At 65.0% G+C, this 50,002-nt stretch carries 50 protein-coding genes, 2 tRNA genes, 1 other RNA gene and 1 pseudogene (1 of these 54 running past the window's edge); 30 read left to right on the top strand and 24 right to left on the bottom strand.

Annotated elements, in window-relative coordinates:
- Positions 1 to 53: 53 nt before the first annotated feature.
- A tRNA-Ile gene (locus ACFULT_RS20605) sits at positions 54 to 127 on the bottom strand.
- A gap of 38 nt (positions 128 to 165) precedes the next feature.
- Complete coding sequence (locus ACFULT_RS20600; protein ID WP_378482266.1) at positions 166 to 2,301, bottom strand: molybdopterin-dependent oxidoreductase; 2,136 nt, start codon at positions 2,299 to 2,301, stop codon at positions 166 to 168.
- Between the two features lie 148 nt (positions 2,302 to 2,449).
- Between ACFULT_RS20600 and ACFULT_RS20595 the strand changes: the two genes are divergently transcribed.
- From ACFULT_RS20595 to ACFULT_RS20580, 4 genes are all read left to right on the top strand, one after another.
- The gene (locus tag ACFULT_RS20595; protein ID WP_019667437.1) at positions 2,450 to 2,803 is read left to right on the top strand and encodes a hemophore-related protein; all 354 of its coding nucleotides are present in this window, start codon (positions 2,450 to 2,452) and stop codon (positions 2,801 to 2,803) included.
- 44 nt (positions 2,804 to 2,847) lie between these two features.
- The gene (locus ACFULT_RS20590; protein WP_037110922.1) at positions 2,848 to 3,660 is read left to right on the top strand and encodes a serine hydrolase; all 813 of its coding nucleotides are present in this window, start codon (positions 2,848 to 2,850) and stop codon (positions 3,658 to 3,660) included.
- A gap of 141 nt (positions 3,661 to 3,801) precedes the next feature.
- Positions 3,802 to 4,314, top strand: coding sequence for a DUF3145 domain-containing protein (locus ACFULT_RS20585; RefSeq protein ID WP_019667435.1), 513 nt, complete (start codon positions 3,802 to 3,804; stop codon positions 4,312 to 4,314).
- Positions 4,315 to 4,420: 106 nt separating this feature from the next.
- Entirely contained in the window at positions 4,421 to 4,849 is a 429-nt protein-coding gene (locus ACFULT_RS20580; protein WP_378482265.1) for a cold-shock protein, read from the top strand.
- 70 nt (positions 4,850 to 4,919) lie between these two features.
- On the opposite strand, the gene ACFULT_RS20575 is transcribed toward ACFULT_RS20580, so the two are convergent.
- The 6 genes from ACFULT_RS20575 to aceE all read right to left on the bottom strand — a co-directional run bounded on the left by ACFULT_RS20575 (position 4,920) and on the right by aceE (position 13,475).
- A complete protein-coding gene (locus ACFULT_RS20575) occupies positions 4,920 to 6,353 on the bottom strand; it encodes an acyl-CoA carboxylase subunit beta (RefSeq protein WP_037110925.1) in 1,434 nt (477 codons plus the stop codon).
- Positions 6,354 to 6,455: 102 nt separating this feature from the next.
- The gene (locus ACFULT_RS20570) at positions 6,456 to 7,706 is read right to left on the bottom strand and encodes a KasA/KasB family beta-ketoacyl-ACP synthase (RefSeq protein WP_026348190.1); all 1,251 of its coding nucleotides are present in this window, start codon (positions 7,704 to 7,706) and stop codon (positions 6,456 to 6,458) included.
- Between the two features lie 8 nt (positions 7,707 to 7,714).
- Positions 7,715 to 8,017, bottom strand: a complete 303-nt coding sequence (acpM, locus tag ACFULT_RS20565; RefSeq protein ID WP_019667431.1) for a meromycolate extension acyl carrier protein AcpM — start codon at positions 8,015 to 8,017, stop codon at positions 7,715 to 7,717.
- Positions 8,018 to 8,161: 144 nt separating this feature from the next.
- Positions 8,162 to 9,070, bottom strand: a complete 909-nt coding sequence (locus ACFULT_RS20560) for an ACP S-malonyltransferase (protein WP_020111582.1) — start codon at positions 9,068 to 9,070, stop codon at positions 8,162 to 8,164.
- A gap of 128 nt (positions 9,071 to 9,198) precedes the next feature.
- Positions 9,199 to 10,485 carry a PucR family transcriptional regulator gene (locus ACFULT_RS20555; protein ID WP_371828068.1) on the bottom strand — a complete coding sequence of 429 codons (1,287 nt, stop codon included), beginning with the start codon at positions 10,483 to 10,485 and terminating at the stop codon, positions 9,199 to 9,201.
- Between the two features lie 167 nt (positions 10,486 to 10,652).
- The gene (gene aceE, locus ACFULT_RS20550) at positions 10,653 to 13,475 is read right to left on the bottom strand and encodes a pyruvate dehydrogenase (acetyl-transferring), homodimeric type (RefSeq protein WP_255122948.1); all 2,823 of its coding nucleotides are present in this window, start codon (positions 13,473 to 13,475) and stop codon (positions 10,653 to 10,655) included.
- Between the two features lie 267 nt (positions 13,476 to 13,742).
- Between aceE and ACFULT_RS20545 the strand changes: the two genes are divergently transcribed.
- The 5 genes from ACFULT_RS20545 to ACFULT_RS20525 all read left to right on the top strand — a co-directional run bounded on the left by ACFULT_RS20545 (position 13,743) and on the right by ACFULT_RS20525 (position 18,151).
- Entirely contained in the window at positions 13,743 to 14,165 is a 423-nt protein-coding gene (locus ACFULT_RS20545) for a DUF3052 domain-containing protein (protein WP_026348189.1), read from the top strand.
- Positions 14,166 to 14,193: 28 nt separating this feature from the next.
- Positions 14,194 to 14,658, top strand: a complete 465-nt coding sequence (locus ACFULT_RS20540; protein ID WP_037110928.1) for a peroxiredoxin — start codon at positions 14,194 to 14,196, stop codon at positions 14,656 to 14,658.
- A gap of 120 nt (positions 14,659 to 14,778) precedes the next feature.
- Positions 14,779 to 14,853: transfer RNA gene (locus ACFULT_RS20535), tRNA-Val, on the top strand.
- Positions 14,854 to 14,975: 122 nt separating this feature from the next.
- Complete coding sequence (locus ACFULT_RS20530; RefSeq protein ID WP_378482264.1) at positions 14,976 to 16,565, top strand: ATP-binding cassette domain-containing protein; 1,590 nt, start codon at positions 14,976 to 14,978, stop codon at positions 16,563 to 16,565.
- The gene (locus tag ACFULT_RS20525; RefSeq protein WP_094721400.1) at positions 16,562 to 18,151 is read left to right on the top strand and encodes an ABC transporter ATP-binding protein; all 1,590 of its coding nucleotides are present in this window, start codon (positions 16,562 to 16,564) and stop codon (positions 18,149 to 18,151) included. The genes ACFULT_RS20530 and ACFULT_RS20525 overlap by 4 nt, the downstream gene beginning before the upstream one ends.
- An 11-nt stretch (positions 18,152 to 18,162) precedes the next feature.
- On the opposite strand, the gene ACFULT_RS20520 is transcribed toward ACFULT_RS20525, so the two are convergent.
- Positions 18,163 to 19,227 (bottom strand): ABC transporter substrate-binding protein, encoded by a 1,065-nt coding sequence (locus tag ACFULT_RS20520; protein ID WP_094721401.1) that lies wholly within the window; start codon positions 19,225 to 19,227, stop codon positions 18,163 to 18,165.
- Between the two features lie 132 nt (positions 19,228 to 19,359).
- On the opposite strand from ACFULT_RS20520, the gene ACFULT_RS20515 reads away from it, so the two are divergent.
- Positions 19,360 to 20,910, top strand: coding sequence for a helix-turn-helix domain-containing protein (locus ACFULT_RS20515; RefSeq protein ID WP_378482263.1), 1,551 nt, complete (start codon positions 19,360 to 19,362; stop codon positions 20,908 to 20,910).
- Between the two features lie 3 nt (positions 20,911 to 20,913).
- Here ACFULT_RS20515 and ACFULT_RS20510 read toward each other — a convergent pair whose 3' ends face one another.
- On the bottom strand, positions 20,914 to 21,531 hold the full coding sequence (locus ACFULT_RS20510; RefSeq protein ID WP_094721404.1) for a TetR/AcrR family transcriptional regulator: 618 nt from the start codon (positions 21,529 to 21,531) through the stop codon (positions 20,914 to 20,916).
- A 66-nt stretch (positions 21,532 to 21,597) separates the two neighbouring features.
- Here ACFULT_RS20510 and ACFULT_RS20505 point away from each other — a divergent pair, with 66 nt between their 5' ends.
- Positions 21,598 to 22,257, top strand: a complete 660-nt coding sequence (locus ACFULT_RS20505) for a TetR/AcrR family transcriptional regulator (protein WP_378482262.1) — start codon at positions 21,598 to 21,600, stop codon at positions 22,255 to 22,257.
- Positions 22,258 to 22,408: 151 nt separating this feature from the next.
- Here the strand turns inward: ACFULT_RS20505 and ACFULT_RS20500 are convergent, their stop codons facing one another.
- A complete protein-coding gene (locus ACFULT_RS20500; RefSeq protein ID WP_378482261.1) occupies positions 22,409 to 23,032 on the bottom strand; it encodes a LysE/ArgO family amino acid transporter in 624 nt (207 codons plus the stop codon).
- Positions 23,033 to 23,101: 69 nt separating this feature from the next.
- On the opposite strand from ACFULT_RS20500, the gene ACFULT_RS20495 reads away from it, so the two are divergent.
- From ACFULT_RS20495 to ACFULT_RS20470, 6 genes are all read left to right on the top strand, one after another.
- Positions 23,102 to 23,965, top strand: coding sequence for a LysR family transcriptional regulator ArgP (locus ACFULT_RS20495; protein WP_094721409.1), 864 nt, complete (start codon positions 23,102 to 23,104; stop codon positions 23,963 to 23,965).
- Between the two features lie 264 nt (positions 23,966 to 24,229).
- Positions 24,230 to 26,926 carry an ATP-binding protein gene (locus ACFULT_RS20490; protein WP_378482260.1) on the top strand — a complete coding sequence of 899 codons (2,697 nt, stop codon included), beginning with the start codon at positions 24,230 to 24,232 and terminating at the stop codon, positions 26,924 to 26,926.
- Positions 26,923 to 27,336 carry a roadblock/LC7 domain-containing protein gene (locus ACFULT_RS20485; RefSeq protein WP_019667414.1) on the top strand — a complete coding sequence of 138 codons (414 nt, stop codon included), beginning with the start codon at positions 26,923 to 26,925 and terminating at the stop codon, positions 27,334 to 27,336. The genes ACFULT_RS20490 and ACFULT_RS20485 overlap by 4 nt, the downstream gene beginning before the upstream one ends.
- A 120-nt stretch (positions 27,337 to 27,456) precedes the next feature.
- Positions 27,457 to 27,834, top strand: a complete 378-nt coding sequence (locus ACFULT_RS20480) for a DUF742 domain-containing protein (protein ID WP_052059315.1) — start codon at positions 27,457 to 27,459, stop codon at positions 27,832 to 27,834.
- Positions 27,815 to 28,399: an ATP/GTP-binding protein gene (locus ACFULT_RS20475; RefSeq protein WP_378482259.1), complete on the top strand. Its 585-nt coding sequence runs from the start codon at positions 27,815 to 27,817 to the stop codon at positions 28,397 to 28,399. Before ACFULT_RS20480 ends, ACFULT_RS20475 begins: the two co-directional genes overlap by 20 nt.
- A 10-nt stretch (positions 28,400 to 28,409) precedes the next feature.
- The gene (locus tag ACFULT_RS20470) at positions 28,410 to 29,201 is read left to right on the top strand and encodes an MHYT domain-containing protein (protein ID WP_378482258.1); all 792 of its coding nucleotides are present in this window, start codon (positions 28,410 to 28,412) and stop codon (positions 29,199 to 29,201) included.
- Here ACFULT_RS20470 and ACFULT_RS20465 read toward each other — a convergent pair.
- The 4 genes from ACFULT_RS20465 to ACFULT_RS20450 all read right to left on the bottom strand — a co-directional run bounded on the left by ACFULT_RS20465 (position 29,198) and on the right by ACFULT_RS20450 (position 33,738).
- Complete coding sequence (locus ACFULT_RS20465) at positions 29,198 to 30,133, bottom strand: NAD(P)/FAD-dependent oxidoreductase (protein ID WP_378482257.1); 936 nt, start codon at positions 30,131 to 30,133, stop codon at positions 29,198 to 29,200. The two genes, ACFULT_RS20470 and ACFULT_RS20465, sit on opposite strands and share 4 nt — an antisense overlap.
- Before the next feature lie 84 nt (positions 30,134 to 30,217).
- Complete coding sequence (locus tag ACFULT_RS20460; RefSeq protein ID WP_037110948.1) at positions 30,218 to 30,820, bottom strand: superoxide dismutase; 603 nt, start codon at positions 30,818 to 30,820, stop codon at positions 30,218 to 30,220.
- A gap of 113 nt (positions 30,821 to 30,933) precedes the next feature.
- Positions 30,934 to 32,091, bottom strand: a complete 1,158-nt coding sequence (locus tag ACFULT_RS20455) for an iron-containing alcohol dehydrogenase (RefSeq protein ID WP_378482256.1) — start codon at positions 32,089 to 32,091, stop codon at positions 30,934 to 30,936.
- A gap of 156 nt (positions 32,092 to 32,247) precedes the next feature.
- Positions 32,248 to 33,738, bottom strand: a complete 1,491-nt coding sequence (locus tag ACFULT_RS20450; protein ID WP_378482255.1) for a CoA-acylating methylmalonate-semialdehyde dehydrogenase — start codon at positions 33,736 to 33,738, stop codon at positions 32,248 to 32,250.
- A 117-nt stretch (positions 33,739 to 33,855) separates the two neighbouring features.
- Here ACFULT_RS20450 and ACFULT_RS20445 point away from each other — a divergent pair, with 117 nt between their 5' ends.
- The 4 genes and pseudogenes from ACFULT_RS20445 to ACFULT_RS20430 all read left to right on the top strand — a co-directional run bounded on the left by ACFULT_RS20445 (position 33,856) and on the right by ACFULT_RS20430 (position 36,186).
- On the top strand, positions 33,856 to 34,749 hold the full coding sequence (locus tag ACFULT_RS20445) for a LysR family transcriptional regulator (protein WP_037109273.1): 894 nt from the start codon (positions 33,856 to 33,858) through the stop codon (positions 34,747 to 34,749).
- Positions 34,750 to 34,771: 22 nt separating this feature from the next.
- Positions 34,772 to 35,448: pseudogene (locus tag ACFULT_RS20440) on the top strand (GAP family protein).
- Positions 35,449 to 35,473: 25 nt separating this feature from the next.
- Positions 35,474 to 35,896: a hypothetical protein gene (locus tag ACFULT_RS20435; protein ID WP_378482254.1), complete on the top strand. Its 423-nt coding sequence runs from the start codon at positions 35,474 to 35,476 to the stop codon at positions 35,894 to 35,896.
- 41 nt (positions 35,897 to 35,937) lie between these two features.
- Complete coding sequence (locus tag ACFULT_RS20430; protein WP_378482253.1) at positions 35,938 to 36,186, top strand: hypothetical protein; 249 nt, start codon at positions 35,938 to 35,940, stop codon at positions 36,184 to 36,186.
- Between the two features lie 10 nt (positions 36,187 to 36,196).
- Here ACFULT_RS20430 and ACFULT_RS20425 read toward each other — a convergent pair whose 3' ends face one another.
- Complete coding sequence (locus tag ACFULT_RS20425; protein WP_037109268.1) at positions 36,197 to 36,760, bottom strand: hypothetical protein; 564 nt, start codon at positions 36,758 to 36,760, stop codon at positions 36,197 to 36,199.
- A 148-nt stretch (positions 36,761 to 36,908) separates the two neighbouring features.
- Between ACFULT_RS20425 and ACFULT_RS20420 the strand changes: the two genes are divergently transcribed.
- Together ACFULT_RS20420 and ACFULT_RS20415 are read left to right on the top strand one after the other, a co-directional pair.
- Positions 36,909 to 37,034 (top strand): hypothetical protein, encoded by a 126-nt coding sequence (locus ACFULT_RS20420; protein ID WP_255032896.1) that lies wholly within the window; start codon positions 36,909 to 36,911, stop codon positions 37,032 to 37,034.
- A 55-nt stretch (positions 37,035 to 37,089) separates the two neighbouring features.
- Entirely contained in the window at positions 37,090 to 38,073 is a 984-nt protein-coding gene (locus ACFULT_RS20415; RefSeq protein ID WP_037109265.1) for a cobalamin biosynthesis protein, read from the top strand.
- Here the strand turns inward: ACFULT_RS20415 and ACFULT_RS20410 are convergent.
- Genes ACFULT_RS20410 through ACFULT_RS20400 form a run of 3 tightly spaced genes read right to left on the bottom strand, consistent with a single transcriptional unit; the run spans position 38,014 to position 40,180 of the window.
- Positions 38,014 to 38,976, bottom strand: a complete 963-nt coding sequence (locus ACFULT_RS20410) for an SURF1 family protein (protein ID WP_378482252.1) — start codon at positions 38,974 to 38,976, stop codon at positions 38,014 to 38,016. The two genes, ACFULT_RS20415 and ACFULT_RS20410, sit on opposite strands and share 60 nt — an antisense overlap.
- Positions 38,977 to 39,009: 33 nt before the next feature.
- On the bottom strand, positions 39,010 to 39,498 hold the full coding sequence (locus tag ACFULT_RS20405) for a low molecular weight protein-tyrosine-phosphatase (protein WP_378482251.1): 489 nt from the start codon (positions 39,496 to 39,498) through the stop codon (positions 39,010 to 39,012).
- Positions 39,485 to 40,180 carry an HAD-IA family hydrolase gene (locus ACFULT_RS20400; RefSeq protein WP_094721431.1) on the bottom strand — a complete coding sequence of 232 codons (696 nt, stop codon included), beginning with the start codon at positions 40,178 to 40,180 and terminating at the stop codon, positions 39,485 to 39,487. The genes ACFULT_RS20405 and ACFULT_RS20400 overlap by 14 nt, the downstream gene beginning before the upstream one ends.
- A 103-nt stretch (positions 40,181 to 40,283) precedes the next feature.
- Here ACFULT_RS20400 and cobC point away from each other — a divergent pair, with 103 nt between their 5' ends.
- The 4 genes from cobC to ACFULT_RS20380 are packed head-to-tail and all read left to right on the top strand — an operon-like array spanning position 40,284 to position 44,347.
- Entirely contained in the window at positions 40,284 to 41,342 is a 1,059-nt protein-coding gene (cobC, locus tag ACFULT_RS20395; protein ID WP_378482250.1) for an Rv2231c family pyridoxal phosphate-dependent protein CobC, read from the top strand.
- The gene (locus ACFULT_RS20390) at positions 41,339 to 42,484 is read left to right on the top strand and encodes a Nif3-like dinuclear metal center hexameric protein (RefSeq protein WP_037109256.1); all 1,146 of its coding nucleotides are present in this window, start codon (positions 41,339 to 41,341) and stop codon (positions 42,482 to 42,484) included. Before cobC ends, ACFULT_RS20390 begins: the two co-directional genes overlap by 4 nt.
- Before the next feature lie 43 nt (positions 42,485 to 42,527).
- The gene (locus tag ACFULT_RS20385; RefSeq protein ID WP_037109253.1) at positions 42,528 to 43,265 is read left to right on the top strand and encodes a zinc ribbon domain-containing protein; all 738 of its coding nucleotides are present in this window, start codon (positions 42,528 to 42,530) and stop codon (positions 43,263 to 43,265) included.
- Positions 43,253 to 44,347 carry a bifunctional RNase H/acid phosphatase gene (locus ACFULT_RS20380; RefSeq protein ID WP_378482274.1) on the top strand — a complete coding sequence of 365 codons (1,095 nt, stop codon included), beginning with the start codon at positions 43,253 to 43,255 and terminating at the stop codon, positions 44,345 to 44,347. The genes ACFULT_RS20385 and ACFULT_RS20380 overlap by 13 nt, the downstream gene beginning before the upstream one ends.
- Here ACFULT_RS20380 and ACFULT_RS20375 read toward each other — a convergent pair.
- Positions 44,336 to 45,580, bottom strand: coding sequence for an SLC13 family permease (locus ACFULT_RS20375; RefSeq protein WP_378482249.1), 1,245 nt, complete (start codon positions 45,578 to 45,580; stop codon positions 44,336 to 44,338). The genes ACFULT_RS20380 and ACFULT_RS20375 overlap by 12 nt on opposite strands.
- The gene (locus ACFULT_RS20370) at positions 45,577 to 46,098 is read right to left on the bottom strand and encodes a DUF1697 domain-containing protein (RefSeq protein WP_037109245.1); all 522 of its coding nucleotides are present in this window, start codon (positions 46,096 to 46,098) and stop codon (positions 45,577 to 45,579) included. The genes ACFULT_RS20375 and ACFULT_RS20370 overlap by 4 nt, the downstream gene beginning before the upstream one ends.
- Before the next feature lie 52 nt (positions 46,099 to 46,150).
- Here ACFULT_RS20370 and rnpB point away from each other — a divergent pair.
- The 3 genes from rnpB to ACFULT_RS20355 all read left to right on the top strand — a co-directional run bounded on the left by rnpB (position 46,151) and on the right by ACFULT_RS20355 (position 48,264).
- Positions 46,151 to 46,592, top strand: an RNA gene (gene rnpB, locus ACFULT_RS20365) — RNase P RNA component class A.
- A gap of 17 nt (positions 46,593 to 46,609) precedes the next feature.
- Entirely contained in the window at positions 46,610 to 46,795 is a 186-nt protein-coding gene (locus ACFULT_RS20360) for a hypothetical protein (protein ID WP_037109243.1), read from the top strand.
- Positions 46,796 to 46,797: 2 nt separating this feature from the next.
- On the top strand, positions 46,798 to 48,264 hold the full coding sequence (locus tag ACFULT_RS20355) for an RNB domain-containing ribonuclease (RefSeq protein WP_378482248.1): 1,467 nt from the start codon (positions 46,798 to 46,800) through the stop codon (positions 48,262 to 48,264).
- Here the strand turns inward: ACFULT_RS20355 and pip are convergent.
- The 3 genes in view from pip to panB are tightly spaced (at most 31 nt apart) and all read right to left on the bottom strand, a layout consistent with a single transcriptional unit that may run on beyond the window.
- On the bottom strand, positions 48,192 to 49,226 hold the full coding sequence (gene pip, locus ACFULT_RS20350; RefSeq protein WP_378482247.1) for a prolyl aminopeptidase: 1,035 nt from the start codon (positions 49,224 to 49,226) through the stop codon (positions 48,192 to 48,194). The genes ACFULT_RS20355 and pip overlap by 73 nt on opposite strands.
- A 1-nt stretch (position 49,227) precedes the next feature.
- Positions 49,228 to 49,674: a hypothetical protein gene (locus tag ACFULT_RS20345; RefSeq protein WP_037109235.1), complete on the bottom strand. Its 447-nt coding sequence runs from the start codon at positions 49,672 to 49,674 to the stop codon at positions 49,228 to 49,230.
- 31 nt (positions 49,675 to 49,705) lie between these two features.
- Positions 49,706 to 50,002 carry the final stretch of a 3-methyl-2-oxobutanoate hydroxymethyltransferase gene (gene panB, locus ACFULT_RS20340; protein WP_019666000.1) on the bottom strand. It continues 549 nt past the right edge of the window, so 297 of the gene's 846 nt are visible here — the last part of the coding sequence; its start codon lies off the right edge, out of view — the gene reads right to left on this strand; its stop codon occupies positions 49,706 to 49,708.

The raw sequence follows: 50,002 nt of genomic DNA, 5'->3' as shown, positions 1-50,002 counted from the left end.
GCCTGCGAACTAGCCTGAGGCGCTTTGAATGCTCTGAGCTGGGGCGTAAGGGGTGGGGCGGGCGGGGCTCGAACCCGCGACCAATGGATTATGAGTCCACGGCTCTAACCGACTGAGCTACCGCCCCATCTCGCGCGAGGCGAGCGGTTACGAATGCTACAACAATCACACAGCTGCGATGGTGACCGGGATGCCGTTCAGAACTGCGTTGGCCGAGACCGCGTCGACCTGCTGAGGGTCGGTGATGTCGTTGACGCTCGGACCCTTCACGGTCGATGCCACGGACAGTTCGACTCCCGCGCGCTGGTGGCCGAAGCCGTGGGGCATGCTGACCACTCCGGGCATCATGCGATCCGATGCGAGCACTTCGATGCTGACCGAGCCTGCTGCGGATGTGACCGACACGAGCGCCCCGTCGTCGATCCCTCGTGCGTGCAGGTCGTCGGGATGGGCGAGCAGCTGGTGCCGTGGCTTGCCCTTCGTCAGTCGAGCGGTGTTGTGCATCCAAGAATTGTTGCTACGTAGGTGCCGTCGGCCGATCATGAGCAACTGACCGTCCGCGGGCACGGACGCCGTCGTCAACATGTCGTGCACGGCAGGCAGATCGCCCACGACGACATCCTGAACCAGCTGAATGCGCTTGTCGCGGGTACGCAGTTTGGCCGGGAGCCCGGGCCTCAACGGGCCGAGGTCGGTGCCGTGAGGGGACTTGGACAAGGCCCGGACCGACAGTCCCTTCCTTCCGCTGCGCAGCAGTACATCCACCGTTCGACGCGGCGAGAGGCGTAGACGTGCCTCGGCCACAATCGATTTCGGTGACAGGCGTCGTCGAACACGATCCACCGGAGACTGTTCCAGCGCAGCTTGATACCGGATGCCCAGGTCGCGGAAAATCTCCCAGTCCGCCTTCGCGCCCGGTTTCTTCGGCAACACCGCGGGCATGAACTTGGCCGTGTTGCGTACCGCGAAGGTGGAGAAGATCAGATCGTAGTGATCGCGTTCCAACGACATCGTCGGAGGAAGGATCACGTCGGCGTGACGCGAGGTCTCGTTGATGTAGAAATCGAACGACACCATGAAGTCCAGATCGGCGAAGGCCCGGTCGAGAGTGTCGCCACCGGGCATCGACAGCACCGGGTTGCCGGAGAACACCGCCATTGCACGGATACGGCCGTCTCCGGGAGTCGTCATCTCGTCGACAAGTGTGGAACTGGGGAACTCACCTGCGAACTCGGGCAGGTCACGCACCCGTGAGCGCCATTTGTCGAAGTGGCCGCGCCCCACGATCTTCCGCTCCACCAGATCGATTGCGGGATCCGTCAGAAGCGCCCCGCCCACGCGGTCCAGGTTGCCGGTGACGATGTTGAGGACCTGAATTGCCCACTGACACACGGTCCCGAACTTCTGCGTGGACACGCCCATCCGTCCGTATGCGACGGCAGACTCGGCGCCGGCGAAACGGGTTGCCAGATCGTCGATGGCCTCAGCCGCCATGCCGACGACGGGAGCGACGGCTTCCGGTGTGAAATCTCGTACGAGAGAAGCGATCTCGGAAACTCCGTCGACGTAGTCGGCAACGCGGGTCGCGCCTGTCTCGAGAACGACGTTGACGAGTGCGAGCAGTAACAACGCGTCGGTGCCGGGACGTACGAAATGATGCTCGTCGGCGACGTCAGCAGTTTCGGTTCGACGCGGATCGACCACGACGAGTGTCCCCCCGCGGGCTTTCAAGTCTCGAACACGCTGCGCGAAATCCGGAACGGTCATCATCGATCCGTTCGACGCCATCGGGTTGCCCCCGAGAACCAGAAAGAAATCCGTCCGGTCGATGTCCGGGATGGGGAGTACGAGTTGATGCCCGTACATGAGGTGATTGACCAATTGGTGGGGGAGCTGATCCAGCGACGTCGCCGAGTACCTGTTGCGGGTCCGCAGCATCGCCGTGAACGGAATACCGTGGGTCATCGCGCCGAGACTGTGCACGTTCGGATTGCCCTGGTAGATCCCGACCGCGTTGGCGCCGTGATCCCGGCGCGTGGACACCAGGCCGTCGACGACGATGCGGTAGGCCTCGTCCCATTCGATTTCCTGCCACCCCGAATCGGTGCGGCGTACGGGCTTGATCAACCGGTCGGGATCGGCATGCAGGTCGATCAGCGACAATGCCTTCGGGCAGATATGACCGCGGGACAACGGGTCCTTCTTGTCACCGCGAATCGAGGTGACGGCGTTGTCTTCGACCGTGAACTCGAGACCGCACATCGCCTCGCACAGATTGCACGTCCCGAACTCGACCGTCATCTCGTTCTCCCATCGTCCCGGTCAGGCCCAGAACAGTCAGCCTGCCCCGGCCGAGCTTAACCTGAACGCGATACCCCACCGGGCGGTATCGTTCGTCCTGTCGGCGGACTTGTCGACCACCACATGCACTACACGTCTGGGGACCCTCATGGACTTTCGCACAGCAACGATCAGAGGTACAGCAGTCCTGGGCGCCGTCGCCGCAGGATCGCTGGTGTTCGGTTCGGTGGCCAGTGCTGCTCCCTCCGACACCATCGTCAACTCGCCGTGCTCGTTCTCGCAGATCGTGGCCGCGACGTACGCAGTGAGCCCGGAAGAAGGCGCAGCCCTGGCTTCGTCGCCGCTCTCGTCGTCCTTCGCCGCGTTCCTGGCCGCGCCGCCGTGGCAGCGTCAGATCTTCCTCTCGTCGCAGCCGGCCGTGGTCGATCGCGTCAACGCATTCTTCGGCGGTCCGGGCTCGGGATTCGTTCGCACCGTGTTCGACACCTGCACGCAGTACTGAGAGCGCAGTCAGGGACGGGCCGGCTGCACACTAGAGTTGCCCCCGTGCAGAGTCTGGACTTGATTGCAGGGTGGCCAGTGGACAATGCGTCGGCGACGGTGGTGTCCACGGCAGGGCCTCGGGAACACTACGGCGACCAGAACCGGGTCTACGAGTTGGCGTCGGTGACGAAGCTCCTGGTGGCGTACGCGGCATTGATCGCGCTCGAAGAAGAGGCCATCTCGCTGGATTTGCCTGCCGGTCCCACTGGCTCGACGGTGCGCCATTTACTCGCGCACACCTCCGGCCTCGCGTTCGCCGAGGAGAAGGTGCAAGCGGATCCGGGGACCAAGCGGATCTACTCCAGCGCGGGCTTCGAGGTTCTCGCGGACACCATCGCGGCCGAGACGTCGATCGCGTTCACGGACTACCTGGACGAGGCGGTGTTCCAGCCCCTGGGGATGACCGATTCGACGCTGCCGGGATCGCCCGGGCACGGCGCTCGGTCGTCGGCGCACGACCTCGAGGCGTTCGCTACCGAACTGCTCGCGCCGACGCTCGTGTCCGAGGGCACGCTCGACGCCGCAACGTCCGTCCAGTTCGACGGGCTGTCTGGAGTCCTGCCGGGATACGGCAATCAGAAACCCAACGACTGGGGACTCGGATTCGAGCTACGGGACGGCAAAACGCCGCACTGGACCGGGGCGGCGAACTCGCCACGAACGTTCGGACACTTCGGTCAGTCCGGAACGTTCCTGTGGGTGGACCCGGATGCAGGTCTGGCAACGGTGGTACTCACCGACCTTGCGTTCGGGGAGTGGGCCAAGCCGCTCTGGCCGGAGTTGTCCGACGAGATTCTGCACAACAACCCCCGCTAGTCCATCGCGACACGCCGGTGCACTGGCGCAACAGGGGTAACTCGGGGCACACTGGTACATGCACACGCGTGTACGAGACACATCGCAGCAGATCGAGGTCGTTGGGGAAGACGTCCCTCGTCGAAGCTGGAGGTGTTTCTAATGCGCGAGTCCAACCAATTCGCGGATGCGACGTCGGGTGTCGTGTACATCCACTCGTCGCCTGCCGCGTTGTGCCCGCACGTGGAATGGGCACTGTCCGACGCCCTCAACTGCAGGGCCAACCTGAAGTGGTCCGCGCAGCCGTCCTCGGACGGACAGCTGCGCGCGACGAGCAACTGGGTCGGCCCAGTCGGTACCGCCGCCTCACTCGCGGGGATTCTTCGTGCGTGGCAGATGCTGCGCTTCGAGGTGACCGAGGACCCGAGCGACGGCGTCGACGGTGAGCGATTCGCCCACGTTCCCGGACTGGGGCTGTGGCGTGGGACGACGAGCGCCAACGGCGACGTCATCCTCGGCGAGATGAGGCTCAAGTCGATGATCGACGGCAATTCCGGCAACCTTGCTGCCGAAATCGAACACGCCCTCGGCAGCAGCTGGGACGAGGCCCTCGAGCCCTATCGAACGGGCGGCGCAGGCGCCGAAGTGACCTGGTTGAGCCGTAATGCCGGCTGACCGACTCACCGCACCCGTCGTCGCACGTCCGGTAACGTGACGATCGTGTCCGAGGTGGGCATGTGGGTTGGTACGTGTGGCTGAGTAGTGAGACAGGGTGGTTGGGATGTTGTCGACCGGTAAGGTCATCCGATTCGACGAATTCAAGGGTTACGGATTCGTTGCTCCGGACGAGGGCGGCGAGGATGTGTTCATCCACGTCAACGATCTGGATTTCGACAAGCGCTTGCTGGCGCCCGGCGTGCGCGTCGAGTACGTCGTCGAGGAAGGCGACCGCGGCCTGAAGGCCGCCCAGGTTCAGATCATCGATTCGCCGAAGCCGGTAACTCGTGCAGCGGTTCCTGCGGTTGTCCCCAATGCGGAAACGACGGAGTACGACGACGTCGTGTGCGACGTTCTGTCGCTGCAGGAGTTCTCGGCCGAACTGACCGAAGGTCTGTTGCGTGCGAACCGCGGACTGACTTCCGAACAGATCCTCGACGTCCGTCAGGTCGTCATGCGAATCGCGCAGTCGCACAAGTGGCTCGAGGGCTGACCGAGTCGGTCGAACGAAAGACTGTGCCCCGGCGACCGAAGTCGCCGGGGCACAATGCTGTTCGCCCTGATCAGAGCGGAATGTTCTTGTGATCTCCGCGTAGTGCCGGTGCCGAGGACAGAGCCTTCGCGACGATGGAGCGTGTCTTCGCGGGATCGATGACCTCGTCCACGACGCCGATGGCTACCGCTCGATCGACACCGCCGGCAATGGCCTCGTGTTCGACCGTCAAACGGTCGTGCAGCGCGTCACGCTCGGTGTCGGGCGCAGCCGCGAGCGCCTTCTTGTGCAGAATGCCCACGGCCGCCTTGGCGCCCATGACCGCGACCTCCGATCCGGGCCACGCGTAGACCGCCGTCGCACCCAATGCTCGTGCGTTCATGGCGATGTAGGCCCCACCGTAGATCTTGCGGGTCACCAGCGTCACCCGAGCGACCTTCGCTTCGGCGAAGGCATGGAGAAGCTTCGCGCCCCGGCGTACGACGCCTTCCCATTCCATGCTCACACCCGGCAGGTAACCGGGAACGTCGACGATCACGACGAGCGGGATGCCGAAGGCGTCGCACAAGCGAACGAAACGTGCTGCCTTCTCGGCGCTTTCGGAGTTGAGGCACCCGCCCAGCCGGATCGGGTTGTTGGCGATCACGCCGACGGTACGTCCACTGAGACGACCGAGGCCGACGACGATGCTGCGGGCCCATCCGCCTTGAAATTCCTCGAAGGTCGACTCACCCTCGACGTTGTCCAGAAGCTCGTCGATGATCGGATGTACGTCGTAGGCACGACGATTCGACTCGGGCATCAGTGCGCGAAGATCGGTGTCACCGTGTTCGGCTGCCGCGATGTCGAAGGTGCCCTGCTCACTGAACATCGATACGAGCCGGCGTGCGCGGGTCAGTGCATCCAGTTCGTCGTCGGCGACGATGTGGCACACGCCCGACTTCTTGAAGTGGGTGTCCGGGCCGCCGAGCGACGCCATGTCGACCTGCTCGCCGGTGACGCTGCGAACGACGTCGGGACCGGTGACGAACACGCGCCCCTCGGGAGCCATGATGACGACGTCGGTCAACGCTGGACCGTACGCGGCGCCACCGGCTGCGAAACCGAGAACGACGGAAATCTGTGGGACGAGGCCGGAAGCGCGGACCATCGCCTCGAACACGAGGCCGACGGCGTGCAGCGCTTCGACGCCCTCGGCAAGGCGGGCACCGCCGGAATGCCAGATTCCGACGATCGGCGCGCGGCGTTCGATGGCGACGTCGATGGCGTCGACGATGTGTGCGCAACCGTCGACACCCATAGCGCCACCCATGACCGTGGCGTCGGAGCAGTAGGCGATCGTGTGGACGCCGTCGATATCGCCTGCAGCGGCGAGAAGACCCGACTTGTCACGATCGTGCAGAGGAGTCATCGTCCCGGCGTCGAACAGCTTCTCGAGGCGGGTAACGGGATCGCGGGGGTCGGTGGACTGACCTGAGCGAGTGGCGGGGGACAGGATGGTCATCGCGTTCTCCTTCTACATGCCCCTCGCACGGTCGAAGGGGCGATCCCCGGACGGGAGCGAGAGTCCGCTCCCGCCCGGGTGCTACGACGGTGTCGAGCCGGTTCAGGCCCGACCGAAGGCGAGCGCGACGTTGTGCCCACCGAATCCGAACGAGTTGTTGATCGCGTAATCGATTTCGAGGCTGCGGGCTTCGCCCTTGACCACGTCGAGATCGATTTCCGGATCCTGGTTATCCAGGTTCAGCGTGGGAGGAATGATTCCCTCGCGGACCGAGAGAACGGTCAGCACCGATTCGAGGGCGCCGACAGCGCCGATCGAGTGTCCGAGAGCGGACTTCGGCGCGTACACCGCTGCATGGGTACCGACTGCCTTGTTGATCGCGAGCGCTTCGGCGGTGTCACCGATAGGTGTTGCCGTTGCGTGCGCGTTCACGTGCTTGATGTCGGACTTCTGCAGACCAGCGTTCTCGATTGCCCGCTGCATGGCACGAGCAGCACCCTTGCCCTCCGGGTCGGGTGCCACGAGGTGGAAACCGTCCGAAGTGATGCCTGCGCCGAGCAGCCGGGCGTGAATCGTCGCTCCACGAGCCTTGGCGTGCTCCTCGGTCTCGATGACCATGAGTGCGCCTGCCTCGCCGAAGACGAATCCGTCGCGATCCTTGTCGAACGGTCGCGACGCGCCCTTGGGGTTGTCGTTGTTGGTGCTCATCGCTCGCATCATGGAGAAACTCGCGATCGGCACCGCGTCGATGTATCCCTCGACGCCACCGGTGACCACCATGTCGGCGTCACCCATGACGATCATCCGCCACGCATGCGCGATGGCTTCCGATCCGGAGGAGCATGCCGACACAGGCGTGATGACGCCTGCCTGTGCCTTCAGCTCCAGGCCGACGACCGCTGCGGGTCCGTTCGGCATGACCATCTGAACCGCGAGGGGAGAGACCTTGCGGTAGCCGCCCGACTTCATCTTGTCGTTCGCGTCGATGAGGGAGTCACCGCCGCCCAGCCCGGTGCCGATCGACACTCCGAGACGGAGCGGATCGACCTCGGGGCTGCCGGCGTTCTTCCACACCTCGCGACCGAGAACCGTGGACAACTGCTCCACGTAGCTCAGCCTGCGGCATTCGACTCGGCTCAGAAGCGTCGCCGGGTTCACCGCGAGGTGTCCGCCGATGCGAACGGGAAGGTCGTACTCGGCGACGAAATCGTCTTCGAGCACTCCGATTCCGCTCTCGCCGTTCAGTAGACCCTTCCACGTTGCGTCCACATCACCGGCGATGGACGTGGTCGCAGCGAGGCTGGTGACGACGACACTCGGGAAGCGTCCGTTGTTGGTGGATGGGTTGGTCACGGTCCGACTCACTCGCTCGCGGAGTCGTCGAGCTTGGCCTTGATTGCCTCTGCGGCTTCCGGGTTCTCCGCTTCGAGCTTCTGGATGTACGACACTGCGTCACCGACGGTGCGAAGACCGGCGAGGTCCTCGTCGGGGATCTTCACGCCGTACTTGTCCTCGGTCTGCACTGCGATCTCGACCATGGACAGGGAGTCGATGTCGAGGTCGTCCACGAAGGACTTGTCGATGGTCACCTCGGAGGGCTCGATACCCGTGACCTCCTCGATGATCTCTGCAAGTCCGGCGATGAGGTCTTCCTGGCTGGCCACTTGAGTGGCTCCCTTCTTGTTGGTGTCTATCTTTTTCGGGTCGGCACGCCGTGAATCGGCATACCGAAGTCATGGGTGCGCACTCGTGCGTTCATCGAGCGAGTGCGCGGCGAGGCTGCCTGTCATCGGCGGCCGCGGGTGCGGTCAGATCAGGTCCGCCAGTTTGGCGATGTCCTCGGGTGTCTTGAGGCCCAGGTTCGGTGTGCCCTTCAGTTCGCGCTTGGCGATACCGACGAGCGTTCCGGCCGGCGGCAACTCTGCCACAGCCGTGACGGCGGCGTCACGCATCGTTGCGGTGCAGAGGTCCCACCGCACAGGCTTGGTGACCTGTGCTGCGAGCTTGGTGAGTGCGTCCGCACCGTTGGTGACCGCCTTGCCGTCGGAATTCGACAGCAGGGTGCGGACCGGGTCGGACGGGGTGATCGCGGCAGCAGCAGCGGCGACCGCTTCCTGCGCGGGCGCCATGAAGCGGGTGTGGAAAGCACCGGCCACGGGGAGCGAGCGGACCCGTGCCTTCTCCGGCGGATTGGCAGCCAATTCCTCCAGCGCGCTGTGCAACCCGGCTGCAACGATCTGCCCGGCAGCATTGATGTTGGCGGGTTCGAGTCCCAGCTCCTCCAGGCGAGCGAGCACAGCGGCCTCGTCTCCACCGAGCACAGCGGACATGCCCGTCGGCTCCAGAGCGCACGCCTTGGCCATCTCGGACCCACGTACGGCAGCGAGGGTGACGGCTTCGTCGGCGGAGATGACGCCGGCGACGGCGGCGGCTGCGAGCTCACCCACGGAGTGTCCGGCGATGAGCGCGTCCTGCGGGAGCAGGTCCTGGCCGGCGATCTCCTCGAACGCGAGAAGAGCAGCCGCGACGACGAGCGGCTGGGTCACCGACGTGTCGGTGATCTCCTCGGCCGTCGCGGTGGTACCGAGCCGTGCCAGGTCGAGTCCGGACGCCTTGGACCACAAGGCCACGCGGTCGGCGGCCCCGGGTAGTTCGAGCCATGGCAGAAGCATGCCGGGTGTCTGGGAGCCCTGACCGGGCGCAAGCAACGCAATCACATCGTTAAGAGAACACCGTGACTACCCGTTTGGGAGATGTCGCTCTCGATGAACTCTTACCGCCCAATTTGTAGGGTCCCAACAAATGCTCGGCCGGAGTCGCGACATCGCCACGGTCCGTGTTCGCGTTACGTGACGATTTCCCCGAATGTGACGTGTGGGATTTGTGGGGCTGGATAGTGCGGTTCGTGATGGGTTTGAGTCAGTCTGCCCACCGTTGCCGCGACTCGAAGCACGTACGCATCCCTCGGAGTCGTGGGATCGCGGCCCGTGACTTCTGTGATTTTCTTCAAGCGATACCGCACCGTATTTGGATGAACAAACAGCAAACGTGCACAAGTCTCGACAGCGCCCCCGCTGTCGAGGTAGGCGTCCAATGTGTCGGCAAGGCCAGGGCCCGCGCTCGACAGCGGGTGCACGATGAGGTCGTTCAGCGCGCTGATGGCAGCCGAGTCACCCAACAGTGCGCGCTCCGGCAGAAGCTCGCCTGCGTGTACCGGACGGGGCGCACCGCGCCACCCCGCAACCGCCTGCATGCCGGCGAACGCCTCCACCGCGCTGGAATGCGCGGCGCCCAGAGTCCTCGTCGTGGGCCCGATGACGACCGGGCCGTCGGAGAAGTTCTCCAACATGTCCGCCAGAAACGCCGCGCTCGCGGAGTCGTCCACGAGCTGGCCGCTGACCACCATCACCAACCGAGTGCCCTGCACCACCGCCAACGCCGCACGACCGTGCTTCTGCGCGACGGCGTGAACGGTGCCGACGACCGACACCCCTTGATCGTCCGGTGGAGTACCGACCAGGACCGTCGCCGGAGCAGTCGCGTCCCAGTTGAGCGTCGCGGCACGCGAGAGCATGTCCGAGCCCGTGTCGCCCCGCACCACGGCGTCGACGACGAGGGCTTCCAGGCGCGTGTCCCATGCGCCTCTGGACTCGGCGGCGCTCGCATACACCGACGCCGCGGCGAAACCGAGCTCGCGTCCGTACCGCAGGACAGCCTCCGTCAGCGCGACGAGCTGCTGATCGTTTCGAGCCAACGCAGGAAGCCACTGCTCGAAGAACTCCATCGCGACCCGCACCATGTCCACCGTCTGGCGAAGCGTCAACCGTCGGGCCAGATCCTGCGGGATGACCTGGAACGCGTCGAGACTGAAGCGGATGTCGCTCTGCGGATTCTTCAGCCACTCCAGGAAGTTGTCCACCGCCGTCTGAATCAGCAGCTGCACACTCGCACGCTGGGCAGCGTCGAGACCGCCGAAGAACGGCAGCTGATCCTGCATCGCGGTCACGGCCTCGGTGGAAAGCCGTCCCGAGAACTGCTTCACGCGCCGCAGCAACGCGTCGGGAAGGGGGTCGCGCTTCTGGCGGGCCGACGTCAACGCCGTCACCGGCAGATGCACCTCGTTGTCGGTGATGTATTCCTCCCCGGCGGCGGATGCCGTTCTGTCGCCGACTCCGGGCGGTGTGTCACCGGCGCCGGTCGGCGTTCTGTCTGCGACCACAGGAAAAACCTACGCCCGTCCACTCGTCCGCGGGGAAGCGGTACGAATGGACGGGCGCACTGGTGGTCTCCGGTCGGTCGTTACGCCGAGCCGGTGTCCGCGAACGACGTGGGAGCCGCCGTCACGTCGTCGATCTTGTACTTCTCTGCAGCCTCGACAGCCTTGGACTTGTCGATCTCACCCGAGGCCGCGAGGGCGGACAACGTCGCAACGACAATCGACTCGGCGTCGACGTTGAACACCCGTCGAGCCGCGGGACGCGTGTCCGAGAATCCGAATCCGTCGGTGCCCAGGGTGACGTAGTCGCCCGGAACCCACTGCCGGATCTGGTCCGGAACGGCCCGCATCCAATCCGACGCCGCGACGACCGGTCCGGCAGCATTCTGCAGAGCTGTCGTCACGAACGGGACGCGCTTGTCCGCGCCGGGATTGCGAAGTGCTTCCTGCTCGGCTTCGACACCGTCGCGGCGGAGCTCGCCCCACGACGTCACCGACCAGACCGCCGACCGGACGCCCCACTCGTCGAGCAGAAGCTCACGAGCCTTGCGCGCCGACACGAGACCCACGCCCGACGCGAGGAGCTGTGCCTCGGGTCCGTCGCCGTCCTGCGGAGCCTCGAACCGGTAGATGCCCTTCAAGAGGCCCTCGACGTCGAGGTTCTCCGGCTCGGCCGGCTGCACGTACGGCTCGTTGTAGAGGGTGATGTAGTAGAAGATGTTCTCGCCGCCGAAGCCGTCCACACCTTCGGTGCCGCCGTACATCCGTCGCAGACCGTCCTTGACGATGTGCGCGATCTCGAAAGAGAACGCCGGATCGTAGGCGACCGCGGCCGGGTTGGTCGAAGCCAACAGCAGCGAGTGACCGTCCGCGTGCTGCAGACCCTCACCGGTGAGCGTCGTACGTCCCGCAGTGGCGCCGAGGACGAAGCCGCGTGCCATCTGGTCCGCCGCCGCCCACAGGCCGTCACCGGTCCGCTGGAAGCCGAACATCGAGTAGAAGATGTACAGCGGGATCATGACCTCGCCGTGCGTCGCGTACGACGTTCCGACTGCCGTGAACGACGACGTCGAGCCGGCCTCGTTGATGCCCTCGTGCAGGATCTGACCGACCGAGCTCTCCTTGTACGCGAGCATCAGTTCCGAGTCGACCGACGTGTACAGCTGGCCGTTGCGGTTGTAGATCTTCAGCGACGGGAACCAGGAGTCCATACCGAACGTGCGCGCCTCGTCCGGGATGATCGGCACGATCCGGTGGCCGATCTCCTTGTCACGCAGCAGCTCCTTCATGACGCGCACGAGGGCCATCGTGGTGGCGACTTCCTGCTTGCCGGAGCCCTTGAGCAGCGTCTTGTAGGTGGCATCGCCCGGCTGCGGAAGCGGCTTGGGGCTGACCCGACGCTCCGGGACGAACCCGCCGAGCTTGTTGCGGCGATCGAGCATGTACTGGATCTCGGGAGCATCCGCACCGGGGTGGTAGTACGGCGGCATGTAGGGATCCTTCTCGAGCTCCTCGTCGGAGATCGGGATGTGCTGCAGATCGCGGAAGGTCTTGAGGTCGTCGAGCGTCAGCTTCTTCATCTGGTGCGTGGCGTTACGACCCTCGAAGTGCTTGCCGAGCGTGTAGCCCTTGATGGTGTGCGCCAGGATGACCGTCGGCTGGCCCTTGTGTGCCATCGCAGCGGCGTACGCAGCGTGGACCTTGCGGTAGTCGTGACCACCGCGCTTGAGGTTCCAGATGTCGCCGTCGGACAAGTCCTTGACGAGCTCCTTGGTCCGCGGGTCGCGGCCGAAGAAGTGATCGCGCACGTAGCCACCGTCGTTGGCCTTGTACGTCTGGAAGTCGCCGTCCGGCGTCGTGTTCATCAGGTTGACCAGGGCGCCGTCGCGGTCAGCGTGCAGCAGTGCATCCCACTCGCGGCCCCAGACGACCTTGATGACGTTCCAGCCTGCGCCGCGGAAGAACGACTCCAGTTCCTGGATGATCTTGCCGTTACCGCGGACCGGGCCGTCGAGGCGCTGCAGGTTGCAGTTGACCACGAACGTGAGGTTGTCCAAGCCCTCGGTCGCGGCGACGTGAGCGAGGCCGCGCGATTCCGGCTCGTCCATCTCGCCGTCGCCCAGGAATGCCCAGACGTGCTGGTCCGAGGTGTCCTTGATGCCGCGGTCGTTCAAGTAGTGATTGAAACGCGCCTGGTAGATGGCGTTCATCGGACCGAGGCCCATCGACACCGTCGGGAACTCCCAGAAGTCCTGCATCAGACGCGGATGCGGGTAGGACGGCAAGCCGCCGCCCTGCGTCTCGTGGCTTGCTTCCTGACGAAATCCGTCCATGCGCTCGGCCGGAATGCGACCTTCGAGGAACGCACGGGCGTAGATGCCGGGGGAGGCGTGGCCCTGGATGAAGATGTGGTCGCCGCCGCCGGGGTGGTCCTTGCCGCGGAAGAAGTGGTTGAAGCCGACCTCGTACAGGGCGGCCGAGGACGCGTAGGTCGAGATGTGGCCGCCGACGCCGACGCCGGGGCGCTGAGCGCGGTGCACCATGATCGCGGCGTTCCAGCGGATCCACGCGCGGTAGCGGCGCTCGACCTCTTCGTCGCCGGGGAACCATGGCTCGTTCTCGGTGGGGATGGTGTTGACGTAGTCGGTCGAAGTCAAGGACGGCAGCGCAACACGGCGTTCTCCTGCGCGCTCGAGCAGCCGCAGCATCAGGTAGCGCGCGCGGTTCGGTCCCGACCGTTCGAGAAGGCCGTCGAACGATTCGATCCATTCGTTGGTCTCGTCATTGTCGATGTCGGGCAGATACGAGGCGACACCCTCCCGGATGACGCGTACCCGACCCTCCGAGCCGGTGGGCCCGCTCGTCTTGCCTGCAGATTGTGTGCTCTGCCGATCGTCCTGGTTCAACTCGGACAACGTGTGTACTCCTCCATGTGGCGGTCGCTCGGTGCGGCGGCCGGTCCATGCAACTCGCGCTCTGTGACGGCGAGCTACTTCTCGGTTTCTCGGTGACTCTGCTCAATCCTCCTACATATGTTTCACCGGCGTAGTACGGAGTCCCAATACCCACCAGTAGAAATTTATGTACGCAATTTCGGCGCGGTCAGCTTGCGCGAACGGGAGAAACACTGTTCGCTTGCACTACTTCACCCACTATGCAAGGAGGTCACCACCGTGGTCGCCGCGGCGGACGCTCAGAACTACGCTCAGAAACTTGGAATCACCCGCGACTTGGTCGTTCAGGAGCTGGGCTGGGACGAGGACACAGACGACGATCTGCGGGCCGACGTAGAGGACACCATCGGCGGTGAAACCCTCGACGAGGACTCCGACGAAGTCATCGACGTGGTGCTGCTGTGGTGGCGCGACGGCGACGGTGATCTGGTCGATGCACTGATGGACGCCATCGGTCCGTTGTCCGACGACGGATTCGTCTGGGTCCTCAGCCCCAAGACCGGCCTCCCCGGCCACGTCGAGCCCAGCGAGATCGCCGAGTCCGCCCCCACGGCGGGACTGACTCAGACGTCGGCCGCCAACCTCGGTGACTGGATCGGCAGCAGGTTGGTGCAGCCGAAGACTCGCGCGGTCAAGCGCTAACGATCCGTCGACAAGGAAGTTTGATTCCATGCCACTCGAGGTGGGCGCGGAGGCGCCGGACTTCACCCTCAAGGATCAGAACAATCAGGACGTCACGTTGTCCTCGTACCGAGGCGACAAGAACGTGCTGCTCGTGTTCTATCCACTCGCCTTCACCGGCACGTGCCAGGGCGAGCTGTGCAAGGTTCGCGACGAACTGCCCAAGTTCGAGAACGACGACACCGCGATCCTTGCCATCTCGGTCGGTCCACCGCCGACGCACAAGATCTGGGCAGCAGAACAGGGGTACACATTTCCCCTGCTGTCCGACTTCTGGCCACACGGTTCCGTCGCACAGGCCTACGGGGTGTTCAACGACAAAGCAGGCTTCGCCAACCGCGGAACCTTCGTCATCGACACCGACGGCATCATTCGCTTCGCCGAGATGAAAGAGCCCGGCGAAGCGCGTGACCAGACCGCTTGGGAGACAGCCCTCGGCACAGTCCGTACGTGAGTGGAAATGTAGGCGATAGCCGACATTTCCACTCACGTGGGCTGACCTGCGGAATTGTAGATTCCCGGCGGACAGGATAAGTTTTTCTCCGTGTTCCGGTGGCCTCGGTCATCGGAATCCGGGCGTATAGCTCAGCGGTAGAGCTCTGGTTTTACACACCAGCGGTCGGGGGTTCGAACCCCTCTGCGCCCACCACACATTTCGTCGATCGTCTGGGTTCGGCGACGCAAGCTCGTCGCGATAGCAGCAAGGTCAGTGCAAACAGTCGGCCTCCGCGGGTAACCACGAGACAGTCCGAGTTCCTAACGTTCTGGTGCATGAAATGGTTTCTTCCGCCAGCCGTCGGATCGGTGTTGCGACGGTCGGCACTCTATTCGACGCTCGGTGTCGGCTGTGCAGCCGCGGCGGGTCTGGCGACCGTTGCTGCGTTGACGAGCATGGTCTGGCTGCTCCGAAATCCGACGCAGTGGAGCGCCTCTGTAGTCGCCGCATTCCTCGTGACGGGTGCGGGATTGTCTGCAGCGTCGTCGTGGTTCTCGCACTGCGCCGAGGCAAGATTCGCAGCAACCTTGCGACGACGGCTCGCTCGGCATCTCGTTCGGTTACCGTCACGAACGCTTGCGCGATACGACGGAGATCGCCTCCGCCGACTGGTGTCCGACGATGTCACTGCACTGCATCACCTCGTTGCGCATGCGCCGTCCGAAACAGCGACGCTGATCGTGGTTCCAGTCGCCTCCGTTTTCGCGCTCGTATCCATCGCCGGGCCGACAGCGGTTCTGGTGCTGTTGCCCGGAGTCGCTGCGGCGCTTTTCTATTCGACCGTGGTCGCGAAGCTCGGCCACCGCCACAGCGCCGAGCAGGGGCGTGTCATGGCGCAGATAACCACCGCAGTCGACGACTACGCCCGCGGCATCTCCGTGCACCGCATCTACGGTGCCAGCGGCGGTGCTGCCGCCGAATACGCTGTCGCTACAGTTCAATTCACCCGCGGGATGGTCGGATGGGTGTCCAAGGTCGCGACGCCGGCCGCGCTCGCGTCAGCGCTCCTGCAGGCCACAGTGACATATGCCGTTGCCTACGCAGTCGGGTTCGGCAGCGGCACCGAAGTGTTGGCCGCGCTGCTCCTCTTCGGGCTTGCCGCCGTGACGCCGGCACTGCGACTCGAACACGGATTGGATTACATCTGGGCCGGCCGAGCCGCCGGTGGACGGCTCGCAGACCTCCTCGACGAGACCCCGTTGCCATCCGGTGCAACCTGGGACGACCAGCGAACCGGCGGAGCCCTACGGGCGCAGGGAATCACGGTGAACTCGGGGGAGCGTGCCGTCCTCGGCGGCCTGACGCACACGTTCGAGCAGTCCGCTGTGACTGCCGTAGTCGGTCCGAGCGGCTCGGGAAAATCGACTCTGCTCCGTGTTCTCGCTGGGTTCGACGTCCAGGATGCAGGCTCGGTCACTGTTGGAGGAGTCGACGTGTGGAAGTTGATTCAACAGTTCCGACACCGATCTGTCTTCTACGTTCCGCAGGGCACGGATGTCCTGCAGACCTCGGTGCGCACCGATCTGCGGCTGACCGCCCCCGACGCTCCGGACGGGTGCTTGCTCGGGGCTCTGGCGTCCGCCCAGTTGAACGTCGATCTCGACACCGCGGCGCACGAACTGTCCGGCGGTGAACGGCAACGTCTTCGTCTCGCACACGCGTTCCTGACCAGCGCCCAGGTCATTCTGTTGGACGAACCGACCAGTGCGCTCGACGGGGTGACCGCCAGGGCGGTGTTCGCGAGCATTCGGAATCTGGCTCACCGAGAAGGGAAAACAATAGTGTTGGTCACGCACGACCTCGCCTTGGCCGACCATGCCGACGATCGCGTCGACCTCGGTGCTCGACAGGTGGTGTCCGAATGAGAACCGACTCGTCGCCGACGATCAGACGGCGCCTCCTCGCTGCCGGTGGAGGCTGGATTCTCGTCGCAGTGGGCGAGGCCGCTGCCTACTCCCTTCTGGCCGCGGCCATCGTGCATGACTGGTCTCCTCGGACGGTGATCATCTCGGCAATGGCGTCGACCGCACTCACCATCGCCATGACCCGTGCGGGTTATCTGACCGGGGCGCGCCTCGCCGGCGACCTCTACAGCCGTGTGGGTACCGCTCTGGCCAGGGCGAAGTTGTCCTGGTTCACCGACGGCAACCGAGCGCTCGTGTCGACGGTCGCCAGTCGATCTATCCCGACTTTGATGGCCGTCCCTGCACATCAGATGCAGACCTACATCGTCGCGCCGCTGGTTCCACCGTTGCTGATGCTCGGCGTCGGCGTGGTCCTCGGGTGGACGACAGCGGTGTTCGTCGTCAGCTTGTTGGCTGTCGCGTTCGTGGTGCAGGCGTTTGCGCAGCGATGGCTCGCTGCCGTCGATGCAGTTCGGCATCGAGCGCACTCCACGGCCGCTGCTTCCGTGCTGACCCTGATCGATCATCTCGAGATTCTGCGCTCCACTGCGGGCCCGACGGGTGCCGTCGCCGGCCTCGAGCAGTCCTGGCTCGAACAGGAGACCGCGACGAACGCGACAACGACCGCAGCCGCACGAGCCTCGTTCGTGTCCGCGCTCGCTACCGCGTTGCCTACGATCGGCGTCGCGATGTACCTCGTCGTCGTCGACGCCGGGGCCGTCGGATCTCTTGCAGCGATACTGTTGACCCTCCGCGCGTCCGCACCGATCGACTCACTGGCGGCGGCGGGTGTCGGAACAAGTGACCTACGCAGCACCGTTGCTGACTATCGATCGGTGGTCTCGGCACCTTCGCTTCCGGAACCGGTCGTGGCAGACCACCCGCGTCCGACCGGTCACTCGTTGGACATCGTGAACGTGACGGTGGCACCCGGTACGAATCCGGTGACCATGTCGGTACCGGAGGGGACTCGTGTCGTGGTGCGCGGCCGTTCTGGAACGGGCAAGAGCACGCTGCTCGGTCTGATGATGCGCTTCGACGATCCGCGGTCCGGTTCGATCACACTCGGAGGCGTGCATCTAGGGGACATGGCTTTTCACACTCTTGCTCAGTCGTTCGCCTACGTGTCGCAGAACACGGTGGTGTTCACCGGGACGTTGGCGTCGAACATTCGTCTCGCTCGACCCGAGGCGTCGGATGCCGAAGTGGAACGCGCAGCACGAATGGCGATGTTGTCGGACGTGATAGACCGGTGTGACAACGGAATTCATCAATTCGTCGGGAACGCAGGCGGCGCGTTGTCGGGTGGGGAGCGACAGCGTGTCGACATCGCGCGAGCGTTGCTCGCGGATGCCGACGTGCTCGTCCTCGACGAGGCGACGTCCGCGCTGGACGGCGCGACAGAGGCCGCAGTGGCAGATGCGTTGATCGCAAAAAGGTGCAGTCTCGTTGTCGTAACGCACGGAAGCAGCCGTATATGGCGACCCGACGCGGTGGTCGACCTGACGCGGAGCGGTGAGGAGACGGCCTCCGCGTCAGGCCGATAGAAGATTTCGAGTCAGACTGCGGCGGACACCAGCGGGAGTATGTGGTCTGCGGCCCATGCGTTCCCGATGGGTCCGCCGCTCGTCACTGCCCACAACACATCGCCACCGTCCGGAGTGAGCGGTGGTACCTGGGCGAAGTGACCAGTCGACACCGACTGCAGCGTGTTGAACAGCGGACTCTCGACCAACTGCTGGTATTCGGCGTCAGAACTCGCGCTGCTGCGGCCGAGGATCAAGACGTCCGCGTCGATCGAGCTCATCAGTTCGTCGCTGACTTGTCGGACTGCCTCGAAAGGCTTGGCCAGCGGATTGGGTGCGAAACCGAGCTCGAGCAAGAAGGATTCGGGCGCAGACTCCGGTTGCGAGAAGTACTGCAGACCGGTTCCTGTGCCGTACCAGATTGCCCACGTCGCAGTCCGTCCCGCGAACTGCGGATTCTGCTCGCGCACGGTCTCGAAGCGTGCTTCGTGCTCGTCGATCACCGCGGCGGCGGCACCGGGTAGATCCAACGCCTCTCCGAGGTCCACGATGGATTCCTGCCACGGAATCATCACCGATGACGACGCTTCAGCGTTCGTGAGAACGGGTGCGATCTCCGAGAGTTGGTTGTAGTAGCCGGCCAAGTCGGCGCCACCCAGCCCCGCGTTCCATCCCACGGTCACGATCAGATCGGGTTCGGAGGCAGCCACGGCCTCGACGGGGAGGCTACCGCCGACGGTGAAAGGGTATGTCGTCAGGTCAGTGGCGCCGTACGCGTCGAGATATGCCGACGAGTCGCTGATCATCGACGACGCCAAGACCGGGGTCACGCCGAGGGCGAGTAGTAGCTCCGCGTCGATCGCATTCGGGACGACCGCAGCGATGCGGGTGGGCCGGTGTTCGAGAATCGTTGATCCCCAGGGGGATTCCAAAGTGACTGGGTACTGGGTGTGTCCCTCGGCGGGAGGCATGGACGCGGGCAGACCGACCGGAACGGAATCGGGGGTGCCGCCGGAACACGATGTGAGCACGATGATCGCGGCGAGCGCGACGGCTGCCACCGTCGATCCATGGCGTAGGGCGCGTGAGCGCGACATTGTTCTTCTTTCGATCAGTGGGGTCGGTGACGTAGAGCAAGGCGAGTAAGGCTATCCTTGGTCGCACGGGTCGAGTCGCCGCGAAGTGCCAATTTCTTGCACTCGGCGGACACCGGAGCAACAGGAGCGGCATTGACGAACTACCCGGTGATCCGCGTCGACGCCTCGATACCGCCTGTCGTCACCCACGTCTTCACGACTGCGCGCGAGGCCGTTCTCTTCTGGGTTCTGTCGGGCGAGGCCGACGTGCACGTCGGAGGGCGTGTTCTGACTCTCGCTGCGGCCGAGGCGGTTCTGGTCCCCCCTGGACACAGATTCAAGCTCGACGTGGGGGCACACTCGATCGTCTTTCCGATTGCCGTACCGCGTGACGAGGTGCCTGCCATCGAGAACGTGGTTCGACTGAGTGTCCGAGAGACGTGGCATGACTGGTTGGTTCACAGGTTCGCGAGATCTCTCGGATACATGCGAGGTGTGAGAACGACACCCGACGGCCTCACGGAACTTCTCTCGGGCGCCGCTTCCGCTCACGAAGCCGCCAACACTGTCGGCGCGCCACCGATGCCGACGTCGGCTGAGGCATTCGCCGTCGCGAAACGATTCGTCGACTCACCGGAACACGACGCGGACCTCGCCGAGCTGGCTCGCTCCGTTCACGTCGGAACCAGGACGCTGCAACGACAATTCGTCGACGAAACCGGGTTGTCCTTGTCGCACTGGCGAGCCGCGGCACGTATTGCCGTGTCGGTCGAGCATCTCGCGTCGGGGCGCGACATCGGGTGGGTAGCGAATCGGGTGGGCTTCGCGACGGCTGGAGGGTTCACCCGGGCGTTTCGGCGTCACACCGGTCTCGCTCCGAGCGTGTTCGTCCGGTCTCGGGCCACGGACGGAAAGTTGTGCTCGACGTCGCTCGCTACCGACGTCACCATGTCTCCGGCCCCTGACGTACCCGGCGGTGAGACGTGGCCGCGGGTCAACGACTTTCACGTTCTCGTCTGGGTGTACCGGGGGAGGGCGCGCTTCACGGTCGGGGGGAGGGTGGTCACGCTGCGCCGAGGAGACGCGATTGTCCTGCCGGCAGGTGTGCGCAACCGAATCGACACCGAACCCGGTTCGCTCGTGCTTCCGCTCGGGTCGAGGGACAGCCGAGTGCCGGACGCAGGGCGTCGATTCGACGCTGTTGTGCACTTTCCCCTCGAATCCGAGAGCTACCTTCTCCACACAGTCGTGGCCAACTACAGCCGGGTTCGTCCCGTCATGCACGACGAGCACAGACTGATCGATCTCGCGTGCAGATCCGCAGAGCCCGCGCTCGTGGGCGCCGCGCAGGACCGGATTCGAGGCGTGGTGAACACGATCGTCGCCTCCGTGCACGAGAAACCGTCCGAAGACAAGCACCTGTGCGAGTGGGCACAGGATGCCGGCATCGACGCACGGGCATTACATGACTGTTTCGTGCAGACCGTCGGGCAGACTTTTCCGCGTTGGCGGTCGCACGTTCGAATGACTCTGGCGCGCCGATATCTCGGTGAGGGCCGCACCGCCGGCGAGATCGCACGCCTGCTCGGGTATGCGCACTCGTCGGGCTTCACGAAGGTGTTCCACGAGACCCAGGGCATGACGCCGACCGAATATCGCAGGTACGGGTGGCGAGAATCCCGCGAAAGTGTGGTCCTGGCCTAGACGTCAGTCCGTCGGCTTCGTTGTTCCGGCGATGCGGTCCGCCAGACGCGCGCCCTCTTCGATGAAACGGCGACGCCCCAGCGTCGTGAAGGATCGGTCGTCGGACAGGAACGCCGACGCGAAAATCTCGATCTCGGAGATCGTCGCCACCGCGATGACTCCTGCTTCTGCAGCCGGCACTTTCCCTCTGACCTTCTTCGCGGCTGCCGCCAGGGCGGGAATCAGAACGAGCGCGTTCTCGCGCCGAATCGCCTCCACTTGCTGGCTGGCGCCGCGGGAGGCGACGAAATACACCGTTGCGGCTGTTCGGTTGTCGCCGAGCCACTTCACGAACGGCGCGACGAGTGCTCCCATTTGCCGCTCGGGAATCACGACCTCCGTTGCGATGCGTTCCACTTCGTTCACGTAGTCGGCGGCGAACTCCCGCAGGCCCTCCAGGAGAATTTCCTCACGCGAAGGGTAGTGGTAGTAGATGGCCGCAGATGTCATGTCGGCGGCGGCCGCGATGTCGGCGACAGTGATCGAATCAGCGGGTCGGGCGGCGAACAGTTCGAAAGCGGTGGAGACTATGACGCCCCGCCGCGACGGACGGTGAGCGGGCCGCTTGACTGTTGCCGACATTCGATCTCCTCTGTAACGGGGTCATGCAACACTAGTGCTTCGGCGAACGAGAGGTGAGACTTCCAGGTGAGCGAGAAGGGGGCGGGCGTCGGCATGGGCAAGAAATCACCGCACAGGCCATCGAGGCGGCACGAGATCGTGTCGGCGGCAATCAAAGTCTTCGCAGCAAAGAGCTTCTCGGACGCGAGTATTCAGGACGTCGCGATCGAAGCGGACGTCGTTCCATCGGCCGTCTACTACCACTTCGCGGGCAAGGACGAGCTGTTCGAGCTGGCCATGCGGCAGGTGCTCGACATGGTCGACGCCGTCGTAGCCCAGGTTCGTGCCCAGGAGGGCGATGACGATCCGTCGCTCGAGGCCGTGATCCTCGCCGTGTGGAAATGGGTCGAGTCGCATCCCGACGAGTCACGCCTGTTGCACTACCACCTGCCCGGTGCCACGGCTGAGGCGTCGGTGCTACGACGGGAGTTCGAGGAAGCTCACGTACAACGCGCGTTCGAGTACCTGCCGCCGAGCCCCGCACCACTCAGCCGCCGCGCTGCCGCGAGTCAGCATGCCACGCATACCTTGTCCACTCGGACGCTCATCGAACTGCTGATGATCGTGCACGCCCTCCGCATGGACGAAGGTCCGTTGAGCAAGCACGCATCCAAGAGTTTGAGCCGCGCCGTGGTGACGGTCGGCCAACGCATCATCGTCGGCGCGGGGGCGGCTGACGACTCCTGAGGTGCAGGCGCTCGCACCGAACGTGCTCGTTTTCCAGTGCTGCCGTCGCGGTACCGCTCTGGAGATTCTATGGGAGACCGCGTAATTCGCGCCGCCGTAGCGCGCCGGGGCAGCCCGCTGATGAACTCCGACCGCCACGAATATCAGTGAGCTAACTGTTGATTGCTTGTGCCGCTAGGGTCGAGCCCAGTGCGATCATGAACGCAGCAATCGCGCCGTCGAGGATTCGCCAGGCCACCGGTTTCGCAAATGCCGGTTGCAGGAGGCGGGCGCCGTATCCGAGCGCGGTGAACCACAGAAGGCTCGCGGTACACGCTCCGATTCCGAACCAGATTCGCGCGGTGTCGTACGTTGCCGCCACTGATCCGAGAAGGACCACGGTATCCAGGTACACGTGCGGATTCAGCCATGTCAGCGCCACCGCTGTCACGATGACGGTGCCGACCCGGGCCGGTTGCGACGGGCGATCCGCAGTCATGGCGGCCGGGCGCAGCGCGCGACGTATCGACAAAGCGCCGTACCCGAGAAGGAAGGCAGCGCCACCCCAATAGGCGATGGTCATCACGGAGGGGGAGTTGTCGACGAGGAAACCCGCCCCGGCGACGCCGGCCGCGATGAGGACGACGTCCGACACCGCGCAGACCGCGACGACAGGAAACACGTGCGTCCGCGCGATCCCTTGCCTCAGAACGAACGCGTTCTGAGCTCCGATGGCCACGATGAGCGACAGGCCGAAAGCCAAGCCCGCGAGGGTGGGACCGAGTGCGAACGTCATGGAGCAAAGGCTAGAAACGGTCGGATCTGAAGTACAGCGAATATTACTTCATCAGGATTAGTGTTGCTTATGCACGAACCCGACCTGTCACAGCTTCACGCCCTCGCCGCCGTGGTGTCCGAGGGCTCGTTCGACTCCGCGGCCACTCAATTGCACATCACGCCTTCGGCAGTCAGTCAACGGATCAAAGCGCTCGAGACATCGGTGGGGACAGTGCTGGTTCACCGCTCCAAACCAGCGCGGATCACCGAGGCGGGAATGCCCTACCTGCGGCTGGCACAACAGATAGGAACACTCGTCGCAGAGCTGACTCCAGGCACGCCCGCATCGATACCGATTGCCGTGAACGGTGACTCGCTCAACACATGGGTTCTCCCTGCGCTGGCACAGCTGTCGCACCGTATGGAGTTCGACATCAAGAGGGAGGACCAGGACCACTCCGCGGAATTGCTGCGTCAAGGAGTGGTCGTCGCGGCCGTCACCACGTCAGCGGACGCAGTGCAAGGGTGCTCGGTCACTCGTCTCGGGGTGATGAAGTATCGGCCGATGTGCTCGCCCGAATTCCATGAAACCTGGTTCCGCGACGGACCGTCGGGCAACGCATTGTCCCGTGCGCCGATGATCGTGTTCGATCGCTCCGATGACCTACAACACCGATATCTCGAACAGTGGGGTGTGACGAGGCGTGCAGGTCCCACGCACTTCGTGCCGTCGTCAGCCGACTTCGCCGAAGCGGTGAGGCTCGGAATGGGATGGGCCGTCCTGCCTCGACAGCAGATCGACAGAATGCGCACCGGAGTGGACGTCGTCGATCTCGCGCCGGGCACCGGCGTCGACGTCTCGCTCTACTGGCAGCAGTGGACGTTGAAAACGGCCGCCTTGGCCGAGTTGGCGTCGGTGATCGTCGCTGCGGCGGGGTGTTCGCTGGACTGACCGCCCGGACTCGACAAGTACAGAAGCGTGTCCGTCGGTGAATGGTTCTCAAAAAGTCATAAAGTCGTAAATCTTTCCCGAAACAGGATCTTGGTATATGTTCTCGGGACAGAATAAGTCCGGGCGGTTTGTTGTGTTTCACAGCCTGCACGGACGGGTCTGTGTTCACGGGAGCTGTCAGCCCGCCCTTGTCCCCGCCCGCCCTGGGCAGAGTCGAAGCGAGTCCGGCTAGTGGTCGAAATTGGAACCGAACCACCGAACACGGTGCCCACCGAACGCACGTGGTCGCTCTCTGCATGGCCCGTTCGGGCCAAGGTCGCGGCCGTCGTCGCGCTGCCGTTGATTCTCGCAATGGGTTTCGGTGCTCTCCGCATCCAGACCGAACTGTCCGCCGCAGCCGATCTGTCTGCCGCTGCCGACAATTCACGAATCGTGACGCCGCTGCTCGCCCTCGACAAGGCCGTCGGAGATCTCGCGCTGAGCGGTGTGCCGAATTCCGGCGAGGAAGTGCAATCCGGTCTCACCGCCGTGCGCGACGCGCTCGGAACCAGCGGAGACCAGGATGGCGGAGGCCCCGAGGCAGGCGCCCTCGTCGACTTCGAGAGCGCCGTCTCCGGCGCGGAGCAACTGAGCGACAGGCTGCGGCAAGGCCCGGTAGCCCCCGTCGAGCGCGTCGGTGTCGCATCGGCCGTCACCGAATCGATCGCAGAGCTGATCGCCGACGGCTTGTCCGTCGAGAGCGCCGAGCCTCGAACCCTCACGTCGACCATCGTCGACGCCATGTCCGGTCGCCGCGCCGCGCAGACCCAGCAGCTTCTCGTCTCCACCCCCGACGTCACGATTCTCGACGAGGTCAACCGAGCCGCGGGCAGCGAAGCCGCCGACATCGCAGCACTCTCGACCGTCCTCGGTCCGGAGTCCGCCGAAGTGCAAGCGCTGCAAGCACAATTCGACACCAGGCTTGGAATGTACTCCGCAGCGGCAAGCGGGGGACCCACCAATCCGTTCCTCTCGGCCGGACAGTCCACCGATATCTACACCTCCATCGCGGACCGATACGCAGGCCGCCTCGTCGAGACACTGACGTCCGAGGCCACCGAGAGTCGCTCGGTCGCGTTGCGCGACACCGCCCTCGTACTCGGCTCGGTCCTTACCGCACTCGTGCTCGCGCTGATCGTCGCTCGCTCGCTCGTCCGCCCCATCCGCAGGCTCCGGTTGGGCGCACTCGGTGTCGCTCAACGCGCGCTCCCCGCTGAGATCGAAAGCATCAGATCCGGTGGACACACCCCGGAGATCGTGCCGATCCCCGTCCACACGCAGGAGGAGATCGGCCAGCTTGCCCGCGCGGTCGACGCCATCCACGAGGAAGCGCTGCAGCTTGCCGGCGAACAGGCGCGCCTTCGAGTGCAGGTCGGCAACATGTTCGAAACGCTTTCCCGCCGAAGCCGATCGCTCGTCGACCAGCAGCTGGCCTTGATCGAAGAACTGGAACGCGACGAGGACGACCCGCGCCGCCTCGACAGCCTCTTCCGCCTCGATCACCTGGCCACCAGGATGCGCCGAAACGGTGCCAACCTCATGGTGCTGGCAGGCACCCCGTCGCGCCGTGCACAGGGTGACCGCCCCGTCGCACTCGACGCGGTGATGAGCGCGGCCGTGTCGGAGGTCGAGGACTACCGCCGCGTCCTCATGCTCGACGTGCCGGAAGCCGCGCTCACCGCGGCAGCAGCAGCGGACATCGTCCACCTGGTCGCCGAGCTGATCGACAACGCACTGCGCTACTCACCGCCCGACAGTGCCGTGGCCGTCACCGCCGCCCGCGCTGTCGAAGGCGGAATCCTGCTCGAAGTCGCCGACCGCGGGCTGGGTATGCCTGCAGCGGACATCGAAGAAACCAACGAGCGGCTGTCCGCCGGCGGTGAAGTCACGCCCGAAACAGCGCGTCGGATGGGCTTGTTCGTGGTCGGGCGTCTCGCGCAGCGCCACGGAGTGACGGTACGACTACGCGCGACACAGGTACAAGGAGGGGCGTCGGGAGTGACCGTCAGCGTCCACATACCCGTGTCACTCGTCGTGACGACATTCCCGACGGCCGAGAACGTCCGCGCCAATCGCAGGGACCTGTCGGCAGGTCGATCGAAATCTGCGCCGTCACCGCGCAACGGTGCACCTCCGAACACTGCGACGGACGCCGAAACAGCTACGGAACGAACGGGTCCGGTGTCGCTCCTCGCGCTCGACGGACTCGCGTCGGCAGGAGTGCCGTCGCCGGGTGCCGACGCTCCGACGCCGGCCGAGCAGAACGGATACGTCGCCCAGACGCGTAACGGTCACTCCGACGACACACAGGACGTCACCGCCGCATCGCTTCCCCGGCGTCGTCCGGGCGCGAGCGGCGTCGACGAGCACATCGCCATATCGTCCGGCAGAGCCGAAGCGGCCCCGTCCGGCGACGTAGCTGCCGTCAGGCGGACCTCGGACACATCGTCGTTCTTCGGCGCTCGCCCTGCCGCGCTCGCGGCGAAGAACGACACCGCGTCGGGAACCGAGGACGCGACCCCACCACCGCCGGATCCGCTGGCACCGCCGACCCAGGCCATGCCGATCTATCAGCGAATGGTCTCCGAGTGGCTCGTCGACCCTGCCACCGGACAGGGCCGTTCGCGCACCTGGTCTTCACCGGCGGACGCAGGCTGGGCCGCCGCCGAGAACGCCGACGACGCGCGCGCACGCACCAAAACGGACTCCGGTCTGCCCCTTCGTAGACCAGGTGCCCGACTGGTCCCGGGCGCCGTCGACACCGGGCGCACCCCGACGCACAGCCGGGAAGACACGCCGACGTCGTCGCGCACACGGTCACCCGACGCCGTACGCGAGAAACTCACCAATCACTTCACCGGTGTCCGCACCGGACGCGCCGAAGACGTCACCGGCCGACACAGAACGGAAGAAGGCGAATGAACCACCCCATCGCGTCGACCCCCGATCGGTCCCTGGACTGGCTCGTGTCGAACTTCGCACGCGACATCGTCGGAGTCGCGCACTCCGTACTGGTCTCGGCGGACGGGTTGCTGATGGCGACCAGCGAACAACTACCTCGTGAACGCGCCGAGCAGCTGGCTGCGGTGACGTCCGGTCTGGCGAGCCTGTCCTCCGGCGCCGCGCGACTCTTCGACGGTGGTCCGGTGCTCCAGTCCATCGTGGAGATGGAGAACGGTTACCTGCTGCTGATGAGCGTCGGCGATGGATCGCACCTCGCGGCACTGACGGCAGCATCGTGCGACATCGGCCAGGTCGGCTACGAAATGGCCGTGCTGGTCGATCGTGTGGGCAGCATGGTGCAGCCGGCCGCGCGGATACGAGATCGGTGATGCACGGTGACACCGTCGGAAACCCCTGAAGTAGACGATGCGGTGAGCGAGGTCGACTCGCGCGATCGATCAGGCACACCCGAGTCGACCGACGAGTCTGCGCCCGAAGCCCCTGTGGGCATCAATGATTCGGACGGGTTCGACGAGGCGGCACCGACGCCGAATCTGGTGAGGCCGTACACCCTCACCGCGGGCCGAACACGATCTGAGGTCTACCTTCCTCTCGAAGCTCCCGTGCACACCGTCTCCCCGGTCGTGACGAGTATGTGGCCGCCCAGCGACATGAGATCGAAAATCGTCGCGCTGTGCATGGAGAGCCCGTCCGTGGCCGAGATCTCCGCGCGCCTGAGCCTGCCCCTCGGTGTCGCCCGCGTACTCGTCGGTGACCTCGTCGAATCTGGAACATTGCGTGTGTCGGCGACTCTCGACGACGACGCCACTGCGGCCGAGCGCCGCGAACTCATCGGAAGGACACTTCGTGGACTACGCGCACTCTGACGCGAGAGGTCGGACGGCGGCTTCGACGAAAATCGTCGTCGCAGGTGGATTCGGCGTCGGCAAGACGACACTCGTCGGTGCGGTATCGGAGATCGTGCCGCTGCGAACCGAAGCGATGATCACCGACGAATCCGAAGGAATCGACGAACTGGACTCCGCGGGCAGCAAATCGACCACGACCGTTGCCATGGACTTCGGCCGAATCACACTCTCGGACGACCTGGTGCTCTACCTGTTCGGTACGCCGGGCCAGCGGCGATTCTGGTTCATGTGGGACGACCTGGTTCGCGGTGCCGTCGGTTCGATCGTCCTCATCGACACGCGTCGTCTCGACGACTGCTTCGCGGCGATCGACTACTTCGAAGCTCGTGGACTTCCCTTCGTCGTCGCCGTCAACGAGTTCGACGGTGCGCAGCGATTCGAGATCGACGACATCCGCGAAGCACTCGCGATCGCCCCGTTCGTGCCGATAGTCAAAGTCGATGCGCGACGCGCGGATTCCGTACGCGACGCCCTCATCACCCTCACCGAGTACGCCCTCGACCGCGTGCACTCGGCAACCTAGGAGCAACACCATGGATCATTCACACGAGATGCAGCATTTCTCGATGGGCATCTGGCTCGTGTTCCTCGCCTACGGAGTGTCCGTCGTGGGCTGTGTCGTCGGCCTCGCCTGTACCAGGCAATCCGCGGTCGTCTCGTCACCGCGTGCTCGATTCGGATGGTTGACGATGGCGGCAGTCTCGATCGGGGGTATCGGCATCTGGCTGATGCACTTCATCGCCATGCTCGGATTCACCGTGACCGGCAGCGTCGCGCGGTACGACCTTCTGTGGACCGTCGTCTCGGCGTTACTGGCAATCGGAGCGACCCTCGTCGGACTGCTCATCATCGGTCGCAAGGTCAACATCTGGACGCTCCTCGTCGGTGGCGTCGTGATGGGAATCGCCGTCAACGTCATGCATTACACCGGAATGAACGCAGTCCGCATCCAGGGTTCGGTGTCCTACGACACGACTCTCGTCGCCGTCTCCGTGGCCATCGCCGTCGTTGCAGGCACATTGTCTCTGTGGTTCACCCTGGTCCTACAGAAACCGATGTTGTTGCTGGCCGCAGGTCTTGTCATGGGCGTCGCAGTCGTCGGAATGCACTACACCGGGATGGCTGCCATGCGCGTCACCGTCGACCCGGACGCACCCGTACCAGCGGGGCTCGAAGTGTTCGGATTCCTGTTCCCGGTCTTCGTCATCGGACTCCTGGCGCTCGCGGCACCGATCGCAGCATTGTTCACGCTCACCGACGACGAGGACGACGACATCGAATCGATGCACCTCGACCAGCCGCAGGCGCCCTCTCGCGTGAGCTAGGACAACCTGGCGCAGATCGCGCGGCCCGCGTCCGTACCCGACCTCCATGCACTCTCGACGCGAGGTGGCCCCGACGGACTCCACTGATCGCCCGCGAAGTAGACAGGGCCGCTCGCGAGATCGACCGAACGGAAGGTCGAGTCGTGTGCCTGCGCGGGCTTCGCGAAGGTCCACCGATGAACGTGCGTCCACGACGGAGCCCGCAGACCGGTCACAGAGCGAACCGCCGCAACCGTCTGCGCCACCGCCGATTCCGGGTCTCTCAGATGCGCACGGGCGAAGTCCGCGGTGGTGTGCGCGACGAGAACCGGCGCCGAGTCGCCGCGCCGCGCCCCGTCGTCGGCGAGGAACTCTATGACGGGATGCGCATTGACGAACGCTGCGTTCTCGAACGGCAACGGCATGTCCTCGAACCCGGCGACCACGGTGAGAGCAGCGTCGTAGTTCACCGGGTCCGGCACGTCGACGAGTCTCGATGCCTGCGGATCCGGCATCGCCAACACGACGATGCCGTCGGGAAGCGCGGTGAGCTCGGTGGATTCGGCCGTGATCTCGCCCGGGCCAGCGCCCCCCAACACGTCCCTGACCAGTGAACGCAACCCACCTGGAGTCGCCCACCTTGTTGGACCCGTCGTGGTGGTGGCGTCTGCGCCTGGAGCCAGTACCCCGAACGTGTCGGTCCACGGCCTGGCGAGACCTGCTACTTTCCACGCCTCGACCAACTCGGCGAAACCGTCGTCGCGCACGGTGAAATAGCCCGCGCCGATGTCGACACGGCGACCGTGCAGTTGCGGAGACGCCATCCGCCCGCCCACAGCACGGCCGCGATCGACGAGACGACACTCGACGCCGCCGTCCCTGAGCGCGACCGCGCATGCGGCGCCGGCCATTCCCGCGCCGACGATGGTGACCGGAGTACTGGGGGGGCTCACGATCGGCTCGTCGCCCTCGTCGTCGTCGCTCTCGTCATCGTCATCGACACCGAGCGTCGTCCCGAAATCCTCATACGCGAGACACTAGTCGTTCCACGGTCCACGGCGTGCGACGTCCGCCCAGTCGACCAGGTTCCAGAACGCCGTGACGTATTCCGCCTTGACGTTCTTGTACTGGAGATAGAACGCGTGCTCCCACATGTCCAACAGCAGAAGGGGAGTGATCCCGAGAGGGACGTTGGCCTGCTGATCGTAGAGTTGGAACGTGAGCAGTCGCCTGCCCAGTTCGTCCCAGCCGAGAACTGCCCAACCGGAACCCTGCAGTCCGTTCGCTGCAGCAGTGAACTGTGCGCGGAACTTGTCGAAGGACCCGAACTGATCGTCGATGGCGGCCGCGAGCTCACCGACAGGCTTGTCGCCACCGTCCGGGGAGATGTTGGTCCAGAACTGAGTGTGATTGCGATGCCCGCCCAGATGGAACGCAAGATTCTTCTCGTGCAGGAAGATCCGTGAATGATCGTCGGATTCACGTGCAGCCGCGAGCTGTTCGAGTGCGGTGTTCGCGCCCGCGACGTAGGCCGCATGGTGCTTCGAATGATGAAGCTCCATGATCTCGCCGCTGATGTGCGGTTCGAGGGCAGCGTAGTCGTACGTCAGTTCGGGTAGTACGTACTTGTCGGTGGTCATAATCTCGCTTTCGGGTCTGTTCGATCGGTACATGACCATTCTCGAACCTCGACTGCACTCGAGGTCAAGCCCAGCCCGGTGATGGTGTACGCGTGGGCTGTGGCCGTGCGCGGTCAGAACACGGAGCGATACAGATCTGCGATCTCGTCGGCCGTCGGCACGACGGGGTTGTTGCCCGGCGATCCCGACGCCAATGCCTGCTCGGCCATGAGCGGAATCAGACTGTCCCACTTGGCTTCGTCGATACCGTAGGTGCTCGGGCGCGGGACCTCGACATCGGAGCACAGGGTGTCGATGAACTCGATCAGCCGCGCGGACGCGATGTCATCGGAATCCGTGCGTCCGGCCGCACCGAGTTGGCGAGCGCACTCGGCATACCGGTCGCGAGCCCCGGGGATGGAGAACGCCGTGACGGCGGGGAGCAGCATTGCGTTCGACAGGCCGTGTGCGACATGGAAGTGCGCTCCGATCGGACGGCTCATGCCGTGAACCAGGCAGACGCTGGAGTTGGAGAACGCCATACCTGCCTGGGTCGACGCATGCATCATCGCCTCGCGCGCTTCGGTGTCGGAGCCATCCCTGTACGCGCGCAACAGAAACCGGCCGATGGTCCGCATCGCGGACAATGCGAGTCCGTCGGAGATCGGGTTGGCTTTCTTGCTCACGTAGGCCTCGATCGCGTGGGTCAACGCGTCGACGCCGGTGTCCGCGGTCAAGCGGGGCGGCATGGATGCAGTCAATTCGGAATCCACGATCGACGCTATGGGAAGAAACGACAGGCCGGGACACAACATCTTCTCGTCCGACGTGACATCCGTGATGATCGTGAACTGTGTTGCCTCCGAACCGCTTCCGGCGGTCGTCGGAATCGCGATGATGGGTAACGCAGGCCCCGTGTACTGGCGTGGTGCCTTGTAGTCGCGCATCTCGCCGCCCTGCTTCGACAACACCGCGAGGGCTTTGGCTGTGTCCATCGGGCTGCCACCGCCGAACCCGATGACTGCGTCTGCGTCGTGGGCTGCCGCCGCAGCCAAGCCTGCGTGCAGGGACTCGGTGGTGGGGTCCGGGACGGTTCCGGAGAACAGTGCGCCCTCTTTGCCCGCTCCGGTGATGATCTTCATGAGCCGTTCCGCTGAGCCGTTGCTCACCATGAACGCATCGGTGACAAGCAAGGGGCGCTGCACGTTCAAGTCGGTCAGCACGTCGCCGAGGCTCTCCACGGCTCCTGGCCCGAGCTTGAGAAAACGCGGGAACGAGATGTTGGCAACCATGTCCTACTCCTTTGTAGATACGTCAGCGCACTTGCCTGCACACTATCGGCCACCGACGCGGCCTGACCTCGTCGTGAGTGGAAATGTAGGTGCTCTCTGCTCGCTCCGCGGGTTCCGCTCCTGAGCTCAGGCCTACATTTCCACTCACGTGGGGGGTTAGTTGTTTTCGGGGAAGCCGAGGTTGATGCCGCCGTGGCTGGGGTCGAGCCAGCGGGAGGTGACGGCTTTGCCGCGGGTGAAGAAGTGGATTCCTTCGGTGCCGTGGGCGTGGGTGTCGCCGAACAGCGAGTTTTTCCAGCCGCCGAAGCTGTAGTAGGCCATGGGGACGGGGATGGGGACGTTGATGCCGATCATGCCTACTTCGACTTCGTTCTGGAAGCGTCGGGCTGCGCCGCCGTCGTTGGTGAAGATGGCGGTGCCGTTGCCGTAGGGGTTGTTGTTGATCAGTTCGAGGGCTTGGTCGTAGGTGTCGACGCGGACGACGGAGAGGACGGGTCCGAAGATTTCGTCGGTGTAGATGCTCATGTCGGTTTTGACGTTGTCGATGAGTGTTGGTCCGAGCCAGAATCCGTTGTCGCCGCCGTCTGCTTTGACGCCGCGGCCGTCGACGACGATGGTGGCGCCGTCGGCTTCGCCGGCGTCGATGTAGGAGGCGACTTTGTCGCGGTGGGCTTGGGTGACGAGGGGGCCCATGTCGGCGCCGCGGGTGCCGTCGCCGGTGACCAGTGGGGTGGTGCGTTCGACGATTTTGGCGACGAGGGTGTCGGCGATGTCGCCGACGGCGACGAGGGCGGAGATGGCCATGCAGCGTTCGCCTGCGGAGCCGAAGCCGGCGTTGACCATGGCGTCGGCAGCCAAATCCAGGTCGGCGTCGGGGAGGACGATGGCGTGGTTCTTCGCCCCGCCGAGGGCTTGGACGCGTTTGCCGTTGGCGGTGCCGGTGGCGTAGACGTATTGGGCGATGGGGGTGGAGCCGACGAAGGAGATCGACTTGATCTTCTTGTTTTCGAGGAGTTCGTCGACGGCGAGTTTGTCGCCCTGGAGGACGTTGAACACGCCGGGGGGTAGGCCTGCTTCTTCCCACAGCTGCGCGAGCCAGATGCTGGCGGTGGGGTCTTTTTCGGACGGCTTGAGTACTACGGTGTTGCCGGCGGCGATGGCGACGGGGAAGAACCACATCGGGACCATGGCGGGGAAGTTGAAGGGGGAGATGATGCCGACGGGTCCGAGCGGTTGGCGGATGGAGTAGACGTCGACTTTGGTCGAGGCGTTCTCGGTGTAGCCGCCTTTGAGGAGGTGGGGGATGCCGCAGGCGAATTCGACGACTTCTTGGCCGCGGCTGATTTCGCCGAGGGCGTCGGAGAGGACTTTGCCGTGTTCGGCGGTGATGATCTCGGCGAGTTCGCCTTTTTTCTTGTTGAGTAGTTCGCGGAAGTTGAACAGGATTTGGGTGCGTTTGGCGAGGGAGGTGTCGCGCCAGGCGGGGAAGGCGGCTGCGGCGGCGTCGATGACGGTGCGTGCGTCGCCGAGGTTGGCCAGTGCGAGCTGGCCGGTGACCTCGCCGGTGGCGGGGTTGGTGACCGGTGCAGTGGTGGTGGAGGTACCAGCGAACGGCTTGTTGTCGTACCAGTGCGAAATTGTGCTCACGAAAGGTTCCTTCGTCTCGGCGTTGTGACATCCACCTTGTCTCGCAAGTTTGCGCTAGTCAAAGGCCAATATTGCAGCGACGCGTGCAAAAATGCACAGGACTGATAGCCTCGTCGCGTGTTCACTGCCGACCACCTGCTCTACTTCCTCGAAGTGTCCCGTCACGGCCGCCTCAACGAGGCCGCAAAGGCGCTGGGGGTCGACCACACCACCGTCGGTCGACGGATCACGAGCCTCGAGAAATCGGTCGGTCAGAGACTGTTCGATCGCACTCCTGCGGGATGGCGTCTCACCGAAGCCGGCCGACGACTGGTCGGGTACGCGGAATCCGTCGAGTCGACCTTGATCGCTGCATTCGAGGATCAGACGTCCAGCGTCGGCTCGCTCAGCGGATCGGTTCGTATCGCCGCACCGGACGGATTCGGGGCATTCGTGTTGACGCCCAACCTCACCACGCTGCGCCGGAAGCATCCCGACCTCGACGTCGAACTGGTCACGGCGACGGAGCACAAGACCTTGAACACAAGGGAATTCGACGTCGCGATCACGTTGGAACAGCCGTCGCCGCGGTTCGTCGTGTATCGGAAGCTCGCGACGTACTCGTTGTATCTGTACGCGACCGAGGAGTACCTGCAGACCCATCCGAGAATCCTCACGAGCGACGATCTGCGAGAACACACGCTCATCTGGTACGTCGGCGCCCTCCTCGACGTGGCTCCGCTGCGGATTCTCGATTCGTTTCTGACCGACGGACGAGCGCAGATTCAGACCAACAACATCACCGGTCACTGGCTCGCCGCGCGGAGCGGTCTAGGAATCGCGCCGCTGCCCAGCTACATCGGGGAACCCGACGACACGCTCGTTCGCGTGGCCGGAGAACAATTCTCGATCGACCGGACCTACTGGGTCGCGGTACCGCGGGAACTGGCCGGGCTGGCGAGAGTCAAAGCCGTCGACGAACTGCTTCGTGCCGTCGTGGCGGACGCGCCTCATCTCCGATCCGACGGGTGAGCGCGTATAGGCTGAGACCGACATGATCACGTTGTTCGCTGCGCTGACCGGGTTTGCACTTCTCGATTCCCTGGACGTTCTTCTGATCGGTCTGACCGCAGCGATCGCGTACGACGCCCGGATGCACAGGCGTTCACCGCTTCGAACCGGCTCGGCTTTTCTCGGCGGAGTCTTCGCCGCCACGACGGCCTTCGGAATACTGGCAGTGCTCGGGATAGATTTTCTCTCCCGCATCGTCGATTTCGAGCTCACCCCGACCGTTCGGTACTGGGGCGAGGCTGCGATCGGTGCCACCTTGATCGTTCTGGCGTGTGTGCCGCAATCCTCGCGTCCGCCGCCGGCGTGGACGGCTCGGTTCCGGGCAAGTGCGCCGCTCCTGGCGACGACGGGATTTGCCATCGGAATCGTCCAGGCTCCTACTGCCGTACCGTATCTGGCCGGCCTCGCGATGATATCCGCGTCCGACCCGTTGCCGCTGCGTGGCCCGTCGTCATCGTGCTCTATTGCCTCCTCGCGCTCGGTATTCCGGCGGCGGTCCTCGCATTGTCGATGGGGCGCAGTCCGTCTGCTCGCCGACGCTATCGATCCGTGGTGCGCGCTCTGACGGCGTATGGCCCCGCGGCCGTGCGAGTTGTGTTCGCGGTGATCGGCTCGGTCCTCGTGATCGATGCGCTGGTTCATCACACGCATCTGTGGTGAGTAGGCGGTCGGTAAGGTGGTTGCAGTGGATATCACGCGGTGGCGCAGCCGACTTCCGGTGAGGCGTCCGTCCGACGGTGAGATCGTGGGCTGGACGGTCTCGGAGAACTACGACGAGAGCTGTGTCGACGCCGTCAATCCCGTCGGCCACCTTCTCGCACAGAGCCTCCCCGTCGACGACGCTGCCGATGTACTGATGGAGCAAGGCCTTTCGTCGTTGTCCAAGCCGGTGTGGGGCCGCGCGCCCGTGCCGGTGCTCGCTCACACGGACCTCCTCGATCCGGTCGAGACCTGGACCTGGCGACGGTTCCTGTTGGTTCAGCTCGACGACACCCGCGTATGGATTCGCCCCGCGTATCCCAGCTGGGACGAGCGGAGGGTGGAACTGGCGTTGCATCTGCCGATCGACGATTTGCTGGTCACCGATCCTCCACCCGGGCACGAGTGACACAGCGGCGCGCACCGCGTCGTTTCGCCTACGGTGTAGTCATGACTGTGGAAGATTTCGGTGGCCGTCGCACGCTGTCCGCCGAGGAGTTGCTGGTTCTGGTCGGAGATTACGCACTCGTGGACGACACCGGAGAGCAGCGCGGGCGGATCGAGTCCGTCGCGCAGGAGGGCTTGTCGGTGGTGCTCACGGTGACCGAGGAAGCCGGTCCGGCCGTTGTGTCCCTGGCCCCCGAAGAGCAAGTCACCGTCGAGCCCTACGACGGTGGAAAAGCGCCCGTAGTGCCCTGACCGGTCGGGGTCAGCTCTGAGGCGATGGAGCCTGGGCTGCACTTCGCTTCTGCGCGCGACGCCTGCGTCCGCGAACGATCAGGAACACCAAGGCAGCGAACAGCACGACGGCGATGATCGCGCCGAGCGCGGTGGCTCCACGGAAGCCCGGAGCCTCGGTGTCGAGGGTGCGCTCTCCTGCGTGTGCAGCATTGCTGCTTCCGAGCACGATGGACAGTGTCAGCAGGTTCGGGACAGCAGCGGCGACGGCCAGAACGATCGAGACGATCGCGGTGACCTTGCCGCCACGCTTCTTCCTGACTCGCCACGCCGCGGTGAAGAACAGCAGTGGCACAAGGGTCGACAGGATCCCGAAGACCAGGCCCCAGAAGATGCCTTTGCTGAACGCCTGATCCGACAGGTTGGCAACCCTGATGCTCCACCATCTCGGGAGGAACGCGGACAGGACGAGGTAGGCGATCACGAGCGCGACGACCGCGACCGCAACGACGATCGCCTTGTTGATCCAACTCGGTCGTCCCGTGGTGGTCGCTGCTGGTGTGGACTCGCTCGGGAATCCGCCTTCTACGGTCATGTGGTCGATCCTAGCCCCGGTTGTGTTCGGTGACCGTTGACACATGTGACGGCCCCCTCATCTGCATTTTCTTATCTGTACCCGTCGGTAACAATCAAGATCATCAGGGCCCGACAGCGGGCTCTCTCGGCGATCCTTGGGGGACACCATGGCAATGATCTTGATGGCAACGGTCGGTTTCGTCGGCATCGCAGCTGCGATGCTTCACTCGGGTCGCGATCTCGAGTTCAACAACCGTCAGATGGCGAGCGTGTACAAGTCGCGCTGGGCCTGACGATCCCTGCACCCGGGCGCGCCGATCGATCCTCAGCTTCGCTACCGTCGCTTCCATGACCTTCCGCTGGACGCGATGGGACAGCCGCGCTGCCGGCTTGGTGCTCGGATTCGGTATCGACCTGGCCCTGGCCGACCCTCGTCGGTATCACCCGGTCGCCGGGTTCGGTAGTGCTGCAGCGGCGCTCGAACGGCACACCTATCGCGACGCCCGGGCAGCCGGTGCCGTCCACACATCCCTTCTGCTGGGTGCCGTCGTTGCTGCCGGGTCGGTGGCGACGAGGGCTGCTGCCCGGCGTGGCGTCGTCGCGGACATCGCGTTGACAGCCATGGCGACATGGACCGCGCTGGGCGGAACTTCGTTGGCACGGACGGGTTCCGTGATGTCCGAGCACCTCCGCCACGACCGGATCGACCAGGCGCGGGCACTGCTTCCGTCACTGTGCGGGCGCGATCCCCGTGTCCTCGACTCGGACGGTCTCACGCGTGCCTCGGTCGAGTCCGTGGCCGAGAACACATCGGATGCGACTGTGGCAGTGGTCTTCTGGGGCGCGGTCGCCGGAGTTCCCGGGATCCTCGGGTACCGCGCGGTCAACACACTGGATGCGATGATCGGCTATCGCTCGCCGCGGTATCAGCGGTTCGGGTGGTTCGCCGCGCGCCTCGACGACGTGATCAACCTCGTACCTGCGCGAGTGACCGGGGTGATGACGGCAGTTCTCGCTCCACTTGTCGGCGGACGCTCTGCCGACGCGGTGCGGGCCTGGCGGTTGGACGCCGCTCGTCACCCGAGCCCGAACGCGGGCGTGGCAGAAGCAACGGCAGCGGGCGCACTCGGTATCAGTGTGGGCGGGCGAACCGAATACACCCACGGCGTCGAGATCCGCCCGACCCTCGGCGACGGCAGACGTCCGCTACCTGCGGACCTACAGCGCGCGGCACGATTGTCGACACTGGTCCAGATCGGTGCGACAGCTGCGTCAGCGGCCCTTGCCGTAGCGATCGGCCAGGCGGGCATCCTGCGCGGTGTGCGTCGATGATGCGGACTTGGCGCGAGACTTGCGTTCCCGACGCGTCGGCAGTGTGAACTCGGGCTCCGAATCCGGCTCGGCGGAATCGGAACCGGTGGCCTCCGACGGAGTGCTGACCTCGGGAGCGTCCTGCTCGGACACCGGCTGGACGTCGTCCGCGGGATCTGCGAGATCTCGGTTCGTTGCTTTGCGGCGTTCACGCCACTCGGCTCGGACGAAGTAGGCGAGTCCGAGCGGTGCCATGATTCCGAACGCCAGCCATTGGAGGCCGTAGGACAGGTACGGGCCGGAATCGGTCTGCGGAAGATCGATCACGCCCAGACCGCCGGGTTGACCGTCGTCGAGCTGCAGGTATCCCTGAACGGGTGTGACGCCGAGAGCCGACCCGATCTGGGCCGGGTTGATGTTGTAGACCTGGATGTGTCCGGCTTCTTCGATAGGTTCGCGTGAGGTTCCCTCGGCTCGTCTGATCCGTGCGTCGAGGGTCACCTCACCCGTCGGAGCCGGCTCGATGGTCGGCGGCTCGGTTCCCTGAACCGGCAACACGTAACCGCGGTTGACGAGGATCGTTTCCCCGCTGCCGAGGCGGAACGGGGTGATCACCTCGTATGCAGGTTGCTCGCGAATGCTGCGCAATCGAACCAGCACTTCTTTGTTCGATTCGTAGGACCCGGTGGCGACCACACGACGCCATTCGTCGTCGTCGGCGAAGCCCGTGGGCGTGAGGAGTTCGCCGAGCGCGACAGGCTCGGCGTCCACGGATCGATTGATCAGATCGTTGCGGTGCGACGTCGACGTGTTCTTGCCGAGCTGCCACGGCGCCAGGACCGTGAAGCACAGGTACGCGAACATGGCGACGACAGCAGCAACCGCCAACCAACCCGGACGCAGCAGAAATCGGAGCCTTCGCACGACAACTACGGTAGCGGCTCGCCCGACATCGATCTACGACGCCTCGTCGGAGACGGCGTTCTCGGTCCAACTCACCAGCCCGGGCATGGCGGATTCGATCTGTTCGCGGACCGTGGTGAACGCGTCGTCGGACGAGTAGTACGGGTCGGCGACGGACTCGTCGTCAGCATCGTCGTCGAACGATCTGAGGAGTGCGATCCGGTCGGCGGGCGCACCGAGACGCAGTAGTTCTCGAACGTGACCGGTGTCGAGAGCGACGAGAAGGTCGGCGCCGAGGTGATCGTCGTTCACCTGTGCGGCTTCGTGATCGCTGTCGTAACCGTGCGCATCGAGCTCGGCGACGGTGCGTGGGTCGGCGCCCTCGCCCTCGTGCCACCCGTCGATACCTGCACTCGATACCCGTACCGAATCCAGCCCCACTTCCCGCAGGTGTTGCTCGAAGATCTTCTCCGCCATGGGGGACCGGCAGATGTTGCCGGTGCAGACGAACGTCACATGGAGGGCGGGTTTACGTGTTGTCACCGAGCACCTTCGCCAGCTCGTCCATGGTCGTCACGGTGAACGCGGCCTCGTCGTTCTCGCCCGCGATTCCGTACCCCCAGTCCACATAGATCGCCGGAATGCCGAATCGAGCGGCGCCGTGCACGTCGTGATCGCGGTCACCGACCATCAGGACACCCTCGGTGCCGCCGTCCGATGCTTCGGTGGCCGTGATGCCCAGGTTCTGCAAGGAATGCGCGATGACGTCGGGCTTGGCGCGGCGGCTGCCGTCGTTGCTCGCCCCTCCAATGAACTCGAAGTACTCGGCCAGTCCGAAATGGTCCAGGATCCGGTGCGCGAATCGCTCGGACTTGGACGTGGCCACTCCGAGCCGAACTCCTCGATCCTTCAACTCGGCCAACACCGGCTCGATACCGTCGAACACGGTGTTCTCCGCCCAGCCCTTGGCGTCATAGCGTTCGAAGTATGCGGCAAGCGCCTTCTGCGCGACGTCGTCGGGAAGCCCCATCGCGCCGAAGGTGTCGATCAACGGTGGCCCGATGACCAGAGCGAGTTGCTCTTCCGTCGGCTCGGGCCCGTCGACCGCGGCGAGTGCGTGCCGAAAGCCCGCGAGGATGCCCGGTGCGGAATCGGTGAGCGTGCCGTCGAGGTCGAACAGCACCACCGTGGCTCGTGGACTGCGCGCGGCGTCGAGATTTGTCATGACAAAACCATATCGGTTGGTGACCGGTCCTTCGCATGCTCCACTCGCGGCAGGCGCGGGATACGCTCGTCGGTAACGAAAGGACAGGGAAGAATTGGACGCGATGTCGCTTCTCCGCCACCACGGTGACGCCGAAGTGGGAGCTGGACTGGTCGATTTCGCAGTCAACGTCCAAGGAACAGGCCCACCTCGATGGCTCAGCGAACGACTGAGCCGATCGCTGGATTCGCTCGGCTCCTACCCGTCGGCCGACGCCGACCTGCGCGCCCGGGACGCCGTCGCACGCAGACACGGCCGAGCCCCGGAGGAAGTACTGCTGCTCTCCGGGGGTGCCGAGGGGTTCGCCATGCTGCCGCGGCTGAAACCACGGCTGGCTGCGCTGATCCATCCGTCGTTCACCGAGCCCGAACTGGCGTTGCGACAAGCAGGCATACCCGTCGAACATGTGGTGTCGCCGCCGCCGTTCCGGCTGGATCCGACCGCTGTTTCCGAGGGCGCAGACATGGTCATCGTCGGTAATCCGACCAACCCGACCTCGATGCTGCACGAGCGACACTCGATTCTGGGTCTGCGTCGCCCCGGACGCATCGTCGTCGTCGACGAAGCGTTCGCCGACGCAGTGCCCGGTGAAGCCGAGTCCGTTGCCTCCGACTCCCTCGACGATGTGCTGGTGCTGCGCAGCCTCACCAAGACATGGGCGCTCGCCGGACTGCGGTGCGGATACGCGCTCGGACATCCGGACGTCCTGGCCGAACTCACCGTTGGGCGAGCGCACTGGCCGCTCGGAAGTCTGCAGATCGAGGCCATCGAAGCGTGCAGCGAACCGGACGCCGTTGCGTTGGCCGAAGCCAGGGCATCGGTCATCGCTGCCGAGCGCGAGGACATGACACGACGCCTGACCGCACTCGGGATCGATGTACACGGGCCTGCACGCGCTCCCTTCCTGCTTCTGTCCGTTCCGGACGCGGAAGGAGTGCGTCAGCGACTACGTGAGCACGGTGTCGCAGTTCGACGGTGCGACACCTTCCCGGGGCTGGCGCCGGGCCACCTCCGCGTGGCTGTTCGGCCTTCTGCGCAGGTAGACGTCCTCGTCGATGCCTTGACGAAATCTCTGCCGAAGAATTCACCTCCACAGCACGCACTATCGAAAGGTGAACGATGACTGTCCTTCTCGCCGACGTCATTGCGGTTCTCGAGGCGCACTACCCGCCGCGGCTCGCCGAGAGCTGGGATTCGGTGGGGTTGGTGTGCGGTGACCCGGCCGATCGCGTCGGCACTGTTCTCTACGCCGTCGACGCGACCGAGGAGGTCGTCGCCGAAGCCATCGACATGGGCGCCGACCTGCTGGTGGTGCACCACCCACTGTTGCTCCGCGGTGTGGATACCGTCGCCGCGAACACACCCAAGGGCGCCCTCATCCACCGTCTCGTCAAGGCCGGGTGCGCACTGTTCACCGCGCATACCAATGCCGACAGCGCCAACCCTGGCGTGTCCGACGCCCTGGCGGATGCGCTCGGCGTGACCGACACGCGCCCCCTCGATCCAATCGACGGACCGCGAGTGGACAAGTGGGTCGTCTTCACTCCGACGTCGCACGGCAACGCCGTCAGGGACGCGCTGTTCGACGCAGGCGCCGGAGCCATCGGAAATTACAGCCGTTGCAGCTGGAGCACCCGAGGGCTCGGCCAGTTCCTTCCCGGCGTCGGCTCGACGCCGGCGATCGGCGACCACGGTGTGCTCGAGAGAGTCGACGAGGACCGCATCGAGGTGGTGGCGCCTGCGTCGAAGCGGGCGGACATCCTGCACGCCGTGACGCGAGCGCACCCCTACGAGGAACCGGCGATCGACGTGTTCGAGGAAGTCAGGCTCCCGAGCTGCACGGGCCTCGGACGGATCGGGGTGCTGGACAGGCCCACCACCTTGCGCGAGTTCACACGAACTGTGCGCGCCGTGTTGCCGGAGACAGTGTGGGGTGTCCGGGCGGCAGGCGATCCCGACACCGAGATCCGGACGGTCGCGCTGTGCGGGGGAGCGGGCGACGGCTATCTGAGTGCGGTGACATCCCTCGGAGCCGACGTGTACGTGACCTCGGACCTGCGGCATCACGTCGTCGACGAGCACCTTCGCGCGGGAGGCGCACCCGTGGTCGACGTCGCGCACTGGGCGTCGGAGTGGCCGTGGTGCGAGCAGGCGCGACGCATCGTCGACGCAGAGTTCGGCGACGACGGGGGATGGAGCAGCCGCGTGAGTACCCGCAGGACCGATCCGTGGACAGTGGGTTCGGTGGACGATCGGAGCCGGTAGGCTTGGCCGAATATTTCTTCCATAGTCGCAGGAGTCATCACGCGTGAATGTCGATCCCCGAGTGCAGGCCTCACTTCTCGAACTGGCCGCAGTGGACACCGAGCTGACGCAGATCTCGCACCGTCGTAAAAGTCTTCCCGAGCAGGCCGAGGTGGAGAAGCTCGAGGCCGAGCGCATCGCCCGCAAGGACGCAGCCGTCACGGTCCAGATGGCGATGGACGACCTCGATCGTGACATCAAGAAGCTGGAAGGCGAGGTCGACGCGGTCCGCCAGCGTGAAGACCGCGACCGCTCGCTCCTCGACAGCGGCACCGTCGCGGCGAAACAGATGTCCGAGCTCCAGCACGAACTCGCCAGCCTCGAACGTCGGCAAGGAATCCTCGAAGAGGAATTGCTCGAGGTCATGGAGCGGCGCGAGGCGTCGGAGACCGACTACAACCACGCCGGTGCACAGCTGACCCAGATCGAGGACGAGCTCGTCGACGCCGGACGTCGGCGAGACGATGCCGTGGCCGATGTCGATTCCGCGGAGCAGCGCGCCACCTCACGGCGATCGGAATTGGCGAGTACGTTCCCGGACGAGCTGTTGGCGGTTTACGAGAAGCAGCGCGCTCTCACCGGCCGCGGCGCCGCCCTACTGCAGGCCCGACGCTGCGGCGCCTGCCGGATCGAACTCGATCGAGGCGAGATCTCACGCATCGCGGCGAAGCCCGCCGACGAGCTGGTGCGATGCTCGGAATGCAATGCCATTCTGGTGCGCACCAAGGAATCCGGCCTGTGAAGGTTGTCGTCGAGGCAGACGGTGGATCGCGGGGAAACCCGGGCCCGGCAGGGTACGGCGCGGTGGTGCTGTCCGCCGACCGCTCCGAAGTCCTTGCCGAACGCCGCCTCGCGTTGGGCGTCGCGACCAACAACGTCGCGGAGTACCGCGGTCTCGTCGCCGGATTGACCGCTGCAGGCGAGGTCGGTGCGCGCGAGGTCGAGGTGCGGATGGATTCCAAGCTCGTCGTCGAGCAGATGTCCGGGCGCTGGAAGGTCAAGCATCCGGACATGATTCCGCTCAACCGTGAGGCCGCCGACCTGGTCCGCGGTTTCGACAACGTCACGTTCCAGTGGATTCCCCGGGCACAGAATTCGCACGCGGACAGGTTGGCCAACGAGGCGATGGATGCCGCGGCCGACGGTCGGGAACTGGAGCCCCCGAAGGACCGCGACGTCAAACCGGCCGCACCCGGCTGGACCGGAGCGACGGGTGAGCCCACGCGGCTGGTTCTGCTGCGGCACGGACAGACTCCGCTGTCGGTGGAGCGTCGCTACTCGGGCCGAGGAAACCCGCCACTGACCCAGATCGGCGAGGGTCAGGCGGCCGCAGCGGCCGCCCATCTCGCGCAGCGAGACGACATCGCGGCCATCGTCGCCTCGCCGCTGGGCCGGGCGCAGCAGACGGCAGGCGCGCTCGCACGCAAGGTAGGTCTCGAGGTTTCCACGTTGGGCGAACTGACCGAGACCGACTTCGGTGACTGGGAGGGCCTCACGTTCAAGGAGGCGTTCGAGAAGTACCCGGACGTCCACCAGAAGTGGCGGGGTGACACCTCGGTCGCCGCACCGGGAGGCGAAAGCTTCGACACCGTCCTGGAGCGGGTCACCGTGGCCCGCGACAAGCTGGTCGCGTCCTACGCGGGGTCGACGGTCGTGGTGGTCAGCCACGTAACCCCGATCAAGATGCTGCTGCAGCTCGCTCTCGATGTCGGGCCGTCGTTGCTGTACCGGCTGCATCTGGATCTCGCGTCGCTCAGCATCGCCGAGTTCTATCCCGACGGCGGTGCATCGGTCCGTCTCGTCAACGACACGTCATACCTGTAGGGCGAGCCAGAGGGCGGCAACGGCACCGAGGATCGTCAGCGGCGTGCTGATCAGACCGAGGACGGTGAAGGTGCGCAACGACGCCGGTTCGCCGTGTGCCGCGCCGACCTTGCGCCACAACATGATCGCGAGCGAGCCCACGTAGGTCAGGTTCGGCCCGAGGTTGACGCCCACGACCATCGCGAGAAGCAGACCAGGGGGAGCGGACGAGCCGAACGCGGCGAGCAGCATCAGCGTCGCGGGCAGGTTGTTGACGACGTTCGACGCCACTGCCGCGATGGCGGCGGTCGTCAACAGTCCGAGGAACGACGCCTCGCCGGGCAAGATGCTCGCGAGCCAGTCGCCGATGGGCCCGGCCGTGACACCCTCGACGACGATCCCCAGCATCAGCACGAAGCCGCAGAATGTGAGGTCGGCGGCCCGCAGCACGCGCGACGGCACGGTATAACCCTGCTTCAGAGCGGGCACGGCGAGAGCGCACGCGCCCACGGCCGCGACCCAGAACGGTTCGACGTGGAAGAACCCGGCCACGGCGAAGCCCAGCAACGTTGCGCCGAGGACCACCAGCGCCGCCGTGGGAGCGACGACGGGTTCCGCCACCGAGACATTCTCGGATCGTGCGGGATCGTGTCGGAGGTCGCCGCGGAAGAACACCCAGAACACCGCGAACTCGATCGCAATGGACACGATCCACGGCAGCGCCATCAGCGCGGCGAAATGCACGAACGTCAGGCCCGTCGCGGTGAAGGCCAGGAGGTTCGTCAGGTTCGACACCGGCAGCAACGTCGACGCGGAATTGGACAGGTGTGCTGTGGCGTAACTGTGCGGCCGAGGCGACATGCGCAGAGCCCGCGCCGCGCCGATCACTGCCGGCGTCAACAACACGACAGTCGCGTCGAGGCTCAGGACGGCCGTGGTGACGGCGGCGGCCACGAACACCGATCCGAGAAGCCGATGCGGGTTGCCGCGGGCAGATCTGCCCATGACCGACGCCGCCCACCGGAAGACACCCAGCGCGTCGGCGAGATGGGCGAGAACGAGGATGAACGCCAGAAACACCACGGTGGGAAGGAGTTCCAGCACCTGCTCGCGTGCGTCGGACAGGGTGACGAGCCCGAGCAACAGTGCCGCCACTGCTGCGGGGAGTGCAGCGACGATCTCCGGCAGACCGCGGGGTCGGACGATCGCGAAGATCAGCACCGCAGCAACGAGTGCGGCTGCTACGACGCTCACGCCAGCATCTTGACGAGCGTGCGCAGATTCCGCGTAGTGGTGGTGGGTTTGTACTTGGCTTTCGCCGTGACCTTTCCGACGATGCTGTCGGTGGTGTTGCCTTTCACGACCTCCCAGTAGACGACGCCCCGGCCGCGGGACACTCGCTCGAGCTCGGGATCGAGCGCATCGGCTGTTCGCGCCAGTTCCTCGAGATGCTCGTCGTTGTTGCCGAAGATCACGTACGGGTGCCACCCGTCGCGTTCGGCGTCGAACGGGTAGTCGTCGACGATGCCGCGCAAGGCGCGCGGATCGAGGACGATCACCCACGCCTCGTACCCGAAGGTGTCGGAGAGGATCTTCTCGATCGCGGTTTTCAGTTCCGCGGAGGACAGCGGCGACGACAGCAGCACGTTGCCGGTCGCGAGGACCGTGCGCACCTGCTCGAATCCGGCCTGCGAGAGCGCTTGCCGAAGGTCGACCATCTTGATGTTGATTCCGCCGACGTTGATTCCGCGCAGCAGGACGACGTGATCCATGAGGTGAACTCTAGTTCCAGCCGTACGACCGGGTAGAGTTCCACCGTGCGAACGAGTCGGTTGGACGGCTGCGGCACGGGGAACTGGCGGAGCGATTCCGCCAAGCTTCGAGCCGAGGAAAGTCCGGACTCCACAGAGCAGGGCGGTTGCTAACGGCAACCCGAGGTGACTCGCGGGACAGTGCCACAGAAAACAGACCGCCCGCGCTCGCGCTGTCTTCGGACAGCGCGACGCGGGTCAGGGTGAAACGGTGCGGTAAGAGCGCACCAGCACCCCAGGTGACTGGGGTGGCTAGGTAAACCCCGCCCGGAGCAAGGTCGAAGGTCGCATTCCCTCGGGAGTGCGACTGCGCAGGTGTTCGAGGGCTGCTCGCCCGAGCCTGCGGGTGGACTGCTCGAGGTACCCGGCGACGGTGTGCCCAGATGGATGGTCGTCGTTCCGTCCCGTTTCGGCGGGCCGGTTCACAGGATCCGGCTTACATGCCGACTCGTTCGCACCTAGGCTTGCACTCATGAGTACAGAAGACGACGCCTGGTACTACGACGTACGCACCAAGACAGTTTCGCAGGGCAAGGAGTCCGGATCACTCGACCGCATGGGCCCGTATCCGGACCGCGCCACCGCCGAACGCGCCATTCAGATCGCAGCCGAGCGCAACAAAGCTGCGGACAAAGCCGACGACGACTGGAACAACTGACGGTGGTCTCGGCGCGACTGTCCGCGACCGCCTTCGACTTCGACCCCATCCGTTCCGAGTTCGACCTGCCCGAGGACTTTTCGGCCGATGCACTCGCCGAGGCCGAGTCCGCCCAGGACAGACACGCGTCCGAGAGGGAAGACCGCACCGACCTTGCCCTGGTGACCATCGATCCGCCCGGTTCGATGGATCTGGATCAGGCGGTGCACGTCGAGAAACTCGCGAGTGGATTCGTCGTGCACTACGCGATCGCCGACGTCGGGGCGATCGTCACGCCTGCGGGCCGGCTCGACACCGAGACTCGTCAGCGCGGACAGACGTTCTACCTTCCCGACGGTTCGGTACCGCTTCACCCTCGGGTTCTGTCGGAAGGCTCGGCCAGTCTGCTGCCGAACGAGATTCGCCCGGCAGCGCTGTGGCGGATCGAACTCGACGAATCCGGTGATGCAGTCGCCTGGACAGTGTCGAGGGCGACGGTGAAGTCCGTCGCCCGCTTCGATTACGAGGGTGTGCAGGCCGACTTCGATGCAGGCTCCCCGCATCCGTCGATCGCCGCGCTGGGCGACTTCGGTCGCCTGCGAGCACAGGCCGCGTTGCGCCGAGGTGCACTGGACATCACCCTGCCGGAGCAGGACGTGGTAGCCGACGGCGCAGGGTGGCGCATCGAATTGCAGCCGCGCACCGCCGTGGATGCGTGGAACGCCGAGGTGTCGTTGTTGACGGGGATGTGCGCCGCGTCGATCATGCTCGACGCCGGAATCGGGCTGCTCCGCACCTTGCCGCCGGCCCCGGAGGACGCCGTCGACTCGTTGAAGAAGACAGCGGAGATGCTCGGAATCGAGTGGCCCGCAGGTGCGTCGGCTGGAGCCGTGCTCGCCGGGCTACCAGGTGACGCGCCTACGACGCTGGCCATGATGACTCGGGCAACGAGTCTGCTGCGAGGCGCGGATTACGTCGCGTTCGACGGGGAAATTCCTGAATCGACCGAGCACGCCGGAATTGCAGCACCCTACGCCCACGTCACGGCGCCGCTTCGCCGTCTGTCGGACAGGTTCGCCACCGAAGTATGCATCGCGGTGGTTGCGGGCACCGACATCCCCGAGTGGGCACGGACTTCGCTCCCCGACCTGCCCGCGATCATGCGCGGATCGGATTCCGTTGCATCCAAAGTGGATCGGGCGTGCATCGACCTGACCGAAGCGCACGTTCTGAACGACCGAGTCGGCGAGGCGTTCTCAGCTCTGGTTCTGCGTGGATCGGAAGGAAAGAAGACCGCCGAGGTGTTCGTGGCCGACCCGATCGTCATCGGCAGGTGCGTGGGGGATCCGCCGGAAGGGCAAGCGGTGTCGGTGACGTTGACCGTCGCCGACACCGCCTCCCGCCGTGTCGAATTCGCTTACGAGGCGGACGGCGGCACGGCGCCGGGTGACGCTGTCGAGGCGAAACGGTCGGTCGCCTCGACGAGGTGATGGATGATGCCGGGCTCGGACGCGGAGTGCCCGGCGTCGTCCACGATCGTTAATTCCGCATCCGGCCACGCCCGGTGAAGGGCCCAGGCACTCGTGGCCGGGCACACCACGTCGTACCGGCCTTGGACGATGACTCCGGGGATGCCGGCGAGTAGATGCGCGTCCTCCAGCAACTGGTTCTCCCGCAGGAATCCGTCGTTGCGGAAGTAATGGTTCTCGATCCCTGCGAAGGCCAGTGCGAAACGCGGATCCTCGTTGGACGCGATCTGCTCCGGACGGGGAAGGAGATAGCTCGTCGCGGCCTCCCACGAGGACCAGGCGATGGCCGCCGCGGTGGCGACGTCGCGGTCGTCGGAATTCAGCAGCCGGTGGTACACCTCCACCAGATCCGAGTGTCGTTCCGCTTCCGGAACCGGTGCCAGGAATTTCTCCCACTGTTCGGGGAAGAGATGACCCGCTCCGCCGTTGTAGTACCAGTCGATCTCACTGCGACGGAGCAGGAAGATGCCGCGCAGGATCAGACCGGTGACCCGGTCGCGGTGGGTCTGTGCGTAGACGAGGGACAGCGTCGAACCCCACGAACCACCGAACACGAGCCAGGTGTCGACGCCGAGATGAGTCCGCAACTTCTCGATGTCGCCGACAAGCTTTCCAGTCGTGTTCACCGCCCAGTCGACACTCGTGTCCCACCCCTTGGTCGTTCCGCCGGCTCCACTCCTGTCCGCGATATGGGGTCGGGACTTGCCACAGCCACGCTGGTCGAACAGCACGATTCGATACTGTTCGGGATCGAAGTAGCGACGCTGCGCCGGTCCGGTTCCACCGCCGGGCCCTCCGTGGACGAACAGGACGGGGAGTCCGTCCGGATTACCGCTGGTCTCCCAGTAGATCTGTTGGCCGTCACCGACGTCGAGGTGGCCACTGGCGTAGGGCTCGATGGCCGGGTAGAGATCACGCGCCACGTCAGAAGCCCACCAGTCCCGATGCCAAGTCGGGGATGTCGAGTGATCGCAGGGCTTCGTCACGGACGTCGGAGCAGTTGTCGATGGTGATGTCGTCGATGATCGAGCGGTTCTGCACCACCTGCAGATTGATGACTCCGCTCTGCGCCGCCCATGTCTGCACGACGATGTTGAGCCCACCGCGGCCGAGCGTCGGCCCCTGGATTCTCCATTCCTGCAGCTGCTCGCCGAGATCGGTGCAGAGCTGCTGCTTCTGCTGGTCGGTGATCGTGTCACCGGCAGCAGCCGCATCGGTGGTGGTGGTGACCGGGGCCGTGGTCGTGGAGGTCAGCGACGCCGACGATCCGGTGTTGGCGGAGTCGGTGCCGCACGCTGCCAGACCGACGACGGCAGCCGCCCCCAGGACGGCGGCGGCTGCACGGCGAGAACTACGAAGACCAGGTTTCATGGCACCGAGTGTGCCACCTGCAGGTGACCGATCAGTAGCTGTGCTCGGGTCCGGGGAAGACTCCGCCGCGAACCTCGGCGAGATACGTCGCAGCTGCGGTCCGCAGTTCGTCTCCCACGTTGCCGAATTTCTTGACGAACTTGGCGGTCTTGCCGTTGGTGTAGCCCGCCATGTCCTGCCAGACCAGCACCTGGGCGTCGGTTTCGTTGCCCGCACCGATGCCGATGGTCGGGATGGTGAGCTTGCGAGTCACCTGGCCTGCGATGTCGGCGGGCACCATCTCCATGACGACGGAGAACGCTCCCGCCTCCTGGACGGCAATGGCGTC

This window comes from Rhodococcus sp. NPDC057297, assembly GCF_042667435.1.
Taxonomy (GTDB): domain Bacteria; phylum Actinomycetota; class Actinomycetes; order Mycobacteriales; family Mycobacteriaceae; genus Rhodococcoides.
Note: the sequence above shows the minus strand (reverse complement) of the source record. Positions and strands in the feature narration are given on the sequence as shown.

Bases quoted from the DNA above. Each gene is read 5' to 3' on its own strand.
- ACFULT_RS20600 (WP_378482266.1), bottom strand. From the start codon at position 2,301: ATGACGGTCGAGTTCGGGACGTGCAATCTGTGCGAGGCGATGTGCGGT.
- ACFULT_RS20595 (WP_019667437.1), top strand. From the start codon at position 2,450: ATGGACTTTCGCACAGCAACGATCAGAGGTACAGCAGTCCTGGGCGCC.
- ACFULT_RS20585 (WP_019667435.1), top strand. From the start codon at position 3,802: ATGCGCGAGTCCAACCAATTCGCGGATGCGACGTCGGGTGTCGTGTAC.
- ACFULT_RS20580 (WP_378482265.1), top strand. From the start codon at position 4,421: ATGTTGTCGACCGGTAAGGTCATCCGATTCGACGAATTCAAGGGTTAC.
- ACFULT_RS20575 (WP_037110925.1), bottom strand. From the start codon at position 6,353: ATGACCATCCTGTCCCCCGCCACTCGCTCAGGTCAGTCCACCGACCCC.
- ACFULT_RS20540 (WP_037110928.1), top strand. From the start codon at position 14,194: ATGCCACTCGAGGTGGGCGCGGAGGCGCCGGACTTCACCCTCAAGGAT.
- ACFULT_RS20530 (WP_378482264.1), top strand. From the start codon at position 14,976: ATGAAATGGTTTCTTCCGCCAGCCGTCGGATCGGTGTTGCGACGGTCG.
- ACFULT_RS20525 (WP_094721400.1), top strand. From the start codon at position 16,562: ATGAGAACCGACTCGTCGCCGACGATCAGACGGCGCCTCCTCGCTGCC.
- ACFULT_RS20520 (WP_094721401.1), bottom strand. From the start codon at position 19,227: ATGTCGCGCTCACGCGCCCTACGCCATGGATCGACGGTGGCAGCCGTC.
- ACFULT_RS20510 (WP_094721404.1), bottom strand. From the start codon at position 21,531: ATGTCGGCAACAGTCAAGCGGCCCGCTCACCGTCCGTCGCGGCGGGGC.
- ACFULT_RS20500 (WP_378482261.1), bottom strand. From the start codon at position 23,032: ATGACGTTCGCACTCGGTCCCACCCTCGCGGGCTTGGCTTTCGGCCTG.
- ACFULT_RS20495 (WP_094721409.1), top strand. From the start codon at position 23,102: ATGCACGAACCCGACCTGTCACAGCTTCACGCCCTCGCCGCCGTGGTG.
- ACFULT_RS20485 (WP_019667414.1), top strand. From the start codon at position 26,923: ATGAACCACCCCATCGCGTCGACCCCCGATCGGTCCCTGGACTGGCTC.
- ACFULT_RS20470 (WP_378482258.1), top strand. From the start codon at position 28,410: ATGGATCATTCACACGAGATGCAGCATTTCTCGATGGGCATCTGGCTC.
- ACFULT_RS20460 (WP_037110948.1), bottom strand. From the start codon at position 30,820: ATGACCACCGACAAGTACGTACTACCCGAACTGACGTACGACTACGCT.
- ACFULT_RS20455 (WP_378482256.1), bottom strand. From the start codon at position 32,091: ATGGTTGCCAACATCTCGTTCCCGCGTTTTCTCAAGCTCGGGCCAGGA.
- ACFULT_RS20430 (WP_378482253.1), top strand. From the start codon at position 35,938: ATGACTGTGGAAGATTTCGGTGGCCGTCGCACGCTGTCCGCCGAGGAG.
- ACFULT_RS20425 (WP_037109268.1), bottom strand. From the start codon at position 36,760: ATGACCGTAGAAGGCGGATTCCCGAGCGAGTCCACACCAGCAGCGACC.
- ACFULT_RS20420 (WP_255032896.1), top strand. From the start codon at position 36,909: ATGGCAATGATCTTGATGGCAACGGTCGGTTTCGTCGGCATCGCAGCT.
- ACFULT_RS20415 (WP_037109265.1), top strand. From the start codon at position 37,090: ATGACCTTCCGCTGGACGCGATGGGACAGCCGCGCTGCCGGCTTGGTG.
- ACFULT_RS20400 (WP_094721431.1), bottom strand. From the start codon at position 40,180: ATGACAAATCTCGACGCCGCGCGCAGTCCACGAGCCACGGTGGTGCTG.
- cobC (WP_378482250.1), top strand. From the start codon at position 40,284: ATGTCGCTTCTCCGCCACCACGGTGACGCCGAAGTGGGAGCTGGACTG.
- ACFULT_RS20390 (WP_037109256.1), top strand. From the start codon at position 41,339: ATGACTGTCCTTCTCGCCGACGTCATTGCGGTTCTCGAGGCGCACTAC.
- ACFULT_RS20370 (WP_037109245.1), bottom strand. From the start codon at position 46,098: ATGGATCACGTCGTCCTGCTGCGCGGAATCAACGTCGGCGGAATCAAC.
- ACFULT_RS20360 (WP_037109243.1), top strand. From the start codon at position 46,610: ATGAGTACAGAAGACGACGCCTGGTACTACGACGTACGCACCAAGACA.
- ACFULT_RS20345 (WP_037109235.1), bottom strand. From the start codon at position 49,674: ATGAAACCTGGTCTTCGTAGTTCTCGCCGTGCAGCCGCCGCCGTCCTG.